The organism is Pseudomonas sp. FG98, assembly GCF_057808595.1.
Map to the genome: position 1 here is coordinate 1 of NZ_JBMDIJ010000045.1, position 51032 is coordinate 51032.

Here is a 51032-nt window from a genome sequence, read left to right on the forward strand (position 1 = left end):
GTGGAGTACTCCGCCGATCCTTGTGGGAGCTGGCCGGGCGGCGATCCGATTGCCGGCGATGAGGCCCTCAAGAACAAGCATGAAAGATCTTTCATGGCGCTTTTAATTTACTTAGCCAGCTAACAAATTCTATAAAAGAGTCCTGCGACAGAGTGCCGCAGTTAACCGGATTTGGAGTTTGCACATGACTGTCAAAGTAACTGAGCGCGACGAATCGAAACTGTCCCATGAAGGCGTGGCCGCTGGCGTGCGTATCTGGGATGTGCACCAGCAGGGTCAATTGGTCGGCATGTTCCACACTGAACAGGAAGCCCACCGCTATCGCATGGAGCTGGAAATCTGGGAAACCCGACGCCTGCAGTCCTGAGCCTCTCCAGAAAGCACAAACCCCGCCAAGGCGGGGTTTGTCGTTTTCAGCCGATCACCACATCAGGTCATCGGGAATCACGTAGGCGGCATACGGATCGTCGGCATCCGGCTCTTCCACCTGGGTGTTGAGCAGGAGGATGCGCTTGGGATCGCGCTCCTGGATCTTCAGCGCGGCCTCGCGCGGGATGATCTCGTACCCACCGCCATGGGCGACGATGGCCAGCGAGCCGCTGCTCAGCTTGCTGCGCATCAGGGCATTGACCGAGATGCGCTTGACCTTCTTGTCGTCGACGAAGTTGTAGTAGTCCTCGGTGGTCAGCTTGGGCAGGCGCGAGACCTCGATCAGTTGCTTGACCTGCGCGGCACGGGCCTTCTGCTCGGCCTTTTCCTGCTGCTGGCGGTTCAGCTCCTGGTCGCGCGCGGCCTTTTCGGCCATGGCGTCCTTGGCCAGGCGCTGCTGGCTGTCATCGACTTCGACCTGGCCCTTGTGTTCCAGGCGCTTCTGTTTCTTCTGCTCTTTGTTGACCTGCTTGACCTGCTTCTGGTTGACCAGACCGGCTTTGAGCAATTGGTCGCGAAGGGAAAGGCTCATCGTGTTCACTCACTTAATGCATCACGCTCAGCCGCAGCTGGGCAGGTTCTTTTCCTGACGCTTGGCTTCGCCCCAGAGCGCGTCCAAGTCTTCGAGGGTGCAATCTTCAATCGGACGCCCGCTGTCGCGCAATGCCTGCTCGATAAAACGGAAGCGTCGTTCGAACTTGGCGTTGGCGCCACGCAGGGCGTTCTCCGGATCGATCTTCAGGTGCCGGGCCAGATTGACCGTGGCGAACAGCAGATCGCCCACTTCATCGGCCAGGGCCGCGGCGTCGTTGTCGGCCATGGCTTCCAGCACTTCGTCCAGCTCTTCGCGGACCTTGTCCAGCACCGGCAAGGGCCCCGGCCAGTCGAAACCGACCTGGGCCGTGCGCTTTTGCAGCTTGGCCGCGCGTGACAAGGCCGGCAGGGCCGCCGGCACATCGTCGAGCAGCGACAGTTGCTCGGGCACGCCCTTTTCGGCGCGCTCCTCGGCCTTGATCTCTTCCCAGCGCTGCTTGACCTGATCTTCATCGAGGCGCGGGGTGTCCAGCGGCGCATACAGCTCGCCGGTGGGGAAAACGTGGGGATGCCGACGGATCAGCTTGCGGGTGATGCTGTCGATCACCCCGGCGAATTCGAAGCGGCCTTCTTCCAGGGCCAGTTGACTGTAATAGACCACCTGGAACAGCAGGTCGCCGAGCTCGCCCTGGAGGTGCTCGAAATCGCCGCGCTCAATGGCGTCGGCCACTTCGTAGGCTTCTTCGAGGGTGTGCGGGACGATGGTGGCGTAGGTCTGTTTCAGGTCCCAGGGGCAGCCGTATTGCGGATCGCGCAGGCGGGCCATGAGGTGCAGCAGGTCGTCCAGGGAATACATCGTCGGGTCTCGTCCGAGGGTTGCAACGCATTCGCCCGCCACCATCACGGCAGCGGGCGAAGGCAATCAAGGCGTGCGGTTGCGCCGGGTCTCGATGATGTTCGGCAACTGCGAGATCCGCCCGAGCAGACGACCGAGGGCGTCCAGACCGGGGATCTCGATGGTCAGCGACATCAGCGCGGTGTTGTCTTCCTTGTTCGAGCGGGTGTTCACCGCCAGCACGTTGATCCGCTCGTTGAGCAGGACCTGGGAGACGTCGCGCAGCAGACCCGGACGGTCGTAGGCACGCACCATGATGTCCACCGGGTAGGTCTGCACCGGCACCGGTCCCCAGCTGACCTGGATGATCCGCTCCGGCTCGCGCCCGGCCAGTTGCAGCACCGAGGCGCAGTCCTGGCGGTGGATGGTCACGCCGCGACCCTGGGTGATATAGCCGACGATGGCATCGCCAGGCAGCGGCTGGCAGCAACCGGCCATCTGGGTGAGCAGATTGCCGACGCCCTGGATCTGGATGTCACCCCGCTTGCCCGGCTTGAAGCCGCTGGCCTTGCGGGTGATCAGGTCGATTTCCTCGATGCGCTCCGGCTCGACCAGTTGCTGCGCGGCGTTGACCAGGTGCGCCAGGCGCAGGTCGCCGGCACCGAGGGAGGCGAACATGTCCTCGGCGGTGCGCAGGTTGGCTTTTTCCGCCAGGCGCTCGAAGTCCACCTGGGGCAGGCCGAGGCGGCTCAGTTCGCGTTCCAGCAGGGTCTTGCCGGCGGCGACGTTCTGGTCGCGGGCCTGCAGCTTGAACCAGTGGACGATCTTCGCTCGGGCCCGCGAGGTGGTGACGTAGCCAAGGTTGGAGTTCAGCCAGTCGCGGCTCGGGTTGCCGTGCTTGCTGGTGATGATCTCGACCTGCTCGCCGGTCTGCAGGCTGTAGTTGAGCGGCACGATGCGCCCGTTGATCTTGGCGCCGCGGCAGTTGTGGCCGATTTCGGTGTGCACGCGGTAGGCGAAGTCCAGCGGCGTGGCGCCCTTGGGCAGGTCGATGGCGTGGCCGTCGGGGGTGAACACGTAGACCCGGTCCGGTTCGATATCGACCCGCAACTGCTCGGCCAGGCCGCCGATGTCGCCCAGTTCCTCGTGCCACTCCAGCACCTGGCGCAGCCAGGAGATCTTCTCTTCGTAGTGGTTGGAGCCGGACTTGACATCGGTGCCCTTGTAACGCCAGTGCGCACAGACGCCGAGCTCGGCTTCCTCGTGCATGGCGTGGGTGCGGATCTGCACCTCGAGCACCTTGCCCTCGGGACCGATCACCGCGGTGTGCAGCGAGCGGTAGCCGTTTTCCTTGGGGTTGGCGATGTAGTCGTCGAACTCCTTGGGAATGTGCCGCCAGAGGGTGTGGACGATACCCAGCGCGGTGTAGCAGTCGCGCATTTCCGGGACCAGCACGCGCACCGCACGGACGTCGTAGATCTGGCTGAATTCCAGGCCCTTGCGCTGCATCTTGCGCCAGATCGAATAGATATGTTTCGCCCGGCCGCTGATATCGGCCTTGACCCCGGTGGCCAGCAGTTCGTTCTGCAACTGCGCCATGACGTCGTTGATGAAGCGCTCACGGTCGAGCCGGCGCTCGTGCAGGAGCTTGGCGATCTGCTTGTACTGGTCGGGTTCCAGGTAGCGGAAGGACAGGTCTTCCAGCTCCCACTTGATATGGCCGATGCCCAGGCGGTGGGCCAGCGGCGCGTAGATGTCGAACACCTCGCGAGCGACGCGGTGGCGCTTCTCGTCATCGGCGCCCTTCACCGCGCGGATCGCGCAGGTGCGTTCGGCCAGCTTGATCAGGGCCACGCGCACGTCGTCGACCATGGCCACGAGCATCTTGCGCAGGTTCTCGACCTGGGCCTGGGAACCCAGCACCAGGGAATGGCGGGGATTGAGACTGTCGCTGATGGCGGCCATGCGCAGCACGCCGTCGATCAGCTTGGAGACCACCGGGCCGAAACGCTGGGCGACCTCGGACAGGGTCACACGGCCCTCGCGCACACCGCGGTAGATGATCGCGGCGACCAGCGAATCCTGGTCGAGCTTGAGGTCCGCGAGGATTTCGGCGATTTCCAGACCGGCCTGGAAACTCGACGTGCCGTCGGCCCAGGAGTGTTTGGCCTGGTTGCCCTGCTTCTCGATTTCCTGGGCGAACTCGCAGGCAATCTTCAGGGCTTCACGGTCCAGCGCCGCATCGACGCTGCACACATGGTCCAGCCATGCATCGAGATTGATACTGCCGTCGGTGTTGACCGGCTGGTGCACTCTCACCTGTACCATCTTTGTTTACCTTTTCCTGCAGCGCATGCTCGATGCGCCTGAAAACTCGGGTGTCGTGCCATATGAACGATGAAGGCACGACACCGGGCGGCCAGCACAGCTAACCCACCTCGAATAACGCCATGGCCTCGACATGCGCTGTCTGCGGGAACATGTCGAGGATCCCGGCCCTTTTTAACCGGTAACCCTGCTTGATCAATTCAAGCGTATCGCGGGCCAGTGTCGCCGGATTGCACGACACATAGACCAATCGTTTCGCACCCAGTGCGGAGATTTTTCTGACGACCTCGTAGGCACCGTCGCGCGGTGGGTCCAAGAGTACCGCAGAAAAGCCTTCCGCCGCCCACCCGGACGCTGCCAGTGGGTGGGATAAATCCGCCTGAAAAAAGCGAACATTATTCAAATTATTGCCAAGGGCATTGGCGGCGGCGCGATCGACCATCACCTGCACCCCTTCCACCGCTACCACTTCGGCGGCCTTCTGCGCCAGCGGCAGGGCGAAATTGCCCAGGCCGCAGAACAGGTCCAGTACGCGCTCGTCCTGCTTTGGGGCGAGCCAGTCGAGGGCCTGTTCGATCATTGCGGTGTTGACCCCGGCGTTGACCTGGACGAAATCGCCCGGACGGTAGGCCAGGGTCAGGTTCCACGGTTGCAGTTCGAAACCGAGGGTGTGATCGGGTTCCACTGGTGCCGGTTCGCCTTCGCCTTGCAGCCACAGTTGCACGCCGGCTTCGACACAGAACGCCTTCAGCTTGCCCAGGTCAGCCTCGCCCAACGGCGCGGTGTGCCGCACCAACATGGCCAGGGCCGTACCGCTGAACAGTTCGACATGGCCGACCACCTGTGGCTTGCCCAGGCTTTGCAAGAGCAACGGCAGATGGCGCATCACCGACTGCAAGGGCTGTACCAGCACCGGGCAGTCGTCGATGGCAACGATGTCCTGGCTGGCTTCGGCACGGAAACCGACTTCCAGCTTTTTCGCTTTCTGGTCCCAGCGCACGGCGACCCGGGCGCGGCGACGATAGCCGAATTCCGGCCCGCTCAGCGGTGCGGCCCATTGCTCGGGGACGACGCCAGCGACCCGCTGCAGCTGTTCGGCGAGCAGGCGCTGCTTGAGTTCGAGTTGATCGGCATGGGGCAGGTGTTGCAGGTTGCAGCCACCACAACGGTCGAAGTGCCGGCACGGCGCCTCGCGCCGCTGCGGGCTGGCGCTGAAGACCCGCTCCAGGCGTGCCTCGACCACTTTGCCATGGGCGTTGAGCACCCGCGCCTCGACCTCTTCGCCGCCCAGGGCGCCGCTGACGAACCAGGTGCGGCCCTCGACGAAAGCGATGCCACGACCGTCGCCGGCCAGGCGTTCGATCGTCAGGCGCTGTTTCTTGCCCGCCGGCACCTGGGGCGCGCGGCTGCCGCCGGCCGGCTGGAAGCGCAGGCCGCCGTTACGTTTACCTTTGGACATCAGCGATCCGCGTCGAACAGGCCGGTCGACAGATAGCGGTCGCCACGGTCACAGATGATCGCCACCATGGTCGCGTTTTCCACTTCGCGGGACAGGCGCAGCATCGCCGCGACCGCACCACCGGAAGACACGCCACAGAAAATGCCCTCTTCCCGGGCCAGGCGACGGGTTACGTCCTCGGCCTCGCTCTGGGCCATGTCGACCACGCGATCGACGCGGCTGGCATCGAAGATCGACGGCAGGTATTCCTGCGGCCAGCGACGGATGCCGGGGATGGCCGAACCTTCCATCGGTTGCAGGCCGACGATCTGGATCTCGGGCTTCTGCTCCTTGAGGTAACGCGAGCAACCCATGATGGTGCCGGTGGTACCCATGGAGCTGATGAAATGAGTGATGTTGCCGCCGGTCTGGCGCCAGATTTCCGGGCCGGTGCTGACGTAGTGGGCCTCGGGATTGTCACCGTTGCCGAACTGGTCGAGGACCAGGCCGCGCCCCTCGTCGCGCAGGCGCTCGGCGAGATCGCGCGCGCCTTCCATGCCCTCTTCCTTGCTGACCAGGATCAGCTCGGCGCCATAGGCGGTCATCGCCGCCTTGCGTTCGGCGGTGGAGTTGTCGGGCATGATCAGGATCATCTTGTAGCCCTTGATCGCCGCCGCCATGGCCAGGGCGATCCCGGTATTGCCGGAGGTCGCCTCGATCAGGGTGTCGCCTGGCTTGATCTGGCCGCGCAGCTCGGCGCGGGTGATCATCGACAGCGCCGGACGGTCCTTGACCGAACCCGCCGGGTTGTTGCCTTCGAGCTTCACCAGGAGCGTGTTGCTGGTGTCACCGGCCATGCGTTGCAGGCGAACCAGAGGGGTGTTGCCGACGCAATCGGCGATGGTGGGGTACTGCAAGGTCATGGCGTTTTCGCAATCCAGACTCACGGGGCCGCCTATCATACCGGCAAACCGTCGCGCCCCATATCACGCAATATGCGCGCGTTATAGCGGATTGCTATAAGCCTCTGGCCTGGCCGCCAGCAAGTGGAAATTCAGGCGCAGGCCGCGCGCACCGTTCTGCGCCCACAGGCGCCCGCCCTGGCGCTGCATGGCGTTGCGGGCAATGCTCAGGCCCAGGCCGAAGCCGCCATCGCCGGGGCGTGAACCATCGAGACGGGTGAAGGCGGCGAAGATCCGCTCCAGCTCGGCTTCCGCCACCCCGCCGCCTTCATCCTCCAGCCACAGCAGCCAGTACTCGCCCTGGTGCTGGCCGCCGAGGCGGATCACGCCGTCCGCCGGGGAATGGCGAATGGCATTGCGCAGGATGTTTTCCAGGGCCTGGGCCAGGCTGTTGAGATGGCCCATCACCCAGCAGTCGCCGTCCAGCTCGCAACGCAGTTGGGCCCGCGGCCAGGCGGTTTCGAAGCAGGCATCCTCGCAGAGCATTTCCCACAGGGCGGCGATCTGGATCGGCTCGCACGGCAGCGGCGCCCGCTCGGCATCCAGCCAGGCCAGTTGCAGGGCATCCTCGACCAGCCGTTGCATGCCTTCGACCTCGCGGCCCAGGCGCTCGCGCAGGCATGTCGGGTCTTCCTCGCTGTCACTGGCCACCTGCAAGCGGCTCAGCGGCGTGCGCAGCTCGTGGGAAAGATCGCGCAGCAGTTGCTGTTGCAGGGCCACGGTGCCTTGCAGGCGCTCGGCCATGTCGTCGAAGGCACGCCCCAGCTCACCGAACTCGTCATGGCGGCTGGTGGTGGTGCTGGCTACCCGGGCGGTCAGGCGCTCGGCGCGCCAGGCGTTGGCCTGGTCGCGCAATTGGTGCAGCGGACGGATCAGCATGCGGTACAGGCCGACACAGAACAGCAGGGTCAGCAGGCCGGGAATCAGGCCATTGGTGACCATGCGCCAGAACAGCAGGTTCCAGCGGTCGGGAATCAGTCGGCGGGGCAGCTCGATCACCAGGCTGCCGAGGGCCGAGTCGTTGGGAAACGGCACGCGCATCCACGGCGCGGTGCTGGAGTGACGGCTGACCGGTCGATCGACACCGCGCAGGTTGGTCAGGCGCTCCACTTCGGCATCGGTCAGCGGCAGGCTGCCCAGGGGTTGCAAGTCGGGGCCGATCACGCTGATAAAGCCGCGCTCGCGCTCGCGCATGCCGGTCAGCCACAGGTCGACGCCGGCGGTGCCGCCGCTCTCCAGCGCCCGCTCGGCCTCGGCGGCATAGCCCTCCAGCACGGCACGGGCGTCGGCCGCGAGGTAGGCGTTGCGTACCTCCATCTGTCGACCCCACGACAGGGTCAGGCCGATCAGCAGCAGGCAGAAGCCCACCATGAGGATCGCCAGTTTCCAGAACAGCGAATGACGATTGGGCAAATCACTGGTCCTCGCCGGCGCTCAGGATGTAGCCCTGGCCCCACACGGTGCGCACCTGGCGCTCCTGGTAGCCGATGGCCTTGAGCTTGCGGCGGATCTGGCTGACATGCATGTCCAGGCTGCGGTCGTGGCGCGAATAACCGCGTTGCAGCACATGCTGGTAAAGGAAGGGCTTGCTCAGCACCTCGTCGGGGCTGCGCTGGAGAATGTCGAGCACCCGGTATTCGCTGGGCGTCAGGCCCGCCCACTGGCCCTCATGACAGACATCGCTGACCTCGTCATCGAAGCGCAGCTCGCCGGCGGGGGCCTTGGCCACAGGGGAATAGCGCCGTTCCAGGTCGACCCGGCGCAGGATCGCCTCGATCCGCACGCGCAGCTCGGTCATGCTGAACGGCTTGGGCAGGTAGTCGTCGGCGCCGCGCTGGAAACCGGTGATGCGGTCCGCCTCGGCGCCAAGGGCCGACATCATTATCACCGGCGTGCCGCTGCGCTCGCGCAACTGCACCAGGGCGTCGAGACCGGTCATGCCCGGCAGCAGGATATCCATCAGCACCACGTCGAAGTGCTGCTGGCGCGCCTGGTCCAGACCATCGCGACCGTTGCGGCACCAGGTCACGAGAAAGCCACTACGCTCCAGTTGCTCGTGCAGATAAGCACCCAGTACCGGATCGTCCTCGATCGCGAGAATGTTGGGGTTTCGGATGACGTCGGGATTCATTGGCGGCTGCTAGCAATTCTCAATCGCGCGATTATTGAGCAATAACTTCCCCCAGGCAACCAGACCCTAGTACAAAGCCCGGTTCGCTCAGGAGAGACAAACAGTGCATTACGCCGACACTCGCGGTAGCTTTCTTCCCATCCAGCGCCGCGCAGACACAGGAGATCGGGCGTGCTGAATCGTTTTGGAATCAGGACTCGCGTGCTCTTGCTCGCCGTGGTGCCGGCCGGCGCCATGGCCCTGGTGCTCGGCGGCTACTTCACCTGGCTGCAGCAGAACGAGCTGCAGACCGAACTGCTCCAGCGCGGGCGGATGATCACCGAGAGCCTGGCACCGCTGGTCGGCCCGGGCCTGGCGCGCAAGGACCGGGCGCAGCTTGAACGGATTGCCGCACAGACTCTGGAACAGGCCGATGTGCGCGCCGTGTCGTTCCTCGGCCCGGACCGCAGCAGCCTCGCCCATGCCGGGCCGAGCATGCTCAACAAGCCTCCCGCCGGCGGCGGCACGCAGATGCTGCAACGTGCCGGCAGCGATGCCACGCGCTACCTGCTGCCCGTATTCGGCTATCACCGCGACCTTGCCGACGATCCCCTGCCCCAGGAATCCGACCGTCTGCTGGGCTGGGTCGAGATCGAGATCTCCCATAGCAGCACCTTGCTGCGCGGCTATCGCGCACTGTTCGCCAGCATGCTGCTGATCCTCCTCGGCCTGATGGCCACCACCCTGCTCGCCCTGCGCATGAGCCGGGCGATCAACGGTCCGATCGGACAGATCAAGCATGCGGTCAGCCAGCTCAAGGACGGCAACCTGGAAGAACGCCTGCCGAGCATGGGCAGCTACGAGCTGGACGAACTGGCCGCCGGCATCAACCGCATGGCCGAGACCCTGCACAGCGCCCACGAGGAACTCCAGCACAGCATCGACCAGGCCACCGAGGACGTGCGGCAGAACCTGGAAACCATCGAGATCCAGAACATCGAGCTGGACATGGCGCGCAAGGAGGCGATCGAGGCCAGCCGGATCAAGTCCGAATTCCTCGCCAACATGAGCCACGAGATCCGTACGCCGCTCAACGGCATCCTCGGCTTCACCCACCTGTTGCAGAAAAGCGAGCTGACCCCGCGCCAGCACGACTACCTCGGCACCATCGAGAAATCCGCCGACAGCCTGCTGGGGATCATCAACGAGATCCTCGACTTCTCGAAGATCGAGGCCGGCAAGCTGGTGCTGGAGAGCATTCCGTTCAACCTGCGCGACCTGATCCAGGACACCCTGACCATCCTCGCCCCGGCCGCCCACGCCAAGCAGCTCGAACTGGTCAGCCTGGTCTACCGCGATACCCCGCTGTCGCTGATCGGCGACCCGCTGCGGCTGAAGCAGATCCTCACCAACCTGGTCAGCAACGCGATCAAGTTCACCCGCGAGGGCACCATCGTCGCCCGCGCCATGCTCGAGGACGAGCGCGAGGACTCGGTGCAGTTGCGCATCTGCATCCAGGACACCGGGATCGGCCTCTCGGCCCAGGATGTGCGGGCGCTGTTCCAGGCCTTCAGCCAGGCCGACAACTCGCTGTCGCGCCAACCCGGCGGCACCGGCCTGGGCCTGGTGATCTCCAAGCGCCTGATCGAGCAGATGGGCGGCGAGATCGGCGTCGACAGCACGCCGGGAGAAGGCTCGCAGTTCTGGATCAGCCTGAGCCTGCCGCGCGCCCGCGATACCACCGAGGACCAGCCGCTGCCGGCCCTGCACCAGCGGCGCACGGCGATCACCGACAACCACGACCTGGCGCGCCAGGCGCTGGAGCATCAACTGGAAGACTGCGGCCTGGCGGTCAGCACCTTCAATTCGCCGGAGCAACTGCTGGTCGCGGTCGAGGCCGCCCATCTGGCCGGACAGCCCTTCGAGCTGGCGGTGCTCGGGGTCAACCTGCACGACACCGCGCCGGAGCGCCTGGGCCAGTTGATCCAGCGCCTGGAGCAGTTCGCCTGCAAGGCCCTGGTGCTGTGCCCGACCACCGAGCAAACCCTGTACCACCCGTTCCTGCCCAATGCCCACGGCCAGCTCTACGCCAAGCCGGCGTGCACGCGCAAACTGCGCCGCGCCCTGCTCGAACTGGTCCAGCCGCGGCGCAGCCAGGGCGAGTTGAAGACCGTGCCCGGCCAGCGGCTGCCCAAGGTGCTGTGCGTCGACGACAACCCGGCCAACCTGCTGCTGGTGCAGACCCTGCTGGAAGACCTCGGTGCCGAGGTGCTGGCGGTGGACAGCGGCAAGGCCGCGCTCAAGGCGGTGCAGCAGGACAGCTTCGACCTGGTGCTGATGGACGTGCAGATGCCGGGCATGGACGGTCGCGAATGCACCGAGCAGATCCGTCGCTGGGAAGCCGGCCATGGCGGCCAGGCGCTGCCCATCGTGGCCCTCACCGCCCATGCCATGGCCAACGAAAAACGCGCCCTGCTGCACAGCGGCATGGACGACTACCTGACCAAGCCGATCAGCGACCGGCAACTGGCCCAGGTGGTGCAGAAATGGACCGGCATGGCCGTGAACGTGGCGCGAGACGAGCGCAGCAGCGGCAACCACTACGGCAGTAGCGAACTCAAGGTGCTCGACCCGGAGGAAGGCCTGCGCCTGGCCGCCGGCAAGCCGGACCTGGCCGCGGACATGCTGGCGATGCTGCTGGCCTCGCTGGAGTCCGACCGCCATGCGATCCGCGCCGCCCGCGATACCGGCGACCGCGCCGCGACCATCGAGCGCGTACACCGGCTCAATGGCGCCACCCGCTACTGCGGCGTGCCGCAATTGCGCGCCGCCTGCCAGCGCAGCGAAACCCTGCTCAAGCAGGACGATCCGCAGGCGCAGCAGTCCCTCGACGACCTGGAGCGGGCCATCGACCGCCTGACCCACGCCGCGCGCCAGAGCGCCTGACCTGAAGCAAGGCGCGCATACGGCACTTGGCTACACTGGCCACTCGGCCATCAGGGAGCATGTGCGATGCGCGTCTTGTTTTTCAGCAGCCAGTCCTATGACCAGGACAGTTTCACCGCCGCCCCGGCAGTCGCCGGGCTGGAGCTGCACTTCCAGCCCGCCCGCCTGACCGAGGACACCGCCACCCTCGCCGCCGGCCATGAAGTGGTCTGCGCCTTCATCAACGATGACCTTTCGGCACCGGTGCTGGAGCGCCTGGCCGCCGCCGGCACACGCCTGATCGCCCTGCGCTCGGCCGGCTACAACCATGTCGACCTGGCCGCTGCCCGGCGCCTGGGCCTGACCGTGACCCGGGTCCCGGCCTATTCGCCGCATGCGGTGGCGGAGCATGCGGTGGCACTGATCCTGGCCCTCAACCGGCGCCTGCACCGCGCCTACAACCGCACCCGCGAAGGGGATTTCAGCCTGCATGGCCTGACCGGCTTCGACCTGCATGGCAAGACCGTCGGCGTGGTCGGCACCGGGCAGATCGGCCTGGCCTTCGCCCGCATCATGGCCGGCTTCGGCTGCCAGTTGCTGGCCTACGATCCGTACCCCAATCCGCAGGTCGAAGCCCTGGGCGCGCGCTACCTGCCGCTGGAGCAACTGCTGCGCCAGTCCAACATCATCAGCCTGCACTGCCCGCTGACTCCGCAGACCAAGCACCTGATCAACATCCAGAGCCTTGGCAACCTGCTGCCCGGCGCCATGCTGATCAACACCGGACGCGGCGCGCTGGTGGACACCCCGGCACTGATCGAGGCCCTGAAAAGCGGCCACCTGGGTTATCTGGGGCTGGACGTGTACGAGGAAGAAGCGCAGATCTTCTTCGAGGACCGCTCCGACCAGCCGTTGCAGGATGACGTGCTGGCGCGGCTGCTGACCTTCCCCAATGTCATCGTCACCGCCCACCAGGCCTTCCTGACCCGCGAGGCACTGGCAGCCATTGCCGCGACCACCCTGGACAACATCGCCCGATGGATGGTCGGCGAGCCGCAGAATCTGGTGGAGGGATGAGGTAGGATACGCGGCAAATTTGGAGGCCCCATGGTCGAACACGATTTCCGCTACACCCTCTTCAACCCGCAACACACCCTGATCGAATGCCGCGCGCTGGTGCCTGGCCGTTACCAGGTCACCGGCAACGGCGGCTCGATCCAGAAAGGCGACGTCCTGCTGGTCACCCTCAAGGGCAGCAAGGACTTGTCCATGCGCCTGACCGTCGACAGCGTCCGCCACCTGATCAACCCGCGCGGCCAGTGGGTCGCGGTGGCCACCGGTCCGGTCTTCGGCGAATTGGCCATCCACCAGTGGCAGGTCCAGTGCAATGGCTGCGAGGCGGTCCTCGACTTCGAATTCGCGGTGGATGCCAAGCTCGGCAAGAAAGCCCAGCAACCGGCCGCCGTGGCGCGTATCGCCGAGCTGGGCTGGGCGACCAAGGGCGACAAGCACCTGTGCCCGAAATGCCGGGAGCAGGCGCAGTGAACAAGCTGTTATTGAGCGGCGCGGTGGTCGCGGCCCTGGCGGGCTGCGCGGCCGAGCCGGTGAAGCTGCAGAAGGAACGCAGCTATGTGCTGGAGTGGATCGGCGAACGCCCGCTGATGGACTACAGCCACCTGACCCTGACCCTCGCCGACGACGGCCGCGCCTATGGCAACGCCGGCTGCAACCACTGGTTCGCCCAGTACAGCCTGGCGGGCGACCAGCTCAGCTTCGGCACCATCGGCAGCACCCGCAAGCTGTGCGCGCCGGCGGTGATGGAGCAGGAAAAACGCTTCTTGCAGGCGCTGACCAAGGTGGAGCGCTGGGATGTCTCGCCGATCGAGCAGATCCGCTTCTGGCCGGCCGAGGGCAAGCCGCTGCGCTTCTGGCCTGAGGAAGGCTGATATCTGAAGGCTTGCGAAAAACCTGTGGGAGCTGGCTTGCCAGCGATTGCAATAGTGAATTCACTACTGTCATCGCTGGCAAGCCAGCTCCCACAAGGTCCGCGTCGAGTCAGGCGCCTTTGAGGGCCTTGATCTTCTCCACCAGCCCCGCCTCGGTCTGCTCGCCCATCAACTGCTCACGCACCTTGCCCTTGTCGTCGATGATGTAGGTCACCGGCAAGCCTTCGGCCCGCGGCAGGTCATAGCGCTCGGCCGGGTCCTGGGCCAGCACGGTGAAGCCGATGCCCATGGTTTCCACCGATTTCTTCAGTTCCTCGCCCTGCAAGCCGTCGAAGTTCACTCCGACCACGGTCACGCCCTGGCCCTGCCACTCCTTGGCAAAGTGATTCAGCTCGGGAATCTCCACCCGGCACGGGCCGCACCATTCGGCCCAGTAGTTGAGGACGATCCAGCGTCCGTCGAGTTGCTCGGCTTTCACCGTGTTGCCGTTCTGGTCGAGGCCGTAGTCCGCACCGCAACCACCGAGCATCAGGCTCATGCTGATGGCCAGGGCTGCTGCCAAACGCCTTGTCATGGGTCAATCCTTCTTCAAGATTCAGGCAATATGCCGGTTTGCTGCGGTTAGAATACCCGCCACTCACAGCCGTATGCGACCCTGACATGACCGACCTGACGCTCTACCACAACCCGCGCTGCTCCAAATCCCGTGGCGCGCTGGAACTGCTCGAAGCCCGCGGCCTCGCCCCCGAGGTGGTGCGCTACCTGGAAACCCCGCCGGACGCGGCGACCCTCAAGGCCCTGCTCGGCAAGCTGGGCATCGGCGCCCGCCAGTTGCTGCGCACGGGCGAGGACGAATACAAGAGCCTCGACCTGGCCAACCCGGCCCTGAGCGACGATCAGTTGATCGCCGCCATGACCGAGCATCCCAAGCTGATCGAACGGCCGATCCTGGTGGCCGGCGACAAGGCGGTCATCGGTCGTCCGCCGGAAAAAGTGCTGGAGATCCTGCCGTGAGCCAGCCGTACATCCTGATCCTCTATTACAGCCGCCACGGCTCCACCAGCGAGATGGCCCGGCAGATCGCCCGTGGCGTCGAACTGGCCGGCCTGGAAGCACGCCTGCGCACGGTGCCGGCGATCTCCACCGAATGCGAAGCGGTGGCCCCGTCGATCCCCGAGACCGGCGCCCTCTACGCCACCCTCGACGACCTGCGCAACTGCGCCGGCCTGGCCCTGGGCAGCCCGACCCGCTTCGGCAACATGGCGGCGCCGCTCAAGTACTTCATCGATGGCACCAGCAGCCTGTGGCTGAGCGGCGGCCTGGTGGGCAAGCCAGCTGCGGTGTTCACCTCCACCGCCAGCCTGCACGGCGGCCAGGAATCGACCCTGCTGTCGATGCTGCTGCCGCTGATGCACCACGGCATGCTGATCATGGGCCTGCCCTACAGTGAATCGGCGCTGATCGAGACCCGTGGCGGCGGTACGCCCTATGGCGCCAGCCACCATGCCGGGGCCGATGGCAAGCGCGACCTGGACGCCGACGAGATCGCCCTGTGCCGGGCCCTCGGCCAGCGCCTGGCGAGCACCGCGAAATTGCTGGAGAACGGGCGTGGCTAAAAAGCCGAAGATTCTTCCGCCCGCCGAATGGCTGGAGCCGCGGGTGCGCCTGACCCGTGCCCTGAGCATGCTGGCGTTTGTCAGCCTGGTACTGCTGGTGGTGGTGAAGACGTTGTTCTTCACCGACCTGCACGGCGCGCGCAGCTGGGTGATCCTCGGCGTGCAGTTGCTGCCGCTGGCGCTGGTGGCGCCGGGGATGATTGGCGGCAGCGCCCGCGCCCATGCCTGGATGTGCTTCGTGCTCAACCTGTACTTCATCATGGGGGTGGAAGCGGCATTCGACCCGGCGCGGGCACTGTTCGGCTGGCTGGAGGTGGTGATCAGCGTGACGTTGTTCGTCAGTGCCTTGCTGTATATCCGCTGGCGGTTTCAGTTTGATCGGCGGATGGCAGGGGAAGGATCTGTTTGATTTAAGGGCCTCATCGCCGGCAATCGGATCGCCGCCCGGCCGGCTCCCACAAGGTTTAGTGTTGTACACGGAACCTGTGGGAGCTGGCGTTGCCAGCGATGAGGCCCTAAAGAACACCATCAATGATTGACGGTATGCGCCAGCATCACCGACAACTGGCACAGCGGCCGCCCGCTTTCGGCGTGCCACTGGTTGAAGGCTTCCTGCACCAGCGCCAGGTCGCGCTGGCTGGTGGGCTGCTTGTCGACCACGCCCTGGGCGATCAAGGCCGCCGACATGTCATCGGTGGGAATGAAGGTATCCTTGCCGACCATGCGCAGGAACCGCGGCGCCGACAGCCCGCCCAACTGGTTGCCGTGCTTGGCCAGGTACTTCCACAGGCCGACGATATCGGTCACCGGCCAGTCGGCGATCAGCGCGCCGAAACTACCCTTCTCCTTTTGCACGTCGAGCACCATCTGCGCGTTGCGCGGCACGCTCTTGAGCTTGCCCAGGTGACGGATCAGGCGGGTGTCCTGCATCAGCCGCTCCAGGTGCTCGGCGCCCATCAGCACCACCTTCTCCGGGTCGAAGCCGAAGAACACTTGCTCGAACGCCGGCCACTTGGCGTCCACCAGGCTGTGCTTGAGCCCGGCGCGGAACACACGCAGGGCCAGGGTCGAGAGGTAGCGGTCGTCGCTGATCGCGCGCAACTGCTCCGGGGTTTTCGGCTGGGGCAGGTAAGCCTCCAGCGCGGCCGCGGAGCCGAAGCGGTTAAGGCAGTACTCATGCAGCCACTGGTAGTCGCGCATGGGTCAGATGTTCAGCACGTCGAGGAAACGCGCCGGCGCGTTCTCGTCGATGCGCAGGCTGGTGAAGTCGAACAGGTTGCGGTCGGCCAGTTGCGACGGCACCACGTTCTGCAGGGCGCGGAAGATGCTGTCGGTACGGCCCGGGGTCTTGCGTTCCCACTCCACCAGCATGTCCTTGACCACCTGGCGTTGCAGGTTTTCCTGGGAGCCGCAGAGGTTGCACGGAATGATCGGGAATTCGCGCATGTCCGAGTAGGCCTGGATGTCCTTCTCCGAGCAGTAGGCCAGCGGGCGGATCACCACGTTGCGGCCGTCGTCGGCACGCAGCTTCGGCGGCATGGCCTTCATGGTGCCGTTGAAGAACATGTTGAGGAAGAAGGTCTCGACGATGTCGTCGCGGTGGTGACCGAGGGCCATCTTGGTCGCGCCGATCTCGTCGGCGAAGGTGTACAGGGTGCCGCGGCGCAGGCGCGAGCACAGCGAGCAGGTGGTCTTGCCTTCCGGGATCAGTTCCTTGACCACCGAGTAGGTGTCCTTCTCGACGATGTGGTACTCGATGCCCAGGGTCGCCAGGTAGGCCGGCAGCACGTCCTCGGGGAAGCCGGGCTGCTTCTGGTCCATGTTCACCGCGACGATCTCGAACTTGATCGGCGCCACTTTCTGCAGGTGCAGCAGAACGTCGAGCATGGTGTAGCTGTCCTTGCCGCCGGACAGGCAGACCATGACCTTGTCGCCATCCTCGATCATGTTGTAGTCGGTGATGGCTTCGCCGGCGAGACGGCGCAGGCGTTTTTGCAACTTGTTCTGATTGACCGAAAGGGTGCCCATGGCGCTTGAATCCGCGAGGTGTGACAAAAGGCGCGTATTTTACGCACAAACCGCCGCGCGACACAGACCCATCCGATAAAGACTGCAAGGAAATCAAGCCCTGCCCTGACAGCGCGATTTGCTCTAAAAAAGCGGATTTGTGCGGCGAACGCCTTCCTATACTGCGACATAAGACCGCAGCAATAGCGGCCTGTCCTGTCCGGCCCGTGCCTTGTGGGCTAGCAAGCGCTCCAACGGGGGGCGATTGGAAACGACGTAGGAGTGATTGGCATGATCCATCACGTTGTAGGGCTGTTCACCCATCCCGACCAGGAATGGCGGGAAATCCGTGGCGAAGAAGAAACCATCAGCCACATGTACCTCACCCATACCCTGATCCTCGCGGCGATCCCCGCAGTTTCGGCCTTTATCGGCACCACCCAGGTCGGCTGGGTCATCGGCGAGCGCGCCCCGGTCATGCTGACCATGGAAAGCGCCCTGTGGATGACCATCATGTCGTACCTGGCCATGCTTGCCGGCGTCGCGGTGATGGGCGCCTTCATCCACTGGATGGCGCGCACCTACGATGCCAATCCGAGCCTGGCGCAATGCATCGCGTTCGCCACTTACACCGCTACCCCGCTGTTCATCGGCGGCCTGGCGGCGCTGTACCCGCACCTGTGGCTGGGCATGATCGTCGGCACGGCGGCCATCTGCTACACGGTGTACCTGCTGTATGTCGGGCTGCCGACCTTCATGAACATCCCTTCCGACGAAGGCTTCCTGTTCTCCAGCTCGGTGCTGGCGGTGGGCCTGGTGGTGCTGGTCGCCATCATGGCCTTTACCGTGATCACCTGGGGACTGGGCGTGGGGCCCGTCTACACCAACTAGAAAAGATGCCAGCAACCTAGGGGCAACACCTCGGGCCGCCGCAAGGCGGCCCGACTCTGTCCGCAGACCTCTCCATGTGCAGACCAATGGTCTCGGCAGCGCTTCGGTGATTGCGGCATAATCGGCCGCCTCAGGAGTACCGTCACGCATGCCAGAGCTGCTCAGAACCCGCGTCGAAGACTGCTACAAGCAAGCAGAAACCTTTTTCAAACGTCCCTTCCAGCGCCCCGAGGTCAGCTTCAAGTTGCGCGGGCAAAAAGCCGGTGTCGCCCACCTCCACGAAAACCTGCTGCGCTTCAACCTGCAGCTGTACCGGGAAAACAGCGAGGATTTCCTGCGCCAGACCGTGGCCCACGAAGTCGCCCACATGATCGCCCACCAACTGTTCGGCGACCGCATCCAGCCCCACGGCGAGGAATGGCAACTGATCATGCGCGGGGTCTATGAACTGCCGCCGAACCGTTGCCACAACTACGATGTGAAACGCCGTACCGTGACCCGCTACATCTATCGCTGCCCCTGCCCCGACAGCGACTTCCCGTTTTCCGCGCAACGCCACGGCCTGGTGCGCCAGGGCCGCCGCTATCTGTGCCGCAAGTGCCGGCAGACCCTGGTGTTCAGCGGCGAAACCCGTTTCGAATAACGCCATACGGCCTACGCATTAATCACGAATCGTGAATTTCACGATTCCATTCCACCAATTGATGCGCCATATGCATTGAATGATCCTTCCCGGCAGTCCGGCCCTCCACGCAAGGGCCGTGCACCGATGTCTTCGGACTCGCATAACAATTCAACCGCGAGCACTGCCATGAACAGCCCGAGAACCCTCTACGACAAGCACATCGACTCCCACAGCGTCTGCACCCTGGACGAACATGGGCATGTGCTGCTGTATATCGACCGCCAGGTCGCCAACGAATACACCAGCCCGCAGGCCTTCAGCGGCCTGCGCGAAGCCGGACGCAAGGTCTGGCGACCGGCGGCGACCTTGTGCGTGGTCGACCACGTCAACCCCACCGCGCCGCAGCGCATCGCCGCCATGCCGGATGCCGGCGGCGCCTTGCAGGTGTCGTATTTCGAGCAGAATTGCCGGGACTTCGGTATCGAGCTGTTCGACGTGCTGGACAAGCGCCAGGGCATCGAACACGTGGTCGCGCCGGAACAGGGCTTCATCCTGCCGGGCATGGTGGTCGCCGCCGGTGACAGCCACACCACCACCTACGGCGCGCTGGGCGCCTTCGGCTTCGGTATCGGCACCTCGGAGATCGAGCATCTGCTGGCGACCCAGACCCTGGTGTACAAACGCCTGAAGACCATGCACGTCAAGGTTTCCGGGCCCCTGGGCAGCGGCGTGACCTCGAAGGACATCATCATGGCGCTGATCCGCCGCATCGGTGCTTCCGGCGCCACCGGCTACGCCATCGAGTTCAGCGGCCCGACCATCACTGCGCTCAGCGTCGAGGCGCGCATGACCATCTGCAACATGGCGGTGGAAGCCGGCGCCCGGGGCGCCTTCATGGCTCCGGACGACAAGGTCTTCGCCTACCTCAAGGACAAGCCCCGGGCCCCGCGCGGCGAGCTGTGGGACCAGGCGGTGGCGCGCTGGCGCGAGCTGTACAGTGACCCCGGCGCGCGCTTCGACGCCGAGGTGGAACTGGACGCTGCGGCGCTGGAGCCCATGGTTACCTGGGGCACCAGCCCGGATCAGGCCGCACCGATCGGCGCCCAGGTGCCGGATCCGAGCCAGGAGCCCGACCTGATCCGCCGCCAGGACCTGCAACGGGCACTGCGCTACATGGGCCTGGAGCCGGGCACCCGGCTCAACGAAATCACCATCAGCCACGCCTTCATCGGCTCCTGCACCAACGCCCGCATCGAAGACCTGCGCGACGCCGCCCGGGTGGTGCGCGGACGCAAGGTGGCGGCCCATGTGCGGGCGATGATCGTCCCTGGCTCGACCCTGGTCCGCGACCAGGCCGAAGCCGAGGGGCTGGCCCAGGTGTTTCGCGAGGCAGGGTTCGAGTGGCGCCAGTCAGGCTGTTCGATGTGCCTGGCGATGAACGACGACGTGCTGAGCCCCGGCGACCGCTGCGCCTCCAGTACCAACCGCAACTTCGAAGGCCGCCAGGGCGCCGGTGCACGCACCCACCTGATGAGCCCGGCGATGGTCGCCGCCGCTGCGGTCAGCGGCTACCTGACCGACGTTCGCCACTTCGCCCTGGAGGCCTGACATGCAACCTTTCGATAGCGTCTGCGGCACTGCCGCGCCCCTGCTGGCCGCCAACGTCGATACCGACGTGATCATGCCCAAGCAGTTTCTCAAGGGCATCGACCGCGCCGGGCTGGATCGCGGGGTGTTCTTTGACTTGCGCTTTCTTGCCGATGGCCAGGCGAACCCGGAATTCGTGCTCAACCAGGGGCCGTGGCGCTGGAGCCGGTTCCTGGTGGTCGGGCCGAACTTCGGCTGCGGCTCCAGCCGCGAGCATGCGGTGTGGGGGCTCAAGCAGTTGGGGATTCGCGCGCTGATCGGCAGCAGTTTTGCCGGGATCTTCTTCGACAACTGCCAGCGCAACGGCGTGCTGCTGGTCCAGTTGCCCGAGGCCACCGTGCAGGAGATCGGCCGGCTGGTGGGCAATGCCGAGGATGCCGAGCTGTGCATCGACCTGCCGGCCCAGGAGATCCGCCTGCGCAACGGCCAGTGCATCCGGTTCGAGATCGATCCGCTGCGCAAGGAGGCCCTGGTGCTGGGGCTGGATGCGATCGGCAGCACCTTGCAACGTACGGCGCAGATCAGGGATTTCGAGGCGGGGCATTTGCTGCGTAATCCGTGGTTGGCCTGATCGTCCGGTATTGATCTTTCGGGCCTCATCGCTGGCAACGCCAGCTCCCACTGTGACCGAGTGCACCGCGAAACCTGTGGGAGCCGGCTTGCCGGCGATGAGGCCCGAAAGCGTGCTACCGCTCCCGCAGATACCCCTCGAGAAACTTCACGCACACGCGCAATTTCGCCGAGTCCGACAGCCGCGTCGGGTACACCGCCCAGATGTTCGCGCTCTGGCTGTACTCGTGCAGCACCTGCACCAGCCGCCCCTGCGCCAGCAGCGGCTGCACGTCCCATTGCGAGCGCAGCAGGATGCCCTTCCCACCCAGCGCCCACTGCAACACGATCTCGCCATTGTTCGACGACAGCGGCCCGCTGACCCGCACCGACTCGGCCTTGCCGCCGTGTTCCAGGTGCCAGATGCCGAACGGGTTGTTGCGCTCCTTGAGCACCAGGCAGTCGTGCTCGGCGAGGTCCTTGAGGCATTGCGGCGTACCCCGCGCCGCCAGGTATTCCGGGGTGGCGCAGAGCAGCCGGCGGTTGCTGACCAGCTTGCGGCTGATGTGATGGCCCGGCAGGTCGTCACCGACACGGATCTCCAGGTCGAAGCCCTCGGCAACGATGTCCACCGCGCGGTCGAACACGTCCAGGCGTACTTCCAGGTCCGGGTAACGCGAGGTCAGCTCGGCGATCGCCGGAGCCACGTGGTTACGCCCGAAGCCGAAGCTGCTGCAGATGTGCAGCATGCCCCGTGGCGCCTTGCGCGCATCGGTCAGTTCGCCGACGAAGTCATCCAGGTCATCGAGGATGCGGATCGCCCAGCGCTGGGTGCGCTCGCCCGCCTCGGTCAGGGCGATGCGCCGGGTAGTGCGGTGCAGCAGGCGGGTCCGCAGGGTTTCTTCGAGGATGCGGATGCGCTTGCTGACGTAGGCCGGCGATTGCCCCAGCTCGTCGGCAGCGCCGGCGAAGCTGGACTTGCGGATCACCGTGAGGAATACCCGAAGGTCTTCCGGCAGCGGGGATTCGATACGAAGTGTGTTCATAGCTCTTATGGTTCGCGCGTTTATTCCACTAAACGCGAAGGATAGCATTCCTCCATCGACGCTCCGAGCCGCGGATTCGGAGACCTCGAACACTCCTCCTACAACAACAAACAGAGGAACGACCATGAGCCTGGTTTCCGATTCCGCGCTGGCCCCTGCCGGCACCACCGACTCTGCACTGCGCCGCCTGCTGCGCTACGAGATCGGCGTGATCCCGCTGCCGTACTTCATCGGCATCGCCTTGACCGTGTTTCTTTCCGCTCACTTCGGCCTGCTGCCGAAAACCATGATCGGCGGCCTGGCCGTGATCATGACCATGGGCGTGTTCTTCGGCCAGGTCGGCCAGCGCCTGCCGATCCTCAAGGAAATCGGCGGCGGCGCCATCCTGTGCCTGATGCTGCCGTCGGTGCTGGTGTTCTACGGCTTCTTCGGCAGCACCACCCTGGATGCGACGAAGATGCTGATGAAGGACGCCAACTTCCTCTACTTCGTCATCGCCAGCCTGGTGGTCGGCAGCATCCTCGGCATGAACCGCTTCATCCTGGTCCAGGGCATGCTGCGCATGTTCGTGCCGCTGCTGGTCGGCACCCTGGCCGCGGTGGCTGCCGGGCTGCTGGTGGGCACGCTGTTCGGCTACAGCGTCTATCACACCTTCTTCTTCATCATCGTGCCGATCATCGGCGGCGGTATCGGCGAAGGTATCCTGCCGCTGTCGCTGGCCTATTCGGCGATCCTCGGCGGCAGCCCTGACCAGTACGTGGCGCAACTGGTGCCGGCGGCGGTGGTGGGCAATATCGTCGCGATCATCTGCGCCGGCGTGCTGGCCCGCCTGGCCCTGCGCAAGCCGGCACTGAACGGCGACGGCATGCTGATCCGGGCCAAAGAGGAAAACGACCTGTTCCGCGAAAGCGAAGACAAGAGCACGGCCATCGACTTCCGCTACATGGGTGCCGGGGTGCTGCTGATCTGCGCCTTCTTCGTCCTCGGCGGCCTGCTGGAGAAGGTGGTGCACATTCCCGGGCCGGTGATGATGATCCTGGTGGCGGTGCTGTTCAAATACCTGCAAGTGCTGCCGCAGCGCCTGGAAGACGGCAGCAAGGCGTTCTACAAGCTGGTATCGACCGCCTTCATCTGGCCGGTGATGATCGGCCTGGGCATGCTCTATGTGCCGCTGGACAGCGTGGTCAAGGTGTTCTCGGTGGGCTATGTGCTGGTGTGCACGGCGGTGGTGATCGCCATGACCCTGGCGGGCTTCCTGATCGGCAACCTGCTGAAGATGTTCCCCATCGAGTCGGCCATCGTCACCTGCTGCCACAGCGGCCTGGGCGGTACCGGCGACGTGGCGATCCTGTCGGCGGCCAACCGCATGGCGCTGATGCCCTTCGCGCAGATCTCGACGCGTATCGGCGGCGCCTCGACGGTGATCCTGGCGACCCTGCTGCTGGGCCTGCTGCACTGATCGCCAGGCATGAAAAAGCCCATCCGGAGATGGGCTTTTTCGGTCACGCGAAAGGCTTAGCGAACGGCCGGGCCTTCAGCGACGCCCAGGTCGTCGACAGGACGGGTTTCAACCAGTGGCGAACCACCGGAGTCCAGTTCGTTGTGCAGCTTGTCTTCGTCCAGTTCCTTGACCCACTTGGCGACGACAACGGTCGCTACGGCGTTGCCGATCAGGTTGGTCAGGGCACGGGCTTCGGACATGAAGCGGTCGATACCGAGGATCAGCGCCAGGCCGGCAACCGGCAGGTGGCCGACGGCGGACAGGGTGGCAGCCAGGACGATGAAGCCCGAACCGGTTACGCCAGCAGCACCTTTGGAGGCAACCAGCAGCACCAGCAGCAGGGTGATCTGGTGGGTGATGTCCATGGTGGTGTTGGTGGCCTGGGCGATGAACACCGCGGCCATGGTCAGGTAGATCGAGGTACCGTCGAGGTTGAACGAGTAGCCGGTCGGGATCACCAGGCCAACCACGGATTTCTTCGCGCCCAGGCGCTCCATCTTGGTCAGCATGCGTGGCAGGGCGGATTCCGAGGAGGAAGTACCCAGCACGATCATCAGTTCTTCACGGATGTAGCGGATCAGTTTCAGGACGCTGAAGCCGTGGGCACGGGCGATACCGCCGAGGATGACCAGGATGAACAGCAGGCAGGTGATGTAGAAGCAGGCCATCAGGTAACCCAGCTGCACCAGCGAACCGACGCCGTACTGGCCGATGGTGAAGGCCATGGCGCCGAAGGCACCGATCGGAGCCAGCTTCATGATCATGTTGATGATGTTGAACATGACATGGGCGAAGCGGTCGATCATTTCCAGCAGCGGCTTGCCGTAGGAGCCCAGGCGGTGCAGGGCGAAGCCGAACAGTACCGAGAACATCAGCACCTGCAGGATGTCGCCGTTGGCGAAGGCGCCGACCACGGTGGCCGGGATCACGTTGAGCAGGAAGCCGACGGTGGTCTGCTGCGCACCGGCGGCGGCGTAGGCGGCCACGCTGCTGGCGTTCAGGGTGGACACGTCGATGTTCATGCCGGCGCCCGGCTTGACCACGTTGACGACAACCAGGCCGATGATCAGGGCGACGGTGGAGACGATCTCGAAGTACAGCAGCGCGTAGCCACCGGTCTTGCCTACCGACTTCATGCTCTGCATGCCGGCGATACCGCTCACCACCGTACAGAAGATGATGGGTGCGATGACCATCTTGATCAGTTTGACGAAACCATCACCCAGCGGCTTCAGGGCGACGCCGGTTTCCGGGAGGTAATGGCCGAGGAGGATACCGATGGTGATGGCTACCAACACCTGGATATACAGCGATTTGTACAGTGGCTGACGGGTTGTCGTCATGGCTATGTTCCTCAAGGGCACCGACCGGTCCTTCCCAGGACGCGTGGCACCTGAATCGCGAACCCTCCTGCACTGGAGGGATTTGTTGTGTCGAGCTGCGTGGCAGAACTCTGCGAGGTTCATAGCAAGCGCGGTGCCAGTTTGCGCTTTCGCGGTGCAAGACCAGTATTTCCGGGGATTTCTCGCACAATCAGGTGGCACGCCCCAGGGGGCAGGTTGGCGGATTTCCGCCCGAGGCGGAATTTCGCCAGGCCAGGCTGGCGGATATCCGCCTACGAAAAGCAGGGAAATAGCTGACAGGCGAACAGCCGACTACTGTCAGTCAGCAGTAAAACGGATGCGGAAGGCTGCGCCGCCAAGCGGAGAATCGCCGAGGGTCAGGCGGGCGTCGTAGCTGTCGATGATGTCCTTGGCCACCGCCAGGCCGATACCCTGCCCCGGGTACTGGCGATCGAGCCGTTCGCCACGCTGGAGAATGCGCTCGCGCTGGTCCGGCGGCACGCCGGGGCCGTCGTCCTCGATGCACAGCTCCAGCATGCCATCCACCTTGCCCAGGCTGATGCGCACCTGGCCCAGGCACAGGCGCCAGGCGTTCTCCAGCAGGTTGCCGAGCAACTCCATCAAGGCCCCCTGCTCCATCGGTACCCGGGCGTCGTCGACCAGGTCGAAGGCGACCTCGACCTGCTTGTCGCGATAGACCTTGGCCAGGGTACCGCACAGGCTGTCGAGCAACGGCCGCAGCTGCACCTGGTGACGCACCAGGCCGCTCTTGCGCAGGCTGGCGCGCTGCAACTGGTAGTCGATCTGCTGGCTCATGCGCTCGATCTGGCTTTGCAGCACCCGCGCCTGCTCGCGATCCGCCGGGCGCTGGGCCATGCCTTCGCTGACACCCTGCAAGACCGCCAGCGGGGTTTTCAGGCTGTGGGCCAGGTCGCCCAGGGAGTCGCGGTAGCGTCCACGCTGCTCACGCTCGCTGCGCAGCAGGCGGTTGAGCGAGCGGGTCAGGCGCAGCAGCTCGCGCGGGTGCTCGCCGCTGAGTCCGTCACGGGCGCCGGACTCGATCTCGTCGAGCTCCACGGTCATCCGCCGCAGCGAACGCAGGCCCCAGGTCAGTCCGGCCCAGAGCAGCACCATCAGCACCAGCAGGGCCGCGCCGAAGCCGAGGTAGAGCTTTTCCCGCAGGCCATTGAGGGTTTCCCGGTATTCGCGTACCGGTTGCAAGGCGACGATGCTGTAGGCCGCGCTCTTGCCGCCGAGCAGCTTGACCTCGACGTCATAGACGAAGAACTCCTCGCCATCGTCCTGGCGGATCCGCGCAAATTCGTTGCCGCGTCCGTCGTAGCGCGGCTGGTAATTGATGTTTTCGTTGGCGGTGGCCCGCGAGCGCCAGACCAGCCGGCCGTCGCGGTCATAGATGTAGCCGAGCAGGCGGCTGTCGGGCAGGTTGAAGCGCTCGTCCGGCAGCAGCACCGGCATCATCAGCCGGTTGTTTTCGACCCGGGCGGCGGAAATCAGCGTGGTCACGTCGGACGCCAGGCGCTGCTCGATGGATTCCTGCAGGGCCAGGCTGAAGGTCTTCTGCAAGGCTGGCAGCAGCGCCAGCATGAACAGCAGCGCCAGCACGGCGGCGGCGAGCATCAGGCGCACCCGCAGGGAACGGATCATCGGCAGCGCTCGGTGAACAGGTAGCCCAGGCCGCGCACGGTATCGATCGGCTTGAAGCCGAGGTCGCCCTCGAGCTTGCGGCGCAGGCGGCCGACCAGCACTTCGATGACGTTGGGGTCGCGTTCCTCGTCGTTGGGATAGAGCTGCTCCATCAAGCGCTCCTTGGCCACCACCTGCTGGTGATGGCGCATCAGGTATTCGAGGATGCGGTATTCGTAGGCGGTCAGCGCCAGCGGCTGTTCGTCGAGCAGCGCCTGCTTGCGGTTCAGGTCGAGGCGCAACGGACCGGCGGTGATGGTGGCCTGGGTGAAACCGCTGGAGCGACGCAGCAAGGCGTTGAGGCGCGCTTCCAGCTCTTCGAACTGGAACGGCTTGACCAGGTAATCGTCGGCCCCGGCAGCCAGGCCCTCGACCTTGTCCTGCCAGTTGCCGCGGGCGGTGAGGATCAGGATCGGGAAGGTCTTGTCGAGGGCGCGCAGGCGACCGATCAGTTCCAGGCCGCTCATGCCCGGCAGGCCCAGGTCGACGATGGCCAGGTCATGGTTGAACTGTTCGGCCTGGTACAGCGCCTCCTCGGCGTCGGCCACTGCCTCGACCACATGACCGCTTTCGCTCAAGCGACTGTGGAGGTGGTGGCGCAACAGCGCTTCGTCCTCGACCACCAGCAATTTCATCGACATCTCTCCTTGGTTTTGCGCGACACGCAGGATAACAGCGAACCGGCCCGCTCCAGGGGGCCGGTTCGGCAGCACGAGCTCAGAACTTGTAGTTGGCCGACAGGTAGGTCTGCGCACTGCTGGTCAGGCGCAGCGCACCGAGCTTGTCGCCGCCGGACTCGGCCAACTCGGTACTGGCGTTGCTGCGCAGGTAACGGTAGCCCAGCTCCACCGAGGCGTTGTCGCTGACTTGCTGGAGCACGCCACCTTGCAGGCCGATGGCATAGCCGATGTCGCTGTCGCGGCTGGCGCCCGGGGAGTCCTGGGTCAGCTTGGTCAGGCCGGCACTGGCACCGCCGAACAGCTTGGTGCTGTTGCCCAGGGGATAGAACAGGTCGTAGCTGCCGAGCAGATTTTCCTGACGCAATTTCAGGCCGTTATGGGTGCCGGAGACGTTGTCGTAGGTGGCGTAGTAGCGACCGTCGTCGTTGATCCGGCCGAGGCGCACGCCCCAGGTGTCGTCCTTGCCGATGATGCCGTCGGTGTTGAGGTTGCCGACGTTCTGCTCCAGCGAGCCGGATTTGCGCACCTTGTCGCTGGTCTGGCCATAGGTGAGGCCGGCGAAGGTGTCGTCCGCAGCCTGGACGCTCATGCTAGCGCCAAGGACGGTCAGCGCAGCCAACAGGGTGTTGAGGCTTTTCATGATGATGTTCTCCACGGTGATGCGCGGTTGGGGTGTGGAAGCTAGAGTAAGAACCCGGCCCTGAACCGCGGCTGAACCCCGCCTGAACCGGGGCTGAACGTCTTTCATGTTTCGAAAACAGGAGTACCGATCATGCGTTTGTTGATTGCCGCCGCCCTGCTGGGCGCCGCCGGACTGGCCCAGGCCGCCGTGCAGACCCGCGAGATTCCTTACCAGGACGCCGATGGCAAGCGTCTGGTCGGCTACTACGCCTACGACGATGCGGTGAAGGGCCCGGTGCCGGGCGTGGTGGTGGTGCATGAGTGGTGGGGCCTGAACGACTACGCCAAGCGCCGCGCCCGCGACCTCGCGGCCCTGGGCTACAGCGCCCTGGCCATCGACATGTATGGCGACGGCAAGAACACCGAGCACCCGGCCGATGCCATGGGCTTCATGCAGGCGGCGTTGAAGGATCCGGCGGCAGCGGCCAAGCGCTTCGATGCCGGGGTGGAGTTGCTCAAGCTGCAACCGCAGACCGACAAGGCGCGGATCGCCGCCATCGGCTATTGCTTCGGCGGCAAGGTGGTGCTGGATGCCGCCCGGCGTGGCGAACCGCTGGCCGGGGTCGCCAGCTTCCATGGCGCCCTGGTAACCAGCACCCCGGCCACGCCCGGCAGCGTGAAGACCAAGATCCTGGTGGAGCACGGCGCGGCAGACAGCATGGTCACCCCGGAGCAGGTGCTGGACTTCAAGAAGGAAATGGATGCGGCCGGGGCGACCTATGAGTTCGTCAGTATCCAGGGGGCCAAGCACGGCTTCACCAACCCGGATGCCGACCGCCTGAGCCATGGCGAGCATGGCGGGCCGGATATCGGCTACAACAAGGCGGCGGACGAGAGCTCGTGGGCGGATCTGCGGGCGTTCTTCAAGAAGATCTTCTGAGGCCGGGATGACCTCATCGCTGCGGTGCGGCGATCCGACAAGCCAGCCCCCACAGGTACTGCATGCACTGCCCCTGTGGGAGCTGGCTTGCCAGCGATGAGGCCATCAGTGCCACCCTCTTTGTCAATTCAGGCCCTATCGCTGGCAAGCCAGCTCCCACAAAATACCCGCCATGAACCGACTCCCCTCCTGCTGCTCCCCGCTCCAGCACCACTGGCCCCTGCCCCGCCCGGTCCCCGGCGCGCGGCTGGTCAGTTGTGGCTTCGACCCGGCCAAACTCGCCAGCGACGACTTCCAGCGCTCTGCCATCGAGCAGACGCCGGCCCTGCAGCGTTCGGTCGCCAAACGCCAGGCCGAGTACCTGGCTGGCCGGGTCTGCGCCCGCGCGGCCTTGCAATCGCTCGACGGCCGTCTGTACGTGCCCGCCACCGCTGAAGATCGTGCGCCGGTCTGGCCGACGGATATCACTGGCTCCATCACCCATGGCAAGGGCTGGGCTGCGGCAGTGGTTGCCCATAAAGCTGCCTGCCTGGGCCTTGGCCTCGACCAGGAAACCCTGCTGGACGAAGACCGCGCCAGCCGCCTGATGAAGGAAATCCTCACCGCCCCCGAACTCCAGCGCCTCGACCCGGCGCATATCGGGCTCGCCGTGACCCTGACCTTTTCCATCAAGGAAAGCCTGTTCAAGGCGCTCTATCCGCTGGTGCAAAAGCGCTTCTACTTCGAGCACGCCGAAGTGCTGGAGTGGTCCGCAGACGGTTACGCCCGCCTGCGCCTGCTCACCGACCTGTCGCCGGAATGGAACCAGGGCCGTGAACTGGAGGGGCAGTTCTGCGTGATGGGCGACCAGTTGCTCAGCCTGGTCGCGGTCTGAGCGTCATTCCCCGCTCGGCGCCTGCTGCTCCCGCGGCCAGCTCAGGCTGAAACAGGCGCCACCGAGGCGCTGGCTTTTACCGACCAGAGCCCGGCCGTTGTGCCAGTAGATGATCCGCCGGACGATGGACAAGCCTAGGCCATGCCCGCCGGATGAACGGGTGCGGCTGTCGTCGAGTCGGGTAAAGGGGGTGAAAATGCGGTCCCAGGCAGTTTCCGGTACGCCTGGGCCGTCGTCCTCGACATCCACACGACAACGCTGCAAGCCCAACTGGTAGCTGAGGGTGACCTGCGACTCGGCATGGCGCATGGCGTTGCTCACCAGGTTCTGCAAGGCGCGGTGCAGGTAACGCGACTCGGCCTCGACCCAGGCGCCCTCCTCGCCGCCTTGGGACACGCCGCGCAGTACCTGCACCTCACGGCGCAGCGGCGCCAGTTCGGCGATCACCTGGTCGAGCAGAGCATCCAGGTCGACCCGCTGGAAATGCAGGGCCGGGGCGCCCTGTTCGAGGCGGGCGTACATCAGCATCTCGTCGACCAGCTTGTCGAGGTCCTGGATATCGCTGTCCATTCCCGCCAGGTGCTTCTCTCGGGCCTGCTCGGTGCTGGCGCTGGCGATCATCTCCAGGCCGAAGCGCAGCCGTGCCACCGGTGTGCGCAGCTCATGGGACACCGCGCGGACCAGCTCGCGCTGGATGGTCAGCGAGCGTTGCAGGTGCTCGGCCATACCGTTGAACGCCTCGCCCAGGCGTCCCACCGAATCGGCGCCAGAGGCGACCACACGGGTGTCCAGGCTGCCCTGGGCGATCTGGGTGGCGGCGACCTCAACCTGGGACAGGCGCCGCTCGAGCTGGCGCACCAGCAGGTAGACCACCAGGCCGATCAGGCTCAGGCCGAGGGCGGCGATCAGTACCAGCAACTGCGGCGGATAAGGGTTCATCTGGTACAACGGACCGATTTCCAGGACCCAGGGCGTCCCGGCGATCCCGGCGAAGACCCGGATCGAGTCGCCGTCCTTGCCCAGGGCCATCACCGTGTCGCCCTCCTCGACCCGGCGGCGCTGGTCGTCATCCATGTCCGCGTCAGTCTGCGCCAGCAGGCGCAGGTCGAAGCCGAAGCCCTTGCTCTCCTTCAGTTCCGCCAGGCGCCGGGCCTGCTCGGCCACCGGGTAGCGCACCAGTTCGTCGACCAGCAGGTAGATGGTGGCCCGGGCCAGTTGCTCGCTGATCTGCTGCACCTCGCCGGTGAGCACCAGGTCGCGCCCCTTGAGCTGGCTGACCACCCGCGCCTGGTGCGGGCCGAGGTGTTCCACCAGGACCTGGCCGCGTTGCAGGCGGGTGCGCTGGCTGCCGTCGAGATGGGCTTCGGCGCTGCTTTGCACATTCAGGGGAATGCCCAGCAGGCGCTCCCACAGGGCCAGGGCACGGGTGCGCTCGACGCTGTTCATGCGCGCCAGATTGTCGGCCATCAGGGTGAAGGTGCCGTGGGCCAGACGCTCGCGGTACTGGCCGGCCCGCACTTCGTTTAGCAGGTGCAGGCTGAGCACGCCAAGGACCGCCACCAGCACCAGCACCGCGAGCATGCCGCCGTAGATGCGCAGGAAGATCGAATTCATGCCTTGCGGTCCAGGGCCTCGGCGGCCTCGCGGACGAACAGGTAGCCCTTGCTGCGGATGGTCTTGATCATGCGCGGGTGGATCGGGTCGTCGCCGATCTTGGGGCGGATACGCGAGATGCGCACATCGATGGAGCGGTCCTGGCCGTCGTAGCCGACACCGCGCAGCGAGGTGAAGATTTCTTCCCGGGAGAGGATGCGCCCGGCATTGCTGATCAACAGCCAGAGCAGGTCGAATTCGGCGCCGGTCAGCTCGATGCCGGTATCGGCCAGCCAGGCCTCGCGCAGGGTGTTGTCGACCCGCAGCGGGCCGAACTGCACGCTGCGCAGCTCTTCCACGGCAACAGCGGGCTCGGCACGACGCAACAAGGCGTTGATGCGCGCCAGCAGCAGGCGTGGGCGTACCGGCTTGCAAACATAATCATCGGCACCGAGATCGAGGCCCTGGACCTGGTCGAGGTCGTCGCTGCGCGCGGTGAGCATGAGGATCGGTCCGGGATAGCGCTGGCGCACCTTGCGGCAGATGCTCAGGCCATCCTCGCCGGGGAGCATCAGGTCGAGGATCACCAGGTCCGGCTGTTCGTTGATGATCCGCGCCGCGGCCTTGGCCCCGTCGCCTTCCACCTCGACGCTGAACCCGTTGGCCTGGAGGTATTCGCGGGTCAGCTCGGCGAGCCGCTGGTCATCCTCGACGATCAATACCTGACAGCTGCGCTGCTCCACGCTCCCACTCCTGCACCTTGTTGTTATTGGAATGTCGCCGCCATCACTGAAAGGCAACATCGGCCCCGGATACTACTTGGCGTCCCGGGCACTGCCAACCGCCCGCGCGGGCGACGCAAATTGCCTGCCAACGGCCTCGGTGGGGCACGTTTTTTGTGATAGGGTTCGCGCCCGCAAAAAACTCTCTGTTGCCTTTTCTTACATGAAAAAAGGGTGACAGGCGGTTCGCCTTTGATAGGACGGGGCCTACAGCGATTTGTCCCGTTTCACACACAAACTACCCACAAGTTATCCACAGATCGTCGCCTTGCAATAGGGCCGATACCGCATTATCTTGTATCTCATTCAAAACAAAACACTACATCTTGGGTTTTCATCAAAATCCCAAGCACAAGTCAAGCATCGAACTCAAGCCCTTCAGCGGCTGTTTTTTTTGCTTGAACTTTAAGTGAATTCAGCAGCCAAACCGCTCCTGCGGAGGCGACCGTTGCAAGCCACCAAGAGGGCCTTGTTCCGGGTATGGATGATGCAGGCCAGGGCCGCACATCCGCACAGCAACAGATTTTGGGTCAGCGGCCCAAGACTTTTGACTTCGGCCAGGGAGCGGCATGCGAATGCCCCTTTTTCCTGATCCGTCCCGAAGTCGGGTACACGCCCTGTCGCGGCGCGAGTGCTTTCGAGCCATGCGTGCACAGATGCCTGTCGGACCTTTGGATGGAACGGTGGGCGCCCATCAGGCGCCTGAATAAACATAGAGAACGTGGAGACACCCATGCACACCGACACAACTCGCGAGAACCCGCAGGCCAAGGCGCCGCAGGCCGCCGATTCGAACCAGGATCTGGCAGCGACCGCCCCCGGCCAACTGCGCGTGATCAAGCGTAACGGCACTGTCGTCGCCTACACCGACGACAAGATCACCGTAGCCATCACCAAAGCGTTCCTCGCAGTTGAAGGCGGCACCGCCGCCGCCTCGTCGCGCATCCACGACACCGTCGCGCGCCTGACCGAGCAGGTCACCGCCACCTTCAAGCGCCGCATGCCTTCCGGCGGCACCATCCATATCGAAGAGATCCAGGACCAGGTCGAACTGGCCCTGATGCGTGCCGGCGAGCAGAAAGTCGCCCGTGACTACGTGATCTACCGCGAGCAGCGCGCCCGCGAGCGTGCCACCCGTGGCAACGTGGACTCCGCCGTACAGCCGCACCCAAGCATCCGCATCACCCTGGCCGACGGCAGCCTCGCGCCGCTGGACATGAACCGCCTGAACACCATCATCTCCGAGGCCTGCGAAGGCCTGGCCGAAGTCGATGGCGACCTGATCCAGCGCGAAACCCTGAAGAACCTCTACGACGGCGTGGCCATCAAGGACGTCAACACCGCCCTGGTGATGACCGCCCGTACCCTGGTCGAGCGCGAGCCGAACTACTCCTTCGTCACCGCCCGCCTGCTGATGGACACCCTGCGCGCCGAAGCCCTGGGCTTCCTCGACGTCGCCGACAGCGCCACCCACCACGAAATGGCCGACCTGTACGCCAAAGCCCTGCCGGCCTACATCGCCAAGGGCGTGGAATACGAACTGCTCGACCCGGCCCTGGCCGGCTTCGACCTGGAGCGCATGGGCCAGGCAATCGAGCACGAGCGTGACCAGCAATTCACCTACCTGGGCCTGCAAACCCTGTACGACCGCTACTTCATCCACAAGGATGGCGTGCGCTTCGAGCTGCCGCAGGTGTTCTTCATGCGCGTCGCCATGGGCCTGGCCCTCGGCGAGAAAGACCGTGAAGCCCGTGCGATCGAGTTCTACAACCTGCTGTCGTCCTTCGACTACATGGCTTCGACCCCGACCCTGTTCAACGCCGGTACCCTGCGTCCACAGCTGTCGAGCTGCTACCTGACCACCGTTCCGGACGACCTGTCGGGCATCTACCACGCGATCCACGACAACGCCATGCTGTCGAAATTCGCTGGCGGCCTGGGCAACGACTGGACTCCGGTACGTGCGCTGGGCTCCTACATCAAGGGCACCAACGGCAAATCGCAAGGCGTCGTGCCGTTCCTGAAAGTGGTCAACGACACCGCCGTCGCGGTCAACCAGGGCGGCAAGCGCAAGGGCGCGGTCTGCGCCTACCTGGAAACCTGGCACCTCGACATCGAAGAGTTCATCGAGCTGCGCAAGAACACCGGTGACGATCGTCGTCGTACCCACGACATGAACACCGCCAACTGGATCCCCGACCTGTTCATGAAGCGCGTCTTCGAAGACGGCAAGTGGACCCTGTTCTCGCCTTCGGAAGTGCCGGACCTGCACGACCTGACCGGCAAGGCCTTCGAAGAGCGCTACGAGTACTACGAAGCCCTGACCGAGTACAACAAGATCAAGGTGTTCAAGACCATCCAGGCCAAGGACCTGTGGCGCAAGATGCTCTCGATGCTGTTCGAGACCGGCCACCCATGGCTGACCTTCAAGGATCCGTGCAACCTGCGCAGCCCGCAGCAGCACGTGGGCGTGGTCCACAGCTCGAACCTGTGCACCGAGATCACCCTGAACACCAACAAGGACGAGATCGCGGTCTGCAACCTGGGCTCGATCAACCTGCCGAACCACATCGTCGACGGCAAGCTCGACCACGCCAAGCTGCAACGCACCGTGCACACCGCCGTGCGCATGCTGGATAACGTGATCGACATCAACTACTACTCGGTACCGCAGGCGCGCAACTCGAACCTCAAGCACCGTCCGGTCGGCCTGGGCATCATGGGCTTCCAGGACGCGCTGTACCTGCAGCACATCGCCTACGGCTCCGACGCTGCCGTCGAGTTCGCCGACCGTTCCATGGAAGCGGTCAGCTACTTCGCCATCCAGGCCTCGTGCGACCTGGCCGATGAGCGCGGTGCCTACGAGACCTTCGAAGGTTCGCTGTGGTCCAAGGGCATCCTGCCGCTGGATTCGCAACAGATCCTGATCGAGGCCCGTGGCGCCAAGTACATCGACGTCAACCTGGACGAGACTCTGGACTGGGCTCCGGTGCGCGAGCGCGTACAGAAAGGTATCCGTAACTCGAACATCATGGCCATCGCGCCGACCGCGACCATCGCCAACATCACCGGCGTATCGCAGTCCATCGAGCCGACCTACCAGAACCTGTACGTGAAATCGAACCTGTCGGGCGAGTTCACCGTGATCAACCCGTACCTGGTTCGCGACCTGAAGGCTCGCGGTCTGTGGGACTCGGTCATGATCAACGACCTGAAGTACTACGACGGTTCCGTGCAGCAGATCGAGCGTATCCCGCAAGAGCTGAAAGACCTGTACGCCACCGCGTTCGAAGTAGAGACCAAGTGGATCGTCGACGCCGCCAGCCGTCGCCAGAAGTGGATCGACCAGGCGCAGTCGCTGAACCTGTACATCGCCGGCGCTTCGGGCAAGAAGCTCGACGTGACCTACCGCATGGCCTGGTACCGTGGTCTGAAGACCACCTACTACCTCCGTGCCCTGGCCGCGACCAGCACCGAGAAGTCGACCATCACCACCGGCAAGCTCAACGCCGTGTCCAGTGGTGGCGACAGCAGCGCCCCGGTCCAGGCCCAGGCCGCTCCGGCCGCGGCTCCTGCTCCAGCGCCAGTGCCGAAGGCCTGCGCGATCGACGAGCCGGACTGCGAAGCCTGCCAGTAAGGTGATCCGAGGCTTCCCTACGGGGAAGCCTCCTTGCATCCCCGACAAAAAGACCGAGGCCTTTACCGCCTCGGCGCCCTTCCCGGGCATTTCCAGATTTTTGCGTGCACTGCTGTACCCCAACGCGAGCAACGCAACCAAGATCCACCGGCCATACTGAAATGGCCCTCAAGCAGGAGACCCACCATGCTGAGCTGGGACGAATTCGACAAAGAAGACGGCGAAGTCACCGCCAAGACCGGTAACGCCGGCCAAGCTGCCGCTGCCGGCATCGACAAGCTGGACAGCGCCGGTGGCGCCGCCGCCCTCGAAGCCCGCGCCGTGACCACCGCCGACTCGGCCGCAGTGATCCGTGCCAAGGCCGCACTGGACGAATTGGACATCGCCGAAGGCCTGGCCGAGCTGGAAGGCTCCGCTGCCCGTGTCGCGGTTGACGAAAAGCGCATGATCAACTGCCGCGCCGACCTCAACCAACTGGTCCCGTTCAAGTACGACTGGGCCTGGCAGAAGTACCTCGACGGCTGCGCCAACCACTGGATGCCGCAAGAGGTCAACATGACCGCCGACATCGCCCTGTGGAAGAGCCCGGAAGGCCTGACCGACGACGAGCGCCGCATCGTCATGCGCAACCTCGGCTTCTTCTCCACTGCCGACTCGCTGGTCGCCAACAACCTGGCCCTGGCCGTGTACCGTCTGATCACCAACCCGGAGTGCCGCCAGTACATCCTGCGCCAGGCCTTCGAAGAAGCGATCCACACCCACGCCTACCAGTACTGCATCGAATCCCTGGGCATGGATGAAGGCGAGATCTTCAACATGTACCACGAGATCCCGTCGGTCGCGAAAAAGGCCGCCTGGGGCCTGCGCTACACCCGCTCGATCTCCGACCCGGAATTCGACACCGGCACCGTCGAAACCGACAAGGAACTGCTGCGCAACCTGATCGCCTACTACTGCGTGCTGGAAGGCATCTTCTTCTACTGCGGCTTCACCCAGATCCTGTCGATGGGTCGCCGCAACAAGATGACCGGCGTTGCCGAGCAGTTCCAGTACATCCTGCGTGACGAATCCATGCACCTGAACTTCGGTATCGACGTGATCAACCAGATCAAGATCGAAAACCCGCACCTGTGGGATGCCGAAATGAAGGAAGAAGCCTCGCAGATGATCCTGCAGGGCACCCAGCTGGAGATCGAATACGCCCGCGACACCATGCCGCGCGGCGTACTGGGCATGAACGCGGCGATGATGGAGGACTACCTCAAGTTCATCGCCAACCGTCGCCTGTCGCAGATCGGTCTGAAGGAAGAGTACCCAGGGACTACCAACCCGTTCCCGTGGATGAGCGAGATCATGGACTTGAAGAAGGAGAAGAACTTCTTCGAGACTCGGGTGATCGAGTATCAGACTGGTGGGGCGTTGAGCTGGGATTGATTGGCTCGCACTGCACAGCTCTATTGAAAAGGCTGCCTTCGGGCAGCCTTTTTACTTTGTGTGTCAGACAGCCATGGCCGGTTGACTGTTTCCCCCTGCTTCCATAGGTTGTGCCTTCAGCGCTTAAGAACGCTCACGCGGCGGCACTCCGTTCCCGACAGCAACGGCTCTCCTTCCAGGTAAGCCGATCATGACCAAACTCTACGAACCCACCCTCTTCACCCGCCACAACCGCCCTCTTCACACCCTTTGGCTCGAATCCCAGGCGTGGTTCTGCGCCCGTGAGCTCGGGCGGGTGATGGGCAAGTTCATCGACAAGCGCTGTGTCGACCGGCTCGATCACGATCAGTGGCGCCGTGTTCGGCTTCTGCACTACGGACGATGTGTCGAGACGCTGATGATCAGCGAGTCAGGCACCTATACCCTGCTGGCCCACCACTATGTCCCGGAGAACCGCGCGCTGCGGCATTGGTTGACCCATGAGGTGGTGGCGGTGCTGCGGGATGGGCATGACGGCGCGAGCGGCGACGGGCCCCGGCTGGAAAGGATGAGCTGGGGGAATGGGCAGCAGGTGGTGAGCGCACTGTATTGGCAGAATGAGCCGTGGGTCAGGTTGCGCGATATGCCGGTGGTGCTGGGTGAGGAAGGTTCTGAGCGAATAGACCCGGGGTGGCGGGGGCAGGTGGAGCGGACTTTGCGTGCTTGAGATGGACCAGGGATGGCTTGGTCACATCAATCGGAAAGCGGCGCGGGTCTTGTGGGAGATTCTATGGTGACAGGCAAGCAGTTTGATGTTGTGACTGCCGGCCGCATCGTCGGCAATGCCGACTCCCACAGGGTTCTGGGCCAATCACGTTATCTGTGCTCGACGCGGGCCCTGTGGGAGCTGGCGTTGCCAGCGATGAGGCCCGCCAGAACAACACAGACCAGCAAGATCGATGTCGAGGCGGGTGGCCTCATCGTCGGCAACGCCGACTCCCACAAGGTTCTGGGCTAGTCACAGTATTGGTGCTCGACGCGCCCTCTGTGGGAGCTGGCTTGCCAGCGATGACGTCGGTGAATTCACTACCGCTATCGCTGGCAGGCCAGCTCACACATGACCGGGTTAGATCAATGAGTCATGTGCCGTTCACACAAGTCCGCTGGAACAATGGGGTTACTTCTTCGCGTCAATAAACGGCATAGTCCCACCTGGCAAAACGGTAGTCGGCAGCTTGCCATCCCAGCGCTCGGCCTTGGTCAGTTCGACGAGGTTCTGGTTGCTGGCAAGGGCCTTGGCCCGCACTTCGATCGCTGCCGCTTCGGCGTTACCGCGCAGTTCGATCGCCTGGGCTTCGGCCTTGGCTTGCGCCAGCGCGGCATCGGCCTTGGCCTGGGCTTGGGTGACGCTGATCTGGGCCTGGATCTTCTCGGTCTCCAGTTGCTGCTCGCGGGTCTTGACCGCCACTTCGGCCTTCATGCGCTCCTCGATGGAGCGTTCATAGGCATCGCTGAAGTCGATGTTCTCGACCTGGACGCTGTCGATCACCACCGGGCCGGTGACGTTGGACTTGATCGCCTGGGAGATCGCCGCAACCAGTTCGCCGCGCTTCTGCACGGCATTGACGGCGGTGTATTGGCCGAAAACGTTCTCGACCTGGGTCGGCACCTGCCGGGCGATGGCGCGGGACAGCAGGCCGTCGAGGTCGCTGTAGCCCTTGTAGACATCGGCGACTTCGCCGGGGGTGACATGCCAGGAGACGGAGACGGTCAGTTGCGCTGCCTGCTGGTCGCGGCTATAGGCCTGGAGCCCTTCCCACTTGGAGGCCTGGTTCTGGATGGAGATTTCCTTGACCGTGTCGATGAACGGGAATTTCCAGTGCAGGCCCGGTTCCGCCACTTCGATGAAGGCGCCGTTGCGCAGGACCACGCCGCGCTCCTTCTCGTCCACCGTGTAGAAACTGCCGAAGACTGCGGTCAGCACGGCCAGTCCCAGTACCACGGAGGCGCTGGTTGCAATCCAGCGGTGGTTCGCCTTTTCCATCTTCATTTCCTTCTGAAGGCGCACTGCGGCAGGCAGTGCCAAGGGCTTGATTGTGCTGGCTTTATCGCTGGCAAGCCAGCGCCCACAAGGATTTCAGCGCTTTACGCAGGCAAACAGGCTGTTCCCCGATACTCCATCCCAGGGCACCAGTTTTTCGTAGTCATGCTCCAGCACATGTACTTCGAAATACGGCTCCAGCAGCGCCTGCAACTCGTCGAAGCTCACTGCCACCATCGGGTGCTCGTCGTGCCAGACCTGGCTTTCCCCCGCCAGACTGCGCTCGATGCTCAGGCGCAACGCTTGGCGCTCGCCCTCCCCCGGATAGCCCCAAGCCGAACGAAACACGAAATGGGCACCGTCGAGTTCGGCAGTGTGGGAAACGAACGAATCATTGTCGATGCGTCGCTTGTCCACGCTGTTGAAGCAGAACACCCCGCCCTCCTCCAGCGCGGCATGCACGCTGGCGAAACAGGCCTTGAGCCGTTCGACCGTGCCGCTGTAGTGCACCGAGTAGAGGAAGCAGGTGATCAGGTCCAGTGGCCTCTCGACACTGAATCCGCACATATCGCCTAGGGCGAACTGCGCTTCAGGACAGCGCAAGGCCGCCTTGTCGAGCATCGGCTGGTTGATGTCCAGCCCGCTGCTTTGGTACCCGGCATCGATGAAGTGACGCACATGGGGCCCGGTGCCGCAGGCCAGGTCGAGATGACGCTTGCCGCCATTGCCGAACAGCTGCTGCAAGCGATGGACGCAGTGACTTTGCGCACGATAGTCGATGTTCGCGCACATCAGATCGTAGTAGCCCGACAGGTCGGTATAGAGAGCGTTGCCGGACATGGGCACCTGGGATGTCAAAGGGGTCGAGGGGGCGGCATTGTAGCCGGAAGCACGGACGAAAAAAGGCCCGGTGAAGCAGAACTTCACCGGGCCTTGGTTTACTTCAGAACATCACTTCAGGCGAGGTCGAAACGGTCCAGGTTCATCACCTTGGTCCAGGCCGCGACGAAGTCACGGGCGAACTTCTCCTTGGCGTCGTCGCTGGCGTAGACCTCGGCGTAGGCGCGCAGGATCGCGTTGGAACCGAACACCAGGTCGTTGCGGGTGGCGGTGTATTTCACTTCGCCGGTCTTGCGGTCGCGACCTTCGAACACTTCGCTAGTGTCATCGGTGGCTTTCCATACGGTGCCCATGTCCAGCAGGTTGACGAAGAAGTCGTTGCTCAGGGCGCCGACCTTGCCGGTGAAGACACCATGCTGGCTGCCGTCGAAGTTGCTGCCCAGTACCCGCAGGCCGCCGACCAGTGCAGTCAGTTCCGGCGCGGTCAGGGTCAGTAACTGGGCGCGGTCGATCAGCAGCGACTCGGTGCTGGCCGCACTGTCGGTACCGCGGTAGTTGCGGAAACCATCAGCCAGCGGCTCCAGGTAGTCGTACGATTCAACGTCGATCTGGTCCTGGCGGGCATCGACCCGGCCCGGTGCGAACGGCACATGCACGTTGACACCTGCAGCCTTGGCCGCCTGCTCGATACCGACTACACCCGCGAGAACAATGATGTCGGCCAGCGAAGCCTTGTTGGCTGCCTGCTGGATGGCTTTCAGGCGATCGACGGTAGCCGCGACGCCGGCGTTGACCGCCCAGTCCTTCTGCGGGGCCAGGGCCAGACGGGCGCCGTTGGCACCGCCCCGCTTGTCGCCGCCACGGAAGGTCGAGGCCGAAGCCCAGGCCACCGAGACCAGGTCGCCCACCGACAGGCCCGACTCGGCGATACGTGCCTTGAGGTCGGCGATGTCATCCGCGCTCGGCTTGTACAACGCGGACGGCAGCGGGTCTTGCCAGATCAGGTCCTCGTTCGGTACTTCCGGGCCGAGGTAGCGGGCTTTCGGGCCCATGTCGCGGTGGGTCAGCTTGAACCAGGCGCGGGCGAAGGCATTGGCGAACGCTTGCGGGTCGTTGAGGAAGCGCCGCGAGATGGCCTCGAAGCCCGGGTCGAAACGCAGGGTCAGGTCGGTCACCAGCATGGTCGGGCGGCGTTTCTTCGACGGGTCGAACGGATCCGGCATGATCTCCGGGGCGTCCAGCGCTTCGAACTGGATGGCGCCAGCCGGGCTGCGGGTCTGGGTCCATTCGAACTTGAACAGGTTTTCGAAGAAGTTGTTGCTCCACTGGGTCGGGGTCTGCGACCAGATCACTTCCAGGCCGGAGGTGATGGCATGGGCACCGACACCGCTTTCGTAGGTGCTGGTCCAGCCCAGGCCCTGGGCTTCGATACCGCCCGCTTCAGGGTCGACACCGACATGGGTGGCGGCGCTGGCTCCGTGGGTCTTGCCGAGGGTGTGGCCGCCGGCGATCAGGGCGACGATTTCCTCGTCGTCCATGGCCATGTTGCCGAAGGTGGCGCGGATCGCCGCTGCAGCCGAGGCCGGGTCGCCGCTGGCGTTCGGGCCTTCCGGGTTGACGTAGATCAGGCCCATCTCGGTGGCCGACAACGGGTTCTTGGCCAGGGTTTCCGGGTCGCGGTGGGTCAGCCAGGCTTTCTCGTCGCCCCAGTTGACGTCCATGTCCGGTTCCCACACGTCTTCACGACCGGCACCGAAGCCGAAGGTGCGGAAGCCGGAGGCCTCCAGCGCAACGTTGCCGGCGAGGATCATCAGGTCGGCCCAGGAAATCTTCTGGCCATATTTCTGCTTGATCGGCCACAGCAGGCGGCGGGCCTTGTCGAGGCTGACGTTATCGGGCCAGGAGTTGAGCGGTGCGAAGCGTTGCTGACCACGACCTGCACCACCACGGCCATCGACGGTGCGGTAGGTGCCGGCGCTGTGCCAGGCCATGCGGATGAACAGACCACCGTAGCTGCCCCAGTCGGCGGGCCACCAGTCCTGGGAATCACTCAGCAGTTGCTTGAGGTCGGCCTTGAGCGCGGAGTAGTCGAGCTTCTTGAATTCGTCGCGATAGTTGAAGTTCTCCCCGAGCGGGTTCGAACGGTCCGAATGCTGGTTGAGCAGATCCACACGCAGTTGTTTCGGCCACCAGTCGCGATTGCTGGTGCCGCCACCGGATGTATTGTGGAACGGGCACTTACCTTGGTTCGACATTGCTGCTTTCTCCTTTTTCCTCAGCAGACCGGCCCTGTGTAGCGACCGACGATAGGTAAAGACTAAATCGGCACCTTCAATGGAACAAATTTATGAATTTTATTGAATCGATAGCCATTTACTTATTGGCTGGTTTGCCAACATGGCTATCGATCACTTGGTTCCATTGCACATGACGGATTGTCGATGGGCGGTGCTGGTTGCGCAGAGACAGTAAAGCAGAGGGAAAGAAGTGTGGATTGAATGTATGTGACATGACATGTAGCTACGCGCTGTCCCGTAATTTCCAATTGCCATGCCACTTTGCCCGCCTCTAGAATGCAACCCATTCTCAAATAGCCCCTGCCCGCCTATGCCTCCTCCTGCGGACCACACACCCGTGCAACAGCTTTACCGCAGCCATCACGCCTGGCTGCTGGGTTGGCTGTATCGCCGTGTGCACGACCGTTGCGATGCGGCGGACCTTAGCCAGGACACGTTCGTTCGCCTGCTGAGCACGCCCCGGCCCGACGCCGAGTTGCGTGAACCGAGGGCCTACCTGGCGACCATCGCCAGACGCCTTCTGGCCAACCTTTATCGCCGTCGTTCGCTGGAGCGGGCGTATCTGGACGCCCTCGCTTCCTTGCCGGAAGAGGAGGCGCCGAGCGCTGAGCACCATGCGGCGATCCTCGAAGCGCTGAACGCGGTGGAACAGGTATTGGCGCGGCTTTCCAGCAAGGCTCGGCGGGCTTTTCTGTTGTCACAGATCGAGGGTCATACCCAGGAGGAAATCGCCGAGCTGATGGCGGTCAGCGTACGCTCGGTACAGCGCTGGCTGGTACAGGCCTACGAGGAGTGCATCGTGCTGGCATCGAGTGAATGGGCATGAGTGCTGCGCCGATTTCCCGGGAAATTGCCCACGAGGCGGCGCAGTGGTTTCTGCGCCTGCAAGCGGCAGATGCCGACAAGCAAGTTCACGAAGCCTGCTCCCTCTGGCGTGCTGCACATGTCGAACATGAAAGAGCCTGGCAACTGGCCGTACGTTTCAGTGTGCAGATTCAGGCGATTCCTACGTCCATTGGCCGCTCCACCTTGCAACGTCCGGGGGCGTTGAACCGTCGCTCCGCTCTCAAGGCACTCACTTCGCTGGTGGTCCTGGGCTCGCTGGGCCTGACCCTGTCACGCAACGGCACCCTGGACACGCTGATGGCCGATGCCAGCACCGGTGTCGGTGAGCACCGCCGCATCGCCCTGCCCGACGGCAGCGAGTTGCACCTGAACACCGACAGTGCCGTGGATATTCGCTTCAGTGCCGAGGAGCGCAGGGTACGACTGCGGCGCGGTGAGGTATTCATCAAGACCGCAGCGGATCCCCGCCCCTTTCTTCTGACCTCGGCCCGCGGTTCGTTCCAGCCACTCGGCACGCGCTTCTCGGTGCGGCAACAGGCCGGGCACGATCTGTTGCTGGTCACCGAAGGTGCGGTCATGGCAACGCCAGTGAATGCCAGCCAAGGCGCCCTACGGATCGTCGCTGGTGAACAGGCAACGCTGACGGACCGGCACGTGACCAAGCTGCCGGTATCAGTGAAATCAGTGGACTGGGTCGACGGCGTCCTGCGCGCGGAACGGATGCGTCTGTCGGACTTCATCACCGAGCTGAACCGCTATCGCCATGGCTGGATTCGCTGCGCCCCGGAGCTGGCGGGCCTGCGGATTTCCGGGGCCTTCCAACTGGCCGATACCGATGCCGCCCTGGGCGCGCTGGCGCTGACCTTCCCGGTGCGGGTGCATTACGTGACGCGGTACTGGGTCACGCTTGTCCCGGCCTGAAATGTGCCGCCCTGAAAAAAGCGTGTCGGGTTTTCCCGGACCTGGGTGTCCTCCTCCTGAAACCGTCACTTTTCGCGTTCAGGAATCCCCCATGCGCCCTCGTCTTCCCGTTTATCCACTGTTCCGCCTCGCCCTGCTTGCCCGGGCCATCGCTACCCCGCTGCTGGCCAGCGGCAGCCTGCTGGCTGCGCCGCTTGCCCTGGCCGAAGGCAGCCAGCGCTATAACATTGCCGCCGGCCCCCTGAGCGAAGCCCTGGCTGCCTTCGCCGCCCGTGCCGGAGTCACCCTTCCCATCGACCCGGCCATGCTCGGCAATCTGCAAAGCCCCGGGCTGCAAGGCGAATGGAGTATTTCGCAAGGTTTCGAACAGCTGTTGCGTGGTACATCGCTGCAAGCCGTGGCACAGACTGGTACGACCTACGTCCTGCGCCCACGCCCGACATCTTCGGCACTGCAACTGGATGCGACCACCATCTCCGCACAGCACGGCGTGCGACAGTCGGCCATCGGCCCGTTGACCGGCTACAAGGCCTCGCACAGTACAGTCGGGACAAAGACCGACGCTGCTCTTCGCGATATCCCACAGTCGATTCAGGTGGTGCCGCGCCAGGTACTGGAAGACCAGCAGGCCAGCAGCATGGCTGATGCGCTGAGCAATGTGAGCAGCATCCAGCGCGGCAACACCCATGGCGGCAGCGTCGAGAGCTTTATCGTGCGCGGCTTCCAGGGCACCACCTATGCGATTGACGGCATCCTTACCAACTCCCTGGCGGTGCGCCCGGAAATCCTCACCGACCTGGTCAATGTCGAGCGGGTGGAGGTGCTCAAGGGACCGGCCTCGGTGCTGTACGGCCGGGGCAATCCGGGTGGACTGATCAATATCGTGACCCGTCGGCCGACACTGGCCCCGGAGGCCCAGGTCAAGCTGCAAGGTGGCTCCTTCGATTACCAGAGGGGCCAGGCATGGTTCAGCGGCCCCTTGTCGGAAGAGCATGGCCTGGCAGGCAGCATGGCAATGGCCTACCAGACCGAAGGAAGTTTCCGGGATCATTTCCGCGACAGTCATCGCCGTCACTTCGCTCCGTCCCTGTCCTGGAATCCCGATGACAGCACGCGCCTGGACATGGGCCTGGAGTACACCGAGACCGATGCGCCCTACGACCGTGGACTACAGGTGATCGGCAATAGGGTCGATTCACGCCATAAGGTATTTCTCGAAGAGCCGTGGTCCCATAGCGACAGCGACAAAAGCGCCGCCTGGCTGCGCCTGGAACACGATCTCAACGATTGGCTGACCCTGCGTCAGATCACGCGCTGGGACCAGTCCAACAAGACCATGCTGAATATCTCGCAGCGCACCTTGCAGGCCGATGGTCGCACCCTGGTGCGCCGTGCCACCGACTTCGACGAGACCGCGCGCTCCCTCAGCGCCCAGTTCGAGGCTGTCGCCCGCTTTGACACGGCGGGGTTGCACCATCAGTTGCTGACCGGTGTGGAAACGGTGAAGGGGCGTCGCGCCGTGACCATGCTGCGAGCCAGCGTTGCCTCCATCGATATCTGGAATCCGGTCTATGGCGCACAGCCGGGGCCCTTCACTTTTGGCGAGGACTCACGCTTCGATCAGGAGAGTTATGGTGTCTACCTGCAGGATCAGATTGATCTGACAGAGCAATGGAAGTTGTTGCTGGGCGTGCGCTGGGACCAGGTCACCCAGCGCAATCGAAACTACACGGCGACCGGTAGCTACAACGATATCCATATTGATCCATCGGACACCTCGCCGCGTGCCGGCATCGTCTATCAACCCACCGAGCGCCTGGCGTTGTATGCCAGCTACAGCACGTCCTTCGCACCGCAGAACCGTCTGACCCGGGACGGCAGCGTGATCGATCCGGAAACCGGTGAGCAATACGAGATCGGCGCCAAGTACGAGCTGATTCCGGAGCGCCTCTCTGCCACCCTGTCGGCCTTCGAGATCCGCCGCGAGAACCTGTCCACCACCGATCCGCTGGACAGCAGCTATTCGATCCAGACCGGTGAGCAACGTGTACGCGGGGTGGAGCTGGATGTCAGCGGCGAGCTACAGGATGGCTGGAATGTCATAGGAAACATCGCCGTACTGGATGCGAAACTGGTGAAGGACACGCGCCTTGAGGAAGGCAACCGGCTTGAAGGCGTGCCGACGGTGAGCGGATCGCTGTGGTCGACCTATCAGTTGCAGGATGGCGCGCTACGCGGGCTGGGCGCGGGAGCCGGGGTGTTCTTTGCCGGCAAGCGTTATGGCGACCTGGCCAACAGCTACAGTGCCAGCGGTTATGCGCGGCTGGACCTGAGCCTGTTCTATGACATCAACGAGCAACTGCGGGTGTCGCTGAATGCGCGCAACGTGCTGGATCGGGATTACATCGAGACCATTGCCAGTTCGGGGAACTATGCGGGGGAGCCCGCTTCGCTGGTGGCCTCGATCAGCGCGGGGTTTTGAAGATTGCCGGGACCGCTTCGCAGTCCCGGCGATCGATCAGAAATCCACGGTCGCGGACAGCTTCAACGTCCGCGGCTCACCCTGGGTCAGGTAGTTGTTCGCCGTCGACGCCGAGGCCCAATAGGCCTTGTTCGCCACGTTCTCGACATTGGCGCGCAAGGTGATGTACTTGTCGTCCGCCTTGAAGCCGTAGCGTGCGCCAAGGTCGACGCGAGTCCAGGCCGGGATGCTCAGGGTGTTTGCCGCGTTGACGTACTCACCGCCGGTACGCAGCAGACGCCCACTGACCGCCGCACCCTCGATGCCGGGGATGTCCCACTCGCCGCCCAGGTTGAACTGGAAGCGCGGCACGCCGGCAGCGCGGTTGCCATCGGTGGCACCGTTGGCGGTGTTCTTCTGTTCGGTGTCCATCCAGGTGGCACCGGCCAGGACGCGCAAGCCGTCGAGCGGTTCGCCGAAGACATTCAGCTCGACGCCCTTGTTGATCTGCTCGCCATCCACATTGAAGGTGCCAAGGACTACACCGGGGGTGTAGCTGGTGGAGTTGTTCGGCTGCTCGATGCGATAAACGCCGAGGGTTGCGCCGAAGCTGTCCCAGTCCAGCTTGACCCCGGCCTCGGTCTGCTTGCTGCGCTTGGGCGGGAAGACTTCGCCGGGGTTGGTGACGTTGGTCAGCGGCGCGGTCGGGCCCTGGGCCAGGCCTTCGATACGGTTGGCGTAGAAAGACACGTGCTCCCACGGTTTGATCACCAGGCCGTAGACCGGGGTGGTGATGGATTCGTCGTAGTTGCTGTTGCGCGCACCACTGGCGGTGTTCCACGCATCGACCTCCAGGGTCTGGCGACGGACGCCAAGCGTCAGCAGCACGCGCTCGTCCAAAAAGCCGAGGGTGTCGGACACAGCAACGCTCTTGATACGGTTCTTGCCGACGATACGCGGGTCGTGGATATCACTGCCGAAGTAGGTATTGGTCGGACGCGGTACCTGGATCGGGTTGTACAGGTTGCCCACCGGGCGATTGGCAACCAGGATCGCCTCGTAGGCCGAACGCTGCTCGCCCCACATGCCTGACAGACCGAAGTTCATCTGGTGTGTGACCGGGCCTGTGTTGAAGTGGCCATTGAGACCGGCGACAGCACTCTTGTTGTCTTCATCATGGGGCGGATAGAGAAAACCTGTACGGCCGCTACCGTCATTGCCTACATACAGCGAGGAATACACACCATTCTCTCGGGTGTGCTTGGCTCCGATGCCTGCATAGGCAGTCCAGTTGTCGTTGAGGTCGTACTCACCATTGAGCATGCCGTAGGTGTCTTCCAGCTCGGACCAGCTCCAGTCCTGGGCATAGTTGCTCTTCGCCGAAGGGGCATGAGGAACCTTGGTGCCATTGGGGTAGACCACCGCACGACCATTATCGATGCGCTGCTTCTGGTAGCCGAAGTCGGTGGACAGACGCAGACGCTCACCCCGGTAATCAAGGCCGACGGCGATCAGCGAGGTGCGCTTGTTCTCGTCATCGATGGCTGTGTCGCCACCACGCTGGGCCAGGTTGATCCGAGCACCGAAGCGGTTGTCTTCACCAAAACGCTGGCCGAGATCGAGGTGCCCACCGACCTGGGTGTCACTGGTGTAGTCCAGGGTAATGCGGCGGGTCGGAGTGTCCTCGGCGCGCTTGGGCACCAGGTTGACACTGCCGCCGATACCGCTGCCTTGCGGAGCAACGCCGTTGACGAATGCGTTCGGGCCCTTGAACAGTTCGACCCGTTCAACCGCTTCGGTGTTGATGATCTGGCGGGGCAGCACGCCGTACAGGCCGTTGAACGCAATGTCGTCACTTTGCAGCGGCAGGCCGCGAATCGTGAACACTTGGGAGAAGTTGCCGAAACCTGCCGACTGACGTACCGCTGCGTCGTTGAGCAGAACGTCACCGATGGTGCGAGCCTGCTGGTCGTCGATGGTTTTCGCGGTATAGCTGACGACGCTGAAGGGAACGTCGTTGATCGAACGATTGCCCAGGACACCGAGGTGCGCGCTGCGCGCTACCTGGCCACCGGCATAGGTCTCGTCGGCGAAGCTGCCGGAGGCGTTGATGTTGGTAGCACCCAACTCCAGTGCACCACCAGCAGCCACCGGGGCCAGGGTGTAGCCATTGTCGCCGAGGCTCTGCAGGGTGTAGCCACTACCCTGCAGCAGTTGTGCGAATCCGCCCTCCACCGTGTAGGTCCCTTGCAGCCCCTTGCTCTGCCGGTCGTTAAGCAACATCGGATCGAAGGACAGCGGCACACCGGAAATCGCGGCGAACTGGGCCAGAACATCACCCAGCGCACCGGGGGCAATACTGTAGCTACGGCTGATGCCATTCTGCACAGCATCAGCGGCGGTGACGCTGTGCACCGGCAGCAACGCCGCAAGGGCCACAGCCAGACTCAGCGCCTTCATGGCCATGCGTGGAGGGCTGATTCGGGAAACGAACTGCGTCATGCGGGGCTCCTGTCGGTATAGAAAAAGTGAGGATTCACTTCCTCACCGAAGGAGTCGGGAAAAGGTATCAAGCAAATTGCGTTTTTCAGCGAGGTTCGATTGCTACCCAATAACGCGTCAGACTGCTGACACGAATTGGCAGGGTGTCCTGAAGCAGGCGGAGGCTGGCGTCGGTATCTTTCAAAGGGAAGGCCCCTGATACGCTGAGGCCGGCCACGTCATCGTGGCAGCGCAGCACGCCCGGACGATAGCGGCCAAGCTCGGCGAGCAGGTCAGCGAGGCGCATGTTGCGGGCAACCATCATGCCGTGTTCCCAGGTCAGGGCTGCGGTGTCCAGTGGCTTGGCCTGGGCGGCGGTGTCGCGGGTGAAGGTGCTCTGTTCACCGGCCTTGAGAATCAGGCCGTGGGTGGCATGAACGGGGAGCATTTCCACTGCGCCTTCGGTTACGGCCACCTGACTGCCTTGGTCGCCGACCCGCACAGTGAAACGAGTGCCAAGGGCGCGCGCGGTGCCGTGGCGGGTCTCGACGATAAAGGAACGCAGTGGATCCTTGGCCGTGGTGATCAGTAGTTCGCCTTCCAGCAACTTGATCCGGCGCTCCTTGGCATTGAAGGCAATGTTCAGGGCACTGCCGGTGTTGATCAGTAGCTGCGTGCCGTCTGGCAGGGTCAGGTTTTTCTGCTCGCCGATCGCAGTGTGCTGATCAGCACTCCACTGTTGCCAAGGGAGTTCGCGGTAGGCCGTCCACAGCGCCGGACCCGCCAGGAGAAACAGGCCGAGGCGATGCAGGGCCTGGCGGCGACCGACGCGCTTGCTGGCGTTCAAGCGTTGGAAGGTGTCACTGGCAAGGCTGCCAGGGACGGCACGCAAATCGCCGAGCAAGGCTTCGGCGCGCTGCCAGGCCAAGGCATGCTGCGGACTACGGTTGCGCCAGAGCTGAATGGCACGGTGATCGGACTCGGTGGCGCTGCCGGACTGCAGTTGCACCAGCCAATCGGCAGCTTCGCCGAGAATCAGTGGGTCGATGTTCGTACTCATCAGGCCACGCTCAAGCAGGCGAGGAAGGCGTCGCGCATGTCGCGTTTGACGGTTATCAGCGAGACGCTCAGTTGTTCGGCAATTTGCGGGTAGGTGAGGCCATCGATCTGCGAGAGAAGGAAAGTCTGGCGTACACGGGCGGGCATCTCGCGGAGCATGGTGTCGATACGCTGGAGAGCCTCGAGAATCAGCCAGCGGGTTTCAGGTGATGGAACCTCGGCCTCGGGCAAATGGGCAATGCTTTCCAGATAGGCGCGCTCGACGTCCTGACGCTTCCAGCGGTCGATCACCAGGCCTTTGGCAATGTGGGTCAGCAAGGCTCGCGGCTCGCTGCCGAAACTGCGCACAGGTTTGCTGAGCAGGCGGATGAAGGTGTCGTGGGCCAGATCCGCAGCATCGCTGGTGTTGCCCAACTTGCGCTGGAGCCAGGCATGTAGCCAGCCGTGGTGCTCGCAATAGAGGGTTTCGATCTGGGGATGAGCGGCGCGATCAGTCAACGACATAGAGACCACTGGGCATCGGCCTGGGACGGCGGTAATGGAAGTGAGAATTTCTATCAATTCTATCTGCGTGATGTTGGCCGTGGCAATTGCAACAAGATAAGTACTGACCGACGGGACGCCGCATCTCGCCATGGGAGTGTGAGAAAATGCCCGGCTTTTTGTTCCGCAGATTGGAGATGTACTGTTTTGGTAATGCATTACTCAACGAACGGCGACGGCGTCGCCTGTGGTCGCACCGGCAATAACCTGAGCGTCAGCGCAGTAGAAGCCGAGGTGGATTGCAAATCGTGCCAGCGCTCGCTGGCCAAGGTGGAGGCCGCGCCGGTGAAGAAAGCACCGTCCCTGGCTGAACTGCGCAAGCAGCGCCAGGTGAGTCAGGCACCCGCGAAAGCCGCCGACTTCTGCTTCAAGGCCAACTGGCGTATGCGCCTGGCTGGCCTGCCCGATCGTTGCCGTCTGCCACGAGGCGTTGCACCTCAGGCATTCGTGTAAGCCAATTCGCGGGGCCTTTGGGCCCCGTCTTTTTTTGCATGTGCTTTTCCAGCAGCGGAAAAGACAAAACCCCTACCTGCATACGCAGATAGGGGTTTCGGAATTGAATCTTGA

Annotated in this window: 46 protein-coding genes; 23 read left to right on the plus strand and 23 right to left on the minus strand. The window is 63.9% G+C overall.

Going from position 1 to position 51032, the window contains the following annotated elements:
- Positions 1–184: 184 nt before the first annotated feature.
- Entirely contained in the window at positions 185–367 is a 183-nt protein-coding gene (locus tag ACODSK_RS21875) for a hypothetical protein (RefSeq protein WP_489019100.1), read from the plus strand.
- Between the two features lie 54 nt (positions 368–421).
- Here ACODSK_RS21875 and ACODSK_RS21880 read toward each other — a convergent pair whose 3' ends face one another.
- The 7 genes from ACODSK_RS21880 to ACODSK_RS21910 all read right to left on the minus strand — a co-directional run bounded on the left by ACODSK_RS21880 (position 422) and on the right by ACODSK_RS21910 (position 8657).
- Positions 422–961, minus strand: a complete 540-nt coding sequence (locus tag ACODSK_RS21880; RefSeq protein ID WP_489019101.1) for a DUF2058 domain-containing protein — start codon at positions 959–961, stop codon at positions 422–424.
- 27 nt (positions 962–988) lie between these two features.
- A complete protein-coding gene (gene mazG / locus ACODSK_RS21885; protein WP_489019102.1) occupies positions 989–1819 on the minus strand; it encodes a nucleoside triphosphate pyrophosphohydrolase in 831 nt (276 codons plus the stop codon).
- A 66-nt stretch (positions 1820–1885) separates the two neighbouring features.
- Entirely contained in the window at positions 1886–4126 is a 2241-nt protein-coding gene (relA, locus tag ACODSK_RS21890) for a GTP diphosphokinase (RefSeq protein WP_489019103.1), read from the minus strand.
- Positions 4127–4226: 100 nt separating this feature from the next.
- Positions 4227–5585: a 23S rRNA (uracil(1939)-C(5))-methyltransferase RlmD gene (gene rlmD / locus ACODSK_RS21895; protein WP_489019104.1), complete on the minus strand. Its 1359-nt coding sequence runs from the start codon at positions 5583–5585 to the stop codon at positions 4227–4229.
- The gene (gene cysM / locus ACODSK_RS21900) at positions 5585–6487 is read right to left on the minus strand and encodes a cysteine synthase CysM (protein WP_489019158.1); all 903 of its coding nucleotides are present in this window, start codon (positions 6485–6487) and stop codon (positions 5585–5587) included. The genes rlmD and cysM overlap by 1 nt, the downstream gene beginning before the upstream one ends.
- A gap of 81 nt (positions 6488–6568) precedes the next feature.
- Complete coding sequence (locus ACODSK_RS21905) at positions 6569–7897, minus strand: sensor histidine kinase (protein ID WP_489019159.1); 1329 nt, start codon at positions 7895–7897, stop codon at positions 6569–6571.
- 43 nt (positions 7898–7940) lie between these two features.
- Positions 7941–8657, minus strand: coding sequence for a response regulator transcription factor (locus ACODSK_RS21910; RefSeq protein WP_489019105.1), 717 nt, complete (start codon positions 8655–8657; stop codon positions 7941–7943).
- 171 nt (positions 8658–8828) lie between these two features.
- Here ACODSK_RS21910 and ACODSK_RS21915 point away from each other — a divergent pair, with 171 nt between their 5' ends.
- From ACODSK_RS21915 to ACODSK_RS21930, 4 genes are all read left to right on the plus strand, one after another.
- Entirely contained in the window at positions 8829–11582 is a 2754-nt protein-coding gene (locus tag ACODSK_RS21915) for a response regulator (RefSeq protein ID WP_489019106.1), read from the plus strand.
- Between the two features lie 66 nt (positions 11583–11648).
- Complete coding sequence (locus ACODSK_RS21920; RefSeq protein ID WP_489019107.1) at positions 11649–12638, plus strand: 2-hydroxyacid dehydrogenase; 990 nt, start codon at positions 11649–11651, stop codon at positions 12636–12638.
- A 30-nt stretch (positions 12639–12668) separates the two neighbouring features.
- Positions 12669–13106, plus strand: coding sequence for a hypothetical protein (locus ACODSK_RS21925; protein WP_489019108.1), 438 nt, complete (start codon positions 12669–12671; stop codon positions 13104–13106).
- The gene (locus ACODSK_RS21930; protein ID WP_489019110.1) at positions 13085–13507 is read left to right on the plus strand and encodes an META domain-containing protein; all 423 of its coding nucleotides are present in this window, start codon (positions 13085–13087) and stop codon (positions 13505–13507) included. Before ACODSK_RS21925 ends, ACODSK_RS21930 begins: the two co-directional genes overlap by 22 nt.
- A 109-nt stretch (positions 13508–13616) precedes the next feature.
- On the opposite strand, the gene ACODSK_RS21935 is transcribed toward ACODSK_RS21930, so the two are convergent.
- Positions 13617–14081 carry a TlpA disulfide reductase family protein gene (locus ACODSK_RS21935; protein WP_489019111.1) on the minus strand — a complete coding sequence of 155 codons (465 nt, stop codon included), beginning with the start codon at positions 14079–14081 and terminating at the stop codon, positions 13617–13619.
- 86 nt (positions 14082–14167) lie between these two features.
- Here ACODSK_RS21935 and arsC point away from each other — a divergent pair, with 86 nt between their 5' ends.
- The 3 genes from arsC to ACODSK_RS21950 are packed head-to-tail and all read left to right on the plus strand — an operon-like array spanning position 14168 to position 15532.
- Positions 14168–14521 carry an arsenate reductase (glutaredoxin) gene (gene arsC, locus ACODSK_RS21940; RefSeq protein WP_489019113.1) on the plus strand — a complete coding sequence of 118 codons (354 nt, stop codon included), beginning with the start codon at positions 14168–14170 and terminating at the stop codon, positions 14519–14521.
- Positions 14518–15123, plus strand: a complete 606-nt coding sequence (wrbA, locus tag ACODSK_RS21945; protein WP_484580425.1) for an NAD(P)H:quinone oxidoreductase — start codon at positions 14518–14520, stop codon at positions 15121–15123. Before arsC ends, wrbA begins: the two co-directional genes overlap by 4 nt.
- Complete coding sequence (locus tag ACODSK_RS21950) at positions 15116–15532, plus strand: DUF2069 domain-containing protein (protein WP_489019114.1); 417 nt, start codon at positions 15116–15118, stop codon at positions 15530–15532. Before wrbA ends, ACODSK_RS21950 begins: the two co-directional genes overlap by 8 nt.
- 119 nt (positions 15533–15651) lie before the next feature.
- Here ACODSK_RS21950 and ACODSK_RS21955 read toward each other — a convergent pair whose 3' ends face one another.
- Both ACODSK_RS21955 and ttcA read right to left on the minus strand, forming a co-directional pair.
- Positions 15652–16323 (minus strand): DNA-3-methyladenine glycosylase I, encoded by a 672-nt coding sequence (locus ACODSK_RS21955; protein WP_489019115.1) that lies wholly within the window; start codon positions 16321–16323, stop codon positions 15652–15654.
- A 3-nt stretch (positions 16324–16326) separates the two neighbouring features.
- Entirely contained in the window at positions 16327–17151 is an 825-nt protein-coding gene (gene ttcA, locus ACODSK_RS21960; protein WP_489019116.1) for a tRNA 2-thiocytidine(32) synthetase TtcA, read from the minus strand.
- A gap of 270 nt (positions 17152–17421) precedes the next feature.
- Between ttcA and ACODSK_RS21965 the strand changes: the two genes are divergently transcribed.
- The 4 genes from ACODSK_RS21965 to leuD all read left to right on the plus strand — a co-directional run bounded on the left by ACODSK_RS21965 (position 17422) and on the right by leuD (position 20864).
- Positions 17422–18021, plus strand: coding sequence for a Yip1 family protein (locus ACODSK_RS21965; RefSeq protein ID WP_458975626.1), 600 nt, complete (start codon positions 17422–17424; stop codon positions 18019–18021).
- Between the two features lie 148 nt (positions 18022–18169).
- Entirely contained in the window at positions 18170–18664 is a 495-nt protein-coding gene (locus tag ACODSK_RS21970; RefSeq protein ID WP_489019117.1) for a SprT family zinc-dependent metalloprotease, read from the plus strand.
- Positions 18665–18832: 168 nt separating this feature from the next.
- The gene (leuC, locus tag ACODSK_RS21975) at positions 18833–20254 is read left to right on the plus strand and encodes a 3-isopropylmalate dehydratase large subunit (protein ID WP_489019118.1); all 1422 of its coding nucleotides are present in this window, start codon (positions 18833–18835) and stop codon (positions 20252–20254) included.
- 1 nt (position 20255) lies between these two features.
- Positions 20256–20864, plus strand: a complete 609-nt coding sequence (gene leuD / locus ACODSK_RS21980) for a 3-isopropylmalate dehydratase small subunit (RefSeq protein WP_489019120.1) — start codon at positions 20256–20258, stop codon at positions 20862–20864.
- Between the two features lie 115 nt (positions 20865–20979).
- Here the strand turns inward: leuD and ACODSK_RS21985 are convergent, their stop codons facing one another.
- Positions 20980–21888, minus strand: a complete 909-nt coding sequence (locus ACODSK_RS21985) for a LysR substrate-binding domain-containing protein (RefSeq protein ID WP_489019121.1) — start codon at positions 21886–21888, stop codon at positions 20980–20982.
- A gap of 124 nt (positions 21889–22012) precedes the next feature.
- Between ACODSK_RS21985 and ACODSK_RS21990 the strand changes: the two genes are divergently transcribed.
- Positions 22013–23347: a 2-hydroxycarboxylate transporter family protein gene (locus ACODSK_RS21990; protein ID WP_489019122.1), complete on the plus strand. Its 1335-nt coding sequence runs from the start codon at positions 22013–22015 to the stop codon at positions 23345–23347.
- A gap of 56 nt (positions 23348–23403) precedes the next feature.
- On the opposite strand, the gene ACODSK_RS21995 is transcribed toward ACODSK_RS21990, so the two are convergent.
- The 4 genes from ACODSK_RS21995 to ACODSK_RS22010 all read right to left on the minus strand — a co-directional run bounded on the left by ACODSK_RS21995 (position 23404) and on the right by ACODSK_RS22010 (position 27756).
- Positions 23404–24732, minus strand: a complete 1329-nt coding sequence (locus tag ACODSK_RS21995) for a dicarboxylate/amino acid:cation symporter (protein WP_489019124.1) — start codon at positions 24730–24732, stop codon at positions 23404–23406.
- A gap of 318 nt (positions 24733–25050) precedes the next feature.
- A complete protein-coding gene (locus ACODSK_RS22000; RefSeq protein ID WP_489019126.1) occupies positions 25051–26397 on the minus strand; it encodes an ATP-binding protein in 1347 nt (448 codons plus the stop codon).
- Positions 26394–27071 (minus strand): response regulator, encoded by a 678-nt coding sequence (locus ACODSK_RS22005; RefSeq protein WP_489019127.1) that lies wholly within the window; start codon positions 27069–27071, stop codon positions 26394–26396. Before ACODSK_RS22005 ends, ACODSK_RS22000 begins: the two co-directional genes overlap by 4 nt.
- An 82-nt stretch (positions 27072–27153) precedes the next feature.
- A complete protein-coding gene (locus tag ACODSK_RS22010; RefSeq protein WP_489019129.1) occupies positions 27154–27756 on the minus strand; it encodes a hypothetical protein in 603 nt (200 codons plus the stop codon).
- Between the two features lie 132 nt (positions 27757–27888).
- Between ACODSK_RS22010 and ACODSK_RS22015 the strand changes: the two genes are divergently transcribed.
- Together ACODSK_RS22015 and ACODSK_RS22020 are read left to right on the plus strand one after the other, a co-directional pair.
- Positions 27889–28677 (plus strand): dienelactone hydrolase family protein, encoded by a 789-nt coding sequence (locus ACODSK_RS22015; RefSeq protein ID WP_489019131.1) that lies wholly within the window; start codon positions 27889–27891, stop codon positions 28675–28677.
- Between the two features lie 172 nt (positions 28678–28849).
- Positions 28850–29551 carry a 4'-phosphopantetheinyl transferase family protein gene (locus ACODSK_RS22020; protein WP_489019133.1) on the plus strand — a complete coding sequence of 234 codons (702 nt, stop codon included), beginning with the start codon at positions 28850–28852 and terminating at the stop codon, positions 29549–29551.
- A gap of 3 nt (positions 29552–29554) precedes the next feature.
- Here the strand turns inward: ACODSK_RS22020 and ACODSK_RS22025 are convergent, their stop codons facing one another.
- Together ACODSK_RS22025 and ACODSK_RS22030 are read right to left on the minus strand one after the other, a co-directional pair.
- Positions 29555–31165 carry an ATP-binding protein gene (locus ACODSK_RS22025; RefSeq protein WP_489019135.1) on the minus strand — a complete coding sequence of 537 codons (1611 nt, stop codon included), beginning with the start codon at positions 31163–31165 and terminating at the stop codon, positions 29555–29557.
- Complete coding sequence (locus ACODSK_RS22030) at positions 31162–31887, minus strand: response regulator (RefSeq protein WP_489019137.1); 726 nt, start codon at positions 31885–31887, stop codon at positions 31162–31164. Before ACODSK_RS22030 ends, ACODSK_RS22025 begins: the two co-directional genes overlap by 4 nt.
- Positions 31888–32659: 772 nt before the next feature.
- Here ACODSK_RS22030 and ACODSK_RS22035 point away from each other — a divergent pair.
- The 4 genes from ACODSK_RS22035 (at position 32660) to ACODSK_RS22050 (ending at position 37994) form a co-directional block, all read left to right on the plus strand.
- The gene (locus ACODSK_RS22035) at positions 32660–35563 is read left to right on the plus strand and encodes a ribonucleoside-diphosphate reductase subunit alpha (RefSeq protein WP_489019139.1); all 2904 of its coding nucleotides are present in this window, start codon (positions 32660–32662) and stop codon (positions 35561–35563) included.
- Positions 35564–35749: 186 nt separating this feature from the next.
- Complete coding sequence (locus ACODSK_RS22040; protein WP_489019140.1) at positions 35750–36997, plus strand: ribonucleotide-diphosphate reductase subunit beta; 1248 nt, start codon at positions 35750–35752, stop codon at positions 36995–36997.
- 190 nt (positions 36998–37187) lie between these two features.
- On the plus strand, positions 37188–37703 hold the full coding sequence (locus ACODSK_RS22045) for a BRO-N domain-containing protein (protein WP_489019142.1): 516 nt from the start codon (positions 37188–37190) through the stop codon (positions 37701–37703).
- A gap of 63 nt (positions 37704–37766) precedes the next feature.
- Positions 37767–37994 (plus strand): hypothetical protein, encoded by a 228-nt coding sequence (locus ACODSK_RS22050; protein ID WP_489019143.1) that lies wholly within the window; start codon positions 37767–37769, stop codon positions 37992–37994.
- Between the two features lie 159 nt (positions 37995–38153).
- Here the strand turns inward: ACODSK_RS22050 and ACODSK_RS22055 are convergent, their stop codons facing one another.
- From ACODSK_RS22055 to katG, 3 genes are all read right to left on the minus strand, one after another.
- A complete protein-coding gene (locus tag ACODSK_RS22055; RefSeq protein ID WP_489019145.1) occupies positions 38154–39020 on the minus strand; it encodes a prohibitin family protein in 867 nt (288 codons plus the stop codon).
- A gap of 93 nt (positions 39021–39113) precedes the next feature.
- Positions 39114–39857 carry a class I SAM-dependent DNA methyltransferase gene (locus ACODSK_RS22060; RefSeq protein WP_489019147.1) on the minus strand — a complete coding sequence of 248 codons (744 nt, stop codon included), beginning with the start codon at positions 39855–39857 and terminating at the stop codon, positions 39114–39116.
- A gap of 116 nt (positions 39858–39973) precedes the next feature.
- Positions 39974–42112: a catalase/peroxidase HPI gene (gene katG, locus ACODSK_RS22065; protein ID WP_489019149.1), complete on the minus strand. Its 2139-nt coding sequence runs from the start codon at positions 42110–42112 to the stop codon at positions 39974–39976.
- A 352-nt stretch (positions 42113–42464) separates the two neighbouring features.
- Here katG and ACODSK_RS22070 point away from each other — a divergent pair, with 352 nt between their 5' ends.
- The 3 genes from ACODSK_RS22070 to ACODSK_RS22080 all read left to right on the plus strand — a co-directional run bounded on the left by ACODSK_RS22070 (position 42465) and on the right by ACODSK_RS22080 (position 46403).
- Positions 42465–42980, plus strand: coding sequence for a sigma-70 family RNA polymerase sigma factor (locus tag ACODSK_RS22070; RefSeq protein ID WP_489019150.1), 516 nt, complete (start codon positions 42465–42467; stop codon positions 42978–42980).
- The gene (locus tag ACODSK_RS22075) at positions 42977–43921 is read left to right on the plus strand and encodes a FecR domain-containing protein (protein WP_489019151.1); all 945 of its coding nucleotides are present in this window, start codon (positions 42977–42979) and stop codon (positions 43919–43921) included. The genes ACODSK_RS22070 and ACODSK_RS22075 overlap by 4 nt, the downstream gene beginning before the upstream one ends.
- Positions 43922–44012: 91 nt before the next feature.
- Positions 44013–46403 carry a TonB-dependent siderophore receptor gene (locus tag ACODSK_RS22080; protein WP_489019152.1) on the plus strand — a complete coding sequence of 797 codons (2391 nt, stop codon included), beginning with the start codon at positions 44013–44015 and terminating at the stop codon, positions 46401–46403.
- A gap of 36 nt (positions 46404–46439) precedes the next feature.
- On the opposite strand, the gene ACODSK_RS22085 is transcribed toward ACODSK_RS22080, so the two are convergent.
- The 3 genes from ACODSK_RS22085 to ACODSK_RS22095 all read right to left on the minus strand — a co-directional run bounded on the left by ACODSK_RS22085 (position 46440) and on the right by ACODSK_RS22095 (position 50426).
- Complete coding sequence (locus ACODSK_RS22085; RefSeq protein ID WP_489019154.1) at positions 46440–48884, minus strand: TonB-dependent siderophore receptor; 2445 nt, start codon at positions 48882–48884, stop codon at positions 46440–46442.
- 85 nt (positions 48885–48969) lie between these two features.
- The gene (locus tag ACODSK_RS22090; protein ID WP_489019155.1) at positions 48970–49923 is read right to left on the minus strand and encodes a FecR domain-containing protein; all 954 of its coding nucleotides are present in this window, start codon (positions 49921–49923) and stop codon (positions 48970–48972) included.
- Positions 49923–50426 (minus strand): sigma-70 family RNA polymerase sigma factor, encoded by a 504-nt coding sequence (locus ACODSK_RS22095; protein ID WP_489019156.1) that lies wholly within the window; start codon positions 50424–50426, stop codon positions 49923–49925. Before ACODSK_RS22095 ends, ACODSK_RS22090 begins: the two co-directional genes overlap by 1 nt.
- Before the next feature lie 186 nt (positions 50427–50612).
- On the opposite strand from ACODSK_RS22095, the gene ACODSK_RS22100 reads away from it, so the two are divergent.
- Positions 50613–50918, plus strand: a complete 306-nt coding sequence (locus tag ACODSK_RS22100; protein WP_489019157.1) for a hypothetical protein — start codon at positions 50613–50615, stop codon at positions 50916–50918.
- The last annotated feature ends 114 nt before the right edge of the window (positions 50919–51032 follow it).

Coding starts and splice junctions, on each gene's coding strand:
- ACODSK_RS21985 (WP_489019121.1), bottom strand. CDS start 21,888: ATGAACACACTTCGTATCGAATCCCCGCTGCCGGAAGACCTTCGGGTA.
- ACODSK_RS22005 (WP_489019127.1), bottom strand. CDS start 27,071: ATGAAATTGCTGGTGGTCGAGGACGAAGCGCTGTTGCGCCACCACCTC.
- ACODSK_RS22040 (WP_489019140.1), top strand. CDS start 35,750: ATGCTGAGCTGGGACGAATTCGACAAAGAAGACGGCGAAGTCACCGCC.
- ACODSK_RS22095 (WP_489019156.1), bottom strand. CDS start 50,426: ATGTCGTTGACTGATCGCGCCGCTCATCCCCAGATCGAAACCCTCTAT.
- ACODSK_RS21955 (WP_489019115.1), bottom strand. CDS start 16,323: ATGCGCGACTACCAGTGGCTGCATGAGTACTGCCTTAACCGCTTCGGC.
- ACODSK_RS22050 (WP_489019143.1), top strand. CDS start 37,767: ATGGTGACAGGCAAGCAGTTTGATGTTGTGACTGCCGGCCGCATCGTC.
- mazG (WP_489019102.1), bottom strand. CDS start 1,819: ATGTATTCCCTGGACGACCTGCTGCACCTCATGGCCCGCCTGCGCGAT.
- ACODSK_RS22035 (WP_489019139.1), top strand. CDS start 32,660: ATGCACACCGACACAACTCGCGAGAACCCGCAGGCCAAGGCGCCGCAG.
- arsC (WP_489019113.1), top strand. CDS start 14,168: ATGACCGACCTGACGCTCTACCACAACCCGCGCTGCTCCAAATCCCGT.
- ACODSK_RS22060 (WP_489019147.1), bottom strand. CDS start 39,857: ATGTCCGGCAACGCTCTCTATACCGACCTGTCGGGCTACTACGATCTG.
- ACODSK_RS22025 (WP_489019135.1), bottom strand. CDS start 31,165: ATGAATTCGATCTTCCTGCGCATCTACGGCGGCATGCTCGCGGTGCTG.
- ACODSK_RS21935 (WP_489019111.1), bottom strand. CDS start 14,081: ATGACAAGGCGTTTGGCAGCAGCCCTGGCCATCAGCATGAGCCTGATG.
- leuC (WP_489019118.1), top strand. CDS start 18,833: ATGAACAGCCCGAGAACCCTCTACGACAAGCACATCGACTCCCACAGC.
- ACODSK_RS22000 (WP_489019126.1), bottom strand. CDS start 26,397: ATGATCCGTTCCCTGCGGGTGCGCCTGATGCTCGCCGCCGCCGTGCTG.
- ACODSK_RS21930 (WP_489019110.1), top strand. CDS start 13,085: ATGCCGGGAGCAGGCGCAGTGAACAAGCTGTTATTGAGCGGCGCGGTG.
- ACODSK_RS21875 (WP_489019100.1), top strand. CDS start 185: ATGACTGTCAAAGTAACTGAGCGCGACGAATCGAAACTGTCCCATGAA.
- ACODSK_RS21990 (WP_489019122.1), top strand. CDS start 22,013: ATGAGCCTGGTTTCCGATTCCGCGCTGGCCCCTGCCGGCACCACCGAC.
- ACODSK_RS22010 (WP_489019129.1), bottom strand. CDS start 27,756: ATGAAAAGCCTCAACACCCTGTTGGCTGCGCTGACCGTCCTTGGCGCT.
- rlmD (WP_489019104.1), bottom strand. CDS start 5,585: ATGTCCAAAGGTAAACGTAACGGCGGCCTGCGCTTCCAGCCGGCCGGC.
- cysM (WP_489019158.1), bottom strand. CDS start 6,487: ATGACCTTGCAGTACCCCACCATCGCCGATTGCGTCGGCAACACCCCT.
- ACODSK_RS22070 (WP_489019150.1), top strand. CDS start 42,465: ATGCCTCCTCCTGCGGACCACACACCCGTGCAACAGCTTTACCGCAGC.
- ACODSK_RS21995 (WP_489019124.1), bottom strand. CDS start 24,732: ATGACGACAACCCGTCAGCCACTGTACAAATCGCTGTATATCCAGGTG.
- ACODSK_RS22090 (WP_489019155.1), bottom strand. CDS start 49,923: ATGAGTACGAACATCGACCCACTGATTCTCGGCGAAGCTGCCGATTGG.
- ACODSK_RS21920 (WP_489019107.1), top strand. CDS start 11,649: ATGCGCGTCTTGTTTTTCAGCAGCCAGTCCTATGACCAGGACAGTTTC.
- ACODSK_RS22085 (WP_489019154.1), bottom strand. CDS start 48,884: ATGACGCAGTTCGTTTCCCGAATCAGCCCTCCACGCATGGCCATGAAG.
- ACODSK_RS22075 (WP_489019151.1), top strand. CDS start 42,977: ATGAGTGCTGCGCCGATTTCCCGGGAAATTGCCCACGAGGCGGCGCAG.
- ACODSK_RS22020 (WP_489019133.1), top strand. CDS start 28,850: ATGAACCGACTCCCCTCCTGCTGCTCCCCGCTCCAGCACCACTGGCCC.
- ACODSK_RS22015 (WP_489019131.1), top strand. CDS start 27,889: ATGCGTTTGTTGATTGCCGCCGCCCTGCTGGGCGCCGCCGGACTGGCC.
- ACODSK_RS21880 (WP_489019101.1), bottom strand. CDS start 961: ATGAGCCTTTCCCTTCGCGACCAATTGCTCAAAGCCGGTCTGGTCAAC.
- ttcA (WP_489019116.1), bottom strand. CDS start 17,151: ATGGGCACCCTTTCGGTCAATCAGAACAAGTTGCAAAAACGCCTGCGC.
- relA (WP_489019103.1), bottom strand. CDS start 4,126: ATGGTACAGGTGAGAGTGCACCAGCCGGTCAACACCGACGGCAGTATC.
- ACODSK_RS21970 (WP_489019117.1), top strand. CDS start 18,170: ATGCCAGAGCTGCTCAGAACCCGCGTCGAAGACTGCTACAAGCAAGCA.
- ACODSK_RS21925 (WP_489019108.1), top strand. CDS start 12,669: ATGGTCGAACACGATTTCCGCTACACCCTCTTCAACCCGCAACACACC.
- ACODSK_RS22045 (WP_489019142.1), top strand. CDS start 37,188: ATGACCAAACTCTACGAACCCACCCTCTTCACCCGCCACAACCGCCCT.
- ACODSK_RS22055 (WP_489019145.1), bottom strand. CDS start 39,020: ATGGAAAAGGCGAACCACCGCTGGATTGCAACCAGCGCCTCCGTGGTA.
- ACODSK_RS21965 (WP_458975626.1), top strand. CDS start 17,422: ATGATCCATCACGTTGTAGGGCTGTTCACCCATCCCGACCAGGAATGG.
- ACODSK_RS22080 (WP_489019152.1), top strand. CDS start 44,013: ATGCGCCCTCGTCTTCCCGTTTATCCACTGTTCCGCCTCGCCCTGCTT.
- ACODSK_RS21905 (WP_489019159.1), bottom strand. CDS start 7,897: ATGGTGGGCTTCTGCCTGCTGCTGATCGGCCTGACCCTGTCGTGGGGT.
- leuD (WP_489019120.1), top strand. CDS start 20,256: ATGCAACCTTTCGATAGCGTCTGCGGCACTGCCGCGCCCCTGCTGGCC.
- ACODSK_RS21910 (WP_489019105.1), bottom strand. CDS start 8,657: ATGAATCCCGACGTCATCCGAAACCCCAACATTCTCGCGATCGAGGAC.
- katG (WP_489019149.1), bottom strand. CDS start 42,112: ATGTCGAACCAAGGTAAGTGCCCGTTCCACAATACATCCGGTGGCGGC.